This window comes from Pannonibacter phragmitetus DSM 14782 (assembly GCF_000382365.1).
Lineage (GTDB): Bacteria > Pseudomonadota > Alphaproteobacteria > Rhizobiales > Stappiaceae > Pannonibacter > Pannonibacter phragmitetus.
This window is the reverse complement of record NZ_KB908215.1, coordinates 396529-454199: the sequence shown is the minus strand read 5'-3', so window position 1 is coordinate 454199 and position 57671 is coordinate 396529. Positions and strand designations below refer to the sequence as shown.

The 57671-nt window shown below is 62.8% G+C and carries 46 protein-coding genes and 1 riboswitch (2 of these 47 only partly in view); of the genes, 20 read left to right on the top strand and 26 right to left on the bottom strand.

Annotation, left to right across the window (positions count from 1 at the left end; all coding sequences use genetic code 11):
- The 4 genes from H163_RS0102090 to H163_RS0102075 all read right to left on the bottom strand — a co-directional run.
- On the bottom strand, positions 1–116 hold the 5' portion of the coding sequence (locus tag H163_RS0102090) for an acyl-CoA thioesterase (protein WP_019962886.1). 718 nt of this gene lie to the left of the window's left edge; 116 of the gene's 834 nt are visible here — the first part of the coding sequence; the start codon lies at positions 114–116; the stop codon falls past the left edge of the window.
- Positions 113–2488: a 5-methyltetrahydropteroyltriglutamate--homocysteine S-methyltransferase gene (gene metE, locus H163_RS0102085; RefSeq protein WP_019962885.1), complete on the bottom strand. Its 2376-nt coding sequence runs from the start codon at positions 2486–2488 to the stop codon at positions 113–115. The genes H163_RS0102090 and metE overlap by 4 nt, the downstream gene beginning before the upstream one ends.
- Before the next feature lie 108 nt (positions 2489–2596).
- A riboswitch (cobalamin riboswitch) is annotated at positions 2597–2806 on the bottom strand.
- Between the two features lie 52 nt (positions 2807–2858).
- The gene (locus H163_RS0102080; protein WP_019962884.1) at positions 2859–4346 is read right to left on the bottom strand and encodes an ATP-binding protein; all 1488 of its coding nucleotides are present in this window, start codon (positions 4344–4346) and stop codon (positions 2859–2861) included.
- Positions 4343–5071 carry a response regulator gene (locus tag H163_RS0102075; RefSeq protein ID WP_026355352.1) on the bottom strand — a complete coding sequence of 243 codons (729 nt, stop codon included), beginning with the start codon at positions 5069–5071 and terminating at the stop codon, positions 4343–4345. Before H163_RS0102075 ends, H163_RS0102080 begins: the two co-directional genes overlap by 4 nt.
- Before the next feature lie 301 nt (positions 5072–5372).
- Here H163_RS0102075 and H163_RS0102070 point away from each other — a divergent pair, with 301 nt between their 5' ends.
- The 3 genes from H163_RS0102070 (at position 5373) to H163_RS0102060 (ending at position 8791) form a co-directional block, all read left to right on the top strand.
- Positions 5373–6389 (top strand): EF-hand domain-containing protein, encoded by a 1017-nt coding sequence (locus H163_RS0102070; protein WP_019962882.1) that lies wholly within the window; start codon positions 5373–5375, stop codon positions 6387–6389.
- A gap of 700 nt (positions 6390–7089) precedes the next feature.
- A complete protein-coding gene (locus H163_RS0102065) occupies positions 7090–8220 on the top strand; it encodes a type III PLP-dependent enzyme (RefSeq protein ID WP_019962881.1) in 1131 nt (376 codons plus the stop codon).
- A 13-nt stretch (positions 8221–8233) separates the two neighbouring features.
- A complete protein-coding gene (locus H163_RS0102060) occupies positions 8234–8791 on the top strand; it encodes a GNAT family N-acetyltransferase (RefSeq protein WP_019962880.1) in 558 nt (185 codons plus the stop codon).
- A 39-nt stretch (positions 8792–8830) separates the two neighbouring features.
- On the opposite strand, the gene H163_RS0102055 is transcribed toward H163_RS0102060, so the two are convergent.
- From H163_RS0102055 to H163_RS0102040, 4 genes are all read right to left on the bottom strand, one after another.
- Positions 8831–9847 carry an Ldh family oxidoreductase gene (locus tag H163_RS0102055; RefSeq protein WP_019962879.1) on the bottom strand — a complete coding sequence of 339 codons (1017 nt, stop codon included), beginning with the start codon at positions 9845–9847 and terminating at the stop codon, positions 8831–8833.
- Between the two features lie 69 nt (positions 9848–9916).
- Positions 9917–11749 carry an adenylate/guanylate cyclase domain-containing protein gene (locus H163_RS0102050; RefSeq protein WP_019962878.1) on the bottom strand — a complete coding sequence of 611 codons (1833 nt, stop codon included), beginning with the start codon at positions 11747–11749 and terminating at the stop codon, positions 9917–9919.
- Between the two features lie 187 nt (positions 11750–11936).
- Complete coding sequence (locus H163_RS22005; RefSeq protein ID WP_208975327.1) at positions 11937–12338, bottom strand: hypothetical protein; 402 nt, start codon at positions 12336–12338, stop codon at positions 11937–11939.
- Positions 12339–12485: 147 nt separating this feature from the next.
- Positions 12486–15881: a class I SAM-dependent DNA methyltransferase gene (locus H163_RS0102040; protein ID WP_019962876.1), complete on the bottom strand. Its 3396-nt coding sequence runs from the start codon at positions 15879–15881 to the stop codon at positions 12486–12488.
- A 219-nt stretch (positions 15882–16100) separates the two neighbouring features.
- Between H163_RS0102040 and H163_RS0102035 the strand changes: the two genes are divergently transcribed.
- The 6 genes from H163_RS0102035 (at position 16101) to H163_RS0102010 (ending at position 22277) form a co-directional block, all read left to right on the top strand.
- Complete coding sequence (locus H163_RS0102035; RefSeq protein WP_019962875.1) at positions 16101–17282, top strand: aminotransferase; 1182 nt, start codon at positions 16101–16103, stop codon at positions 17280–17282.
- A 38-nt stretch (positions 17283–17320) separates the two neighbouring features.
- The gene (locus tag H163_RS0102030) at positions 17321–18358 is read left to right on the top strand and encodes an asparaginase (RefSeq protein ID WP_019962874.1); all 1038 of its coding nucleotides are present in this window, start codon (positions 17321–17323) and stop codon (positions 18356–18358) included.
- A 14-nt stretch (positions 18359–18372) separates the two neighbouring features.
- On the top strand, positions 18373–18954 hold the full coding sequence (locus tag H163_RS0102025; RefSeq protein ID WP_019962873.1) for an LOG family protein: 582 nt from the start codon (positions 18373–18375) through the stop codon (positions 18952–18954).
- Between the two features lie 166 nt (positions 18955–19120).
- Positions 19121–19744 carry a DUF1131 family protein gene (locus H163_RS0102020; RefSeq protein ID WP_019962872.1) on the top strand — a complete coding sequence of 208 codons (624 nt, stop codon included), beginning with the start codon at positions 19121–19123 and terminating at the stop codon, positions 19742–19744.
- Positions 19745–19800: 56 nt separating this feature from the next.
- Entirely contained in the window at positions 19801–20799 is a 999-nt protein-coding gene (gene meaB / locus H163_RS0102015; RefSeq protein ID WP_019962871.1) for a methylmalonyl Co-A mutase-associated GTPase MeaB, read from the top strand.
- A 92-nt stretch (positions 20800–20891) separates the two neighbouring features.
- A complete protein-coding gene (locus tag H163_RS0102010; protein WP_026355350.1) occupies positions 20892–22277 on the top strand; it encodes a TIGR03808 family TAT-translocated repetitive protein in 1386 nt (461 codons plus the stop codon).
- 17 nt (positions 22278–22294) lie between these two features.
- On the opposite strand, the gene H163_RS22000 is transcribed toward H163_RS0102010, so the two are convergent.
- Complete coding sequence (locus H163_RS22000; protein ID WP_160118251.1) at positions 22295–22993, bottom strand: GntR family transcriptional regulator; 699 nt, start codon at positions 22991–22993, stop codon at positions 22295–22297.
- Between the two features lie 350 nt (positions 22994–23343).
- The gene (locus H163_RS0102000) at positions 23344–24414 is read right to left on the bottom strand and encodes a dipeptidase (protein ID WP_026355349.1); all 1071 of its coding nucleotides are present in this window, start codon (positions 24412–24414) and stop codon (positions 23344–23346) included.
- 237 nt (positions 24415–24651) lie between these two features.
- On the opposite strand from H163_RS0102000, the gene H163_RS0101995 reads away from it, so the two are divergent.
- Positions 24652–25422: a L,D-transpeptidase gene (locus H163_RS0101995; protein ID WP_019962867.1), complete on the top strand. Its 771-nt coding sequence runs from the start codon at positions 24652–24654 to the stop codon at positions 25420–25422.
- A 71-nt stretch (positions 25423–25493) separates the two neighbouring features.
- Here the strand turns inward: H163_RS0101995 and trhA are convergent, their stop codons facing one another.
- Entirely contained in the window at positions 25494–26141 is a 648-nt protein-coding gene (gene trhA / locus H163_RS0101990; protein ID WP_019962866.1) for a PAQR family membrane homeostasis protein TrhA, read from the bottom strand.
- Between the two features lie 331 nt (positions 26142–26472).
- Between trhA and H163_RS0101985 the strand changes: the two genes are divergently transcribed.
- Positions 26473–27960 carry a helicase HerA domain-containing protein gene (locus tag H163_RS0101985; RefSeq protein WP_019962865.1) on the top strand — a complete coding sequence of 496 codons (1488 nt, stop codon included), beginning with the start codon at positions 26473–26475 and terminating at the stop codon, positions 27958–27960.
- A gap of 40 nt (positions 27961–28000) precedes the next feature.
- Here H163_RS0101985 and H163_RS0101980 read toward each other — a convergent pair whose 3' ends face one another.
- Positions 28001–28264, bottom strand: coding sequence for a hypothetical protein (locus H163_RS0101980; RefSeq protein ID WP_019962864.1), 264 nt, complete (start codon positions 28262–28264; stop codon positions 28001–28003).
- Positions 28265–28528: 264 nt separating this feature from the next.
- Between H163_RS0101980 and H163_RS0101975 the strand changes: the two genes are divergently transcribed.
- A complete protein-coding gene (locus H163_RS0101975) occupies positions 28529–29044 on the top strand; it encodes a hypothetical protein (RefSeq protein ID WP_019962863.1) in 516 nt (171 codons plus the stop codon).
- Positions 29045–29318: 274 nt separating this feature from the next.
- A complete protein-coding gene (locus H163_RS24660; protein ID WP_019962862.1) occupies positions 29319–31751 on the top strand; it encodes a methyl-accepting chemotaxis protein in 2433 nt (810 codons plus the stop codon).
- A gap of 197 nt (positions 31752–31948) precedes the next feature.
- On the opposite strand, the gene H163_RS21990 is transcribed toward H163_RS24660, so the two are convergent.
- The 5 genes from H163_RS21990 to H163_RS0101945 form a co-directional block, all read right to left on the bottom strand.
- A complete protein-coding gene (locus H163_RS21990; protein ID WP_019962861.1) occupies positions 31949–32854 on the bottom strand; it encodes a sugar transferase in 906 nt (301 codons plus the stop codon).
- A gap of 396 nt (positions 32855–33250) precedes the next feature.
- Positions 33251–35389 carry a GumC family protein gene (locus H163_RS23540; protein WP_019962860.1) on the bottom strand — a complete coding sequence of 713 codons (2139 nt, stop codon included), beginning with the start codon at positions 35387–35389 and terminating at the stop codon, positions 33251–33253.
- An 82-nt stretch (positions 35390–35471) separates the two neighbouring features.
- Complete coding sequence (locus H163_RS21980; protein WP_147290397.1) at positions 35472–36245, bottom strand: metallophosphoesterase; 774 nt, start codon at positions 36243–36245, stop codon at positions 35472–35474.
- 47 nt (positions 36246–36292) lie between these two features.
- Positions 36293–37678, bottom strand: coding sequence for an O-antigen ligase family protein (locus H163_RS0101950; RefSeq protein ID WP_019962858.1), 1386 nt, complete (start codon positions 37676–37678; stop codon positions 36293–36295).
- A gap of 103 nt (positions 37679–37781) precedes the next feature.
- Positions 37782–38507, bottom strand: coding sequence for a hypothetical protein (locus tag H163_RS0101945; RefSeq protein ID WP_147290398.1), 726 nt, complete (start codon positions 38505–38507; stop codon positions 37782–37784).
- Positions 38508–38824: 317 nt separating this feature from the next.
- Here H163_RS0101945 and H163_RS0101935 point away from each other — a divergent pair, with 317 nt between their 5' ends.
- The gene (locus tag H163_RS0101935) at positions 38825–39211 is read left to right on the top strand and encodes a hypothetical protein (RefSeq protein WP_019962855.1); all 387 of its coding nucleotides are present in this window, start codon (positions 38825–38827) and stop codon (positions 39209–39211) included.
- 369 nt (positions 39212–39580) lie between these two features.
- On the opposite strand, the gene H163_RS0101930 is transcribed toward H163_RS0101935, so the two are convergent.
- On the bottom strand, positions 39581–40162 hold the full coding sequence (locus H163_RS0101930) for a transglutaminase-like cysteine peptidase (protein ID WP_019962854.1): 582 nt from the start codon (positions 40160–40162) through the stop codon (positions 39581–39583).
- Between the two features lie 322 nt (positions 40163–40484).
- Here H163_RS0101930 and H163_RS0101925 point away from each other — a divergent pair, with 322 nt between their 5' ends.
- The 3 genes from H163_RS0101925 (at position 40485) to H163_RS0101915 (ending at position 43074) form a co-directional block, all read left to right on the top strand.
- Positions 40485–40760, top strand: coding sequence for a hypothetical protein (locus H163_RS0101925; protein ID WP_019962853.1), 276 nt, complete (start codon positions 40485–40487; stop codon positions 40758–40760).
- A 130-nt stretch (positions 40761–40890) separates the two neighbouring features.
- Positions 40891–41748 carry a 3'(2'),5'-bisphosphate nucleotidase CysQ gene (gene cysQ / locus H163_RS0101920; protein ID WP_051105297.1) on the top strand — a complete coding sequence of 286 codons (858 nt, stop codon included), beginning with the start codon at positions 40891–40893 and terminating at the stop codon, positions 41746–41748.
- A gap of 18 nt (positions 41749–41766) precedes the next feature.
- Positions 41767–43074 carry a UDP-glucose dehydrogenase family protein gene (locus H163_RS0101915; protein ID WP_019962851.1) on the top strand — a complete coding sequence of 436 codons (1308 nt, stop codon included), beginning with the start codon at positions 41767–41769 and terminating at the stop codon, positions 43072–43074.
- A 152-nt stretch (positions 43075–43226) separates the two neighbouring features.
- Here the strand turns inward: H163_RS0101915 and H163_RS23535 are convergent, their stop codons facing one another.
- The 3 genes from H163_RS23535 to H163_RS0101900 form a co-directional block, all read right to left on the bottom strand.
- Positions 43227–44363, bottom strand: a complete 1137-nt coding sequence (locus tag H163_RS23535; RefSeq protein WP_019962850.1) for an OmpA family protein — start codon at positions 44361–44363, stop codon at positions 43227–43229.
- 80 nt (positions 44364–44443) lie between these two features.
- Positions 44444–44929: a YbaK/EbsC family protein gene (locus tag H163_RS0101905; RefSeq protein ID WP_019962849.1), complete on the bottom strand. Its 486-nt coding sequence runs from the start codon at positions 44927–44929 to the stop codon at positions 44444–44446.
- A 232-nt stretch (positions 44930–45161) separates the two neighbouring features.
- Positions 45162–46310 carry an NAD(P)/FAD-dependent oxidoreductase gene (locus tag H163_RS0101900; protein ID WP_019962848.1) on the bottom strand — a complete coding sequence of 383 codons (1149 nt, stop codon included), beginning with the start codon at positions 46308–46310 and terminating at the stop codon, positions 45162–45164.
- Positions 46311–46423: 113 nt separating this feature from the next.
- Here H163_RS0101900 and mnmC2 point away from each other — a divergent pair, with 113 nt between their 5' ends.
- Entirely contained in the window at positions 46424–47206 is a 783-nt protein-coding gene (gene mnmC2, locus H163_RS0101895; RefSeq protein WP_051105296.1) for a tRNA (5-methylaminomethyl-2-thiouridine)(34)-methyltransferase MnmC2, read from the top strand.
- Between the two features lie 74 nt (positions 47207–47280).
- Here mnmC2 and H163_RS0101890 read toward each other — a convergent pair whose 3' ends face one another.
- From H163_RS0101890 to H163_RS21965, 4 genes are all read right to left on the bottom strand, one after another.
- Positions 47281–48717, bottom strand: a complete 1437-nt coding sequence (locus H163_RS0101890; RefSeq protein ID WP_019962846.1) for an autotransporter outer membrane beta-barrel domain-containing protein — start codon at positions 48715–48717, stop codon at positions 47281–47283.
- Between the two features lie 315 nt (positions 48718–49032).
- Positions 49033–49791, bottom strand: coding sequence for an SDR family oxidoreductase (locus tag H163_RS0101885; RefSeq protein WP_019962845.1), 759 nt, complete (start codon positions 49789–49791; stop codon positions 49033–49035).
- A gap of 129 nt (positions 49792–49920) precedes the next feature.
- Complete coding sequence (locus H163_RS21970) at positions 49921–52431, bottom strand: cation:proton antiporter (protein ID WP_019962844.1); 2511 nt, start codon at positions 52429–52431, stop codon at positions 49921–49923.
- Positions 52432–52512: 81 nt separating this feature from the next.
- The gene (locus H163_RS21965; RefSeq protein WP_019962843.1) at positions 52513–53454 is read right to left on the bottom strand and encodes a DMT family transporter; all 942 of its coding nucleotides are present in this window, start codon (positions 53452–53454) and stop codon (positions 52513–52515) included.
- Between the two features lie 339 nt (positions 53455–53793).
- Between H163_RS21965 and H163_RS0101870 the strand changes: the two genes are divergently transcribed.
- Both H163_RS0101870 and H163_RS0101865 read left to right on the top strand, forming a co-directional pair.
- Entirely contained in the window at positions 53794–55956 is a 2163-nt protein-coding gene (locus H163_RS0101870; protein WP_026355345.1) for a malate synthase G, read from the top strand.
- A 628-nt stretch (positions 55957–56584) separates the two neighbouring features.
- The gene (locus tag H163_RS0101865; protein WP_019962841.1) at positions 56585–57331 is read left to right on the top strand and encodes a YoaK family protein; all 747 of its coding nucleotides are present in this window, start codon (positions 56585–56587) and stop codon (positions 57329–57331) included.
- A 45-nt stretch (positions 57332–57376) separates the two neighbouring features.
- Here the strand turns inward: H163_RS0101865 and H163_RS0101860 are convergent, their stop codons facing one another.
- A protein-coding gene (locus H163_RS0101860) for a dipeptidase (RefSeq protein WP_019962840.1) crosses the window boundary here: on the bottom strand, positions 57377–57671 show its final stretch. Its footprint extends 1094 nt past the window's final position; 295 of the gene's 1389 nt are visible here — the last part of the coding sequence; its start codon lies off the right edge, out of view; the stop codon is at positions 57377–57379.

Below are 57671 nucleotides of genomic sequence, written 5' to 3'. Positions count from 1 at the left end.
GTGCCATGGTGGTTGGTGTCGCCCGGAAAGACGATCTCCAGCAGAGTGGCGATCGGGGCTGGCGCGTGCGCCAGCCCTTCCTGTGGGGTTGAAGTTGAAACAGCGGTGGCCGTCATGCTGCGTCTCCGCCTTGCGTCCGGACACCTGCCGCACGGCGCAGGGCGCGGGCTGCCTCAACCATGTTGATCAGGGCCGGGCGGACTTCATCCCACTTGCGTGTCTTCAACCCGCAATCCGGATTGACCCACATCTGACCGTCGCGCAACCGCTGGCGCGCGAGGCCCAGCAGGGTTTCGATCTCGCCGATGCCCGGAATGCGGGGCGAGTGAATGTCATAGATGCCGGGGCCGATCTCGTTCGGGTAACCCTGTGATGTCAGGGCATCCAGCAGTTCCATCCGCGAGCGGGAGGCCTCGATGGAGATGACATCCGCATCCATGGCGATGATGGCGGGAAGGATGCCATTGAACTCCGAGTAGCACATATGGGTATGGATCTGGGTCGAGTCTCCCGCCTCGCTGCAGCAGATGCGGAAGCAGCGGATGGCCCAGTCGAGATAGTGATCCCAATCCCTGCGGCGCAGCGGCAGTCCTTCCCGCAGGGCTGCTTCATCGATCTGTATCATCGAGGCCCCGGCGGCCTCCAGGTCCGACACTTCATCCCGGATGGCCAGGGCGATCTGCCGGCATACCGTCTCGCGTGGCAGGTCGTCGCGCACGAAGGACCAGTTCAGGATGGTCACCGGACCGGTCAGCATGCCTTTGACCGGCTTGCCTGTCTGGGACTGGGCGAAGCGCCACCAGTCCACAGTCATGGGAGCGGGCCGGGAGACATCGCCATAGATGATGGGCGGGCGCACGCAGCGGGAGCCATAGCTCTGCACCCAGGCATTGCGGGTGAAGGCAAAGCCTTTCAGCTGCTCGCCGAAATACTGCACCATATCGTTGCGCTCGAACTCGCCATGAACCAGCACATCAAGGCCGATTTCCTCCTGCCAGCGGATGGCTGCGGCGGTCTCGCGCTTGAGGAAGGCTGTGTAATCCTCACCCGTCAGCTTGCCGCGCCCATGCAAGGCACGGGCCTTTCGTACATCTGCCGTCTGCGGGAACGAGCCGATCGTGGTGGTTGGAAAGAGCGGCAGCGGATTGCGGGTGCGCTGCAGCACCTGCCGCAAGGCAAAAGGCGCGCCGCGCAGATGCTGACCCGTGCCGAGGGACTGCACTCTTGCCTGCACGGTGGGGTCGCTGACCCTGTGGGACCTGCTGCGCGTTGCAAGGGCTGCCGCCGCCGTGTCAAAGGCCACCGGCGTGCCGCCGTCAAGCTGGCTGCCGCCGCTGGCCCGGGCAGCGAGAGCGTTCCGCAAGGCTGCAAGCTCGCCCAGCTTCTGCGTGGCAAAGGCGAGCCAGGAGGCAAGCTCCTGATCGAGGTCCGTTTCAAGCGCGAGATCTACCGGCACATGCAGCAGGGAGCAGGACGGTGCGATTTCGATGCCGCCGGGCCAGGTGGCTGCCGCGCTGATGCGGTCGAGGCATCGGGCGAGATCCGCACGCCATACATTGCGCCCGTCGATGATCCCCAGTGACAGGCGCAAATGCTCCGGCGCACTGGCCAGCAAGGGGGCAAGGGTCTGTGGTGCGCGGACAAGATCCACATGCAGTCCGGCAACGGGCAGGGAAAGGGCCGTTTCGAGGTTGTCCTCAAGCCCGCCGAAATAGGTGGCCAGCATCAGGGAGAGGCCGGGAACCTCTGCGGCGAAGTACCGGTATGCCTGCATCAGCGCTTCTTTCTCGATGCTGGAGAGGCTGTTCACAAGGCAGGGCTCATCCATCTGCACCCAGTCTGCGCCTGCCGCCTTCAGCTCCTTGAGGATCTGGCCATAGACCGGCAGCAGCTTATCCAGCAGCGCGAGAGAGGCTGATCCGTCACGCGTCTTGGCAAGCGTCAAGAAGGTCACTGGCCCCAGAATGACGGGCCGCGTATGAATTCCCAGTGCGGCGGCTTCCCGGAAGTGCTCCAGCGGCTTGTTGCCGGTCAGGCTGAATGTTTGTCCTGCGTGCAGTTCCGGCACCAGATAATGGTAATTGGTGTCGAACCATTTGGTCATTTCCAGCGCAGGCTTTGCCTCTGAGCCATCAGAAGACTGGCCGTTGCAGCCGCAGAGGTGGCTGCCAATGCCGGCAGAGCCTCTGGCAAGGGCGAAGAGTGTGGTAAGGGAGGCCGGCCCTCCGGTCCAGCCATAGCCATCCGGGATTGCCCCGGTCATCACTGCCAGATCAAGTACATGGTCGTAGAGCGAGAAATCGTTGGACGGGATGATGCTTATTCCCGCCTCCCGCTGATGCTGCCAGTGGGCGGCGCGCAAGGCGCGGGCCTTGGCCTGCAGGGCGGTTTCATCAGATTTGCCTGACCAGAAGTCTTCCAGAGCAAATTTGAGTTCGCGCTGTCTGCCAATTCTCGGAAAACCGAGGTTTGCGGTCTGTATGCTCATTTCCTTACCCCGAAGGTTGCGGGCAAGGTATGGGCATGACGCAAGACAGCCTGAGCACGCGCATGTGTGTGCCGGGCGGAACAGGCGCACGCCGGGACACCCCGCCCGAGAACGTTATCTACCGTGGCAGGTCTCCTGGCTTGCAGGTCATCACGGCCATTCGTCTTCCCGGGGCGTCTTCCCCAGTGACATGGTGAACGGCAGCTCGCTGCTTACAGTTGCGGGGGCAGCTCCGGCATGGGTACATCACTGCACCGCACCGGATTCCCTCTTAGCTCCGGATCATTGATCCGCAGAACCACGATGAAGGCAGTGTTGCTGCAATATGTGCGCGTGTCAATGATATAAAGATATCTTTATATCGAGCGCATCAAAGCGGCAGCGTCACCGTGGCGGTGAGGCCGCCTTCGGGGCGGTTGGTGAGGGTGATGGTGCCGCCGTGGGCGTGGATTAGGGAGCGGGCGATGGCAAGGCCGAGGCCGATGCCGCCCGTTTCGCCGCTGCGGGATGTCTCCAGCCGGACGAAGGGCTCGAACACGTCGCCCATCCGGTCTTCCGGAATGCCGGGGCCGTCATCCTCCACGCGGATGATGACTTCACGCTGGCCCCCTTCCACGAAGATGCGGGCCGAGCCACCGTAGCGGATGGCGTTTTCAATAAGGTTGCGCAGCGCACGCTTGAAGGCAAGCGGACGGCAGGGCAGGGCAATGGCTGGCGCCATCGGGTCCCTGTCTGCCGCCATCAGGCGCACATCATGGCCCATGTCGGTCTGGTCGCCCGCAAGGCTTTCCAGCACGGCCATGAGGTCCACCGCTTCACGCTGTTCGCTGACGGCTTCGTCCCGGGCGAAGGCGAGGGTGGCTTCCGTCATTGCTGCCATCTCGTCCAGCGTGGCGATGATCTTCTCCCGGTTCTCGTCATCGTCGATGAACTCGGCCCTAAGGCGCAGGGAGGTGATGGGGGTGCGCAGGTCGTGGCTGATGGCGGCCAGCATGCGCGTGCGGTCTGCCACGAAACGGCTCAGCCGGTCCTGCATGGCGTTGAAGGCGGAGATGGTGCTGCGCAGCTCGCGCGGGCCAGCCTCGGGCACCGGCGGCACGTCTTCGCCCCGGCCCAGCCGGTCGGCTGCATCGGCCAGCTGGCGCAGAGGGCGGGACACTTGCCGGATGGTGAAGGCAACGATGGCGATGATGGCCAGCGCCATCAGGCCCATCTGCAGGACCAGCGTGTAGAAGGCGCCGGGCGGGGGCGGCCGGTGGCTGGTGAGCACATTCAGCCACTGGCCATCTGCCAGAGGCACGGAAAATTCGATGGCGATCAGCCGGTGGCGCAGCCGCTCCTCGCGCCTGCGCTCGCGTTCCTCAAGCTTTTGGAGGCTTGTCTCCCTGGTCTCTTCGCGCTTCTTCCACTCCTCGCGCGCCGGCTTTTCGTTTCTTCTGTCAGGCCCTGTGCCCGCTGCGCTGAGTGAAGCCCGGATGCCGGGGTCCTGACCCAGTTCCTCGGCAAGGGCACCTGCCAGGCGCCGCTCGGCGCCAGACTGGGGCGTGCTGGCGACAAGCGGTTCGCTGTCTACCCAGAACCGGGTCATCGCAGAGCTGGTCGCCTGCAGCAGCTGGCTGCGGGTCGTCCCGCCCGCAGTATCCAGCAGGGGCACGAGTGAAGCCGTGCGGACAATCACCCCGTCGCCGATGGCCTCATAGACCGCCAGCCGGCGCTCCCCGGCAAAGAGCCAGATGGAAACCGCCTGGCTGCCGATGAGGGCAATCAGAAGCAGCGCGATGAGCTGGCCGCCAAGGCTGCGCGGCCAAAGGCGCCGGAGAAAGGTGGCAGACTTGCGGAAGAAGGCGGGCGCGGTCATGCCTCAAGCTCCTCCACGGCGGCTGTGAACATGTAGCCGCCGCCCCAGACCGTCTTGATGATGCGCGGCTCCTTCGGATCTTCCTCGATCTTGCGGCGCAGGCGGCTGACCTGGTTGTCGATCGACCGGTCGAAGACGCCAGGCGTGCGCCCGGTGGTCAGGTCCATCAGCTGGTCACGGGTCAGCACCATGCGCGGCCGCTTGAGGAAAGCAAGCAGCAGCTGGAATTCGCCGCTGGACAGCGCGACGGGCGCACCCTGCGGGTCAAAGAGTTCACGCCGCGCCGTATCCACGGTGAAGCCTTCAAAGACGAGGCGCTCCTGCGTAACCGGATCGCGCGGCTTGGGCACGCTCGCGGTACGGCGCAGGACAGCCTTGATGCGGGCCAGCAGCTCGCGCGGGTTGAAAGGCTTGGTGACATAATCATCCGCACCGATCTCCAGGCCGATGATCCGGTCGGTGTCCTCCGCCATGGCGGTGAGCAGGATGATGGGCGGGCCATCTGAATCAACCAGACTGCGGCAGAGGCTGAGGCCATCTTCGCCGGGCATCATGACATCCAGCACGACCAGATCGATGACGGCGGCCTTCAGCGCCTTGCGGGCAGAAGCTGCACTTTCCGCGGCCGTCGCCCGGTAGCCGTTCTTCACCAGATAGCGGGCCAGCGTTTCCCGGATATCGCGGTGGTCGTCGACCACAAGAATATGGGGGCTTGGCTCACTCATCACGCTGATTCCGGTTCACTGTTCTCTGCCGGCGGGCTGATGCCGCCGTTCTTCATCCTCTAGGTAGCGCCATTTTCCGCGCCGGGGCAGGGGAAAGTGTAACAGTCTGTCGCAGGAGGCCAGACCTGTCACAGGTCACGACACTTGGGCCTCCTGCCCGCCCTAATCCGGCGCGGATCCTTCGCCTATGTTCAGGTCATCGCAGGACGGCACGGCGTTCCGCCAAAGTCCGCCGGGCGCAGACCGCAAGGTCTGCCTTGCCGCTGCAGACATCCGGATAGGCCGGAAAAGGAGAAGTTTGATGACCGCACTCAAGACCATCGCAATTGGCACGATCGCTGCCGCGCTTGCCACCTCCGTGGCCGGGATCGCACTGGCCGACAGTTTCGGCCCCAAGGGCTGGGGCGGCAAGGGGCACCATGGGGGGCGCGATGGCGGCCGCATGATCGAGATGTTCGATCAGAACAAGGACGGTTCCGTCACCCAGGATGAAGTGAATGCTTCGGTCGCGGAACGTTTCGCAGCTGCGGACGCAGACAAGGGCGGCCGCGTCACTCTGGAAGAATTCAAGGCCTACCGCCTCACCGAAATGCAGCCGATGAAGGTGCGTGCCTTCCAGCGGCTGGACCGGGATGGCGACGGCAAGGTCACCCGTGCCGAATTCGACCGCATCTCTGACCGCATGTTCGCCCGGCTTGACCGGGATGGCGACGGGGAGCTGAAGGCGATGCCGGTGCCGCCGCGCGGCCCTGAGGGCCGTGGTGCCGAGGCCCGTGGCCCCGAAGGCCGAGGGGCTGAAGGCAGGGGTCCCGAAGGCAGGGGTCCCGAAGGCAAGGGCCCTGAAGGGAAAGGCCGCGAGGGCTGGAAGATGGGCGATGGCCCCAAGGGTCCGCATGGCCGTCACGGCATGATGATGATGGAGATGTTCGAGCGCTTCGATGTGAACGGCGATGGCACGGTCACACGCGCCGAGTTCGATGAGGTGCGCGGCCAGCTCTTTGCCCTTGCCGACACGGGCAATGCCGGCAGCTTCGACCTGCAGGGCTTTGATGCGCTGTTCGCCAGCATGGCCGAGCCTCGCCTGGTGCGCATGTTCCAGCGGCTCGACACGGATGGTGACCTTGCCATCACCGCCGAAGAGAACGCGGCACGAACCTCTGATCTCGTGGCCCGCATGGACCGTAACGGAGATGGCGTGCTGACCAAGGCCGACTTCCGCAAGGACGGCAAGGAAGGCCGCAAGGGCCCGCATGGCGAGCACCACGGTGACCGTCATGGCGGCGGCAAAGACAAGGGCCCGCAGGGCCGCCAGGGCTGATCTGCAGGCTCAAACCTGAACAGAATCAGATCTGTCCGTCAAAAGCCGCCAAGCTTCTCCCCCGAACGGCGGGCAGATCTCAGCCGAAGGGCCGCCTCACTGCGGCCCTTCGTGCTTTTGAAGAAAAGCCTCTGACGGCCGCTGCAGCAGCATGCTCCTGCCGCACTCTGCGGCCGCTGTGCGGCAGGCTTCTGCGCGTGATGTTTGCACGTCTAAAAAAGTGGCGAAAACCCGGCGGTTACCCTGACTTTTTCAGGTGTCCGGCTTCACGAAAAAAATCTGCGCCTCATTCAAAAAATCCCTTGAACATGACAGCGAATGAGCGCAAATAACCCTTGCCCAAATTCGCACGTGCCCGTGGTCGTCCATGAATTCCAGTGGCAGTCAGACAAGCCCCACTACGACTCTTGGGGTCTGACAAAACCGGACGGCTTAAAGCAACGACGTAAGAGGGCTTTTTTGGTCTCTGCCGGGTTTCCACATCCCGGGGTTACTGAAGAGGCACTTGTTACTTCATTGCCGGCCGTGCGGAGCGATCCCCGTTCCAAGCCAAGGCATCCCATAAAGGGACAGTGTGCAGCCACCGCTGTGCGCTCGACCGATCGTCACCTCTTGCCGAGCCTCCCTGTCCATACCGGAGGGCTTCGCGGCGAGCGGAAGGACGACCTCGCGCCAAGACTTGATGAACGGGAGAACCCCGATGACCGATCGCATCCGTGAATTCCTCCGCCAGCGCACCGAAGATGGTCCTTGCGTTGTTGTCGACCTTGACGTTGTGCGGTCGAACTACGAGGCTTTTGCCCGTTCGCTGCCCGACACCTCCGTCTTCTATGCGGTGAAGGCAAACCCGGCCCCCGAGATCCTCAGCCTGCTGGCTGAACTCGGCTCTTCCTTCGATTGCGCCTCCGTCGGCGAAATCGAGATGGCTCTGGCTGCCGGTGCCAGCGCAGACCGCATCTCCTATGGCAACACCATCAAGAAGGAGCGCGACATCGCCCGCGCCTTCGAGCTGGGCGTGCGCCTCTATGCCGTCGACTGCGAAGCCGAAGTCGAGAAGATCGTCCGTGCTGCTCCGGGCGTGCGCGTGTTCTGCCGCATCCTGTGCGACGGCGCAGGCGCCGAATGGCCGCTGTCGCGCAAGTTCGGCTGCGCTCCGGAAATGGCTCCGGACGTGCTGGAAGCTGCGCACCGTGCCGGCCTCGAGGCCTATGGCGTGTCCTTCCACGTCGGTTCCCAGCAGGCGAACCTCGGCGCCTGGGACGGCGCGCTGGCAACGGCTGCCGGTGTTTTCCGTGAATGCGCCACCCGTGGCATCTCGCTGAAGATGGTCAACATGGGCGGCGGCTTCCCGGCCCGTTACCTGAAGGATGTCCCGGGCGTTCCGGCCTATGGCAATGCCATCTTCCAGGCTCTGACCGATCACTTCGGCAACAACCTGCCGCAGACGATCATCGAGCCGGGCCGTGGCATGGTGGGCGATGCCGGCCTGATCGAAGCGGAAGTCGTGCTGATTTCCCGCAAGTCGGCTGACGACGCCGTGCGCTGGGTCTATCTGGACATCGGCAAGTTCCATGGCCTCGCCGAGACCATGGACGAGGCGATCCGCTACCCGATCCGCACGCCGCGTGATGGCGATGCCACCGCACCCTGCGTGCTGGCAGGCCCGACCTGCGACAGCGTGGACGTTCTTTACGAAAAGACGCCCTACGAGCTGCCGGTCTCCCTGTCGATCGGCGACAAGGTGCTGATCGAGTCCTGCGGTGCCTATACGACCACCTATTCCACGGTCGGCTTCAACGGCTTCGCCGCTCTCGCATCCTACGTGATCTGAAGGATCAGGTGAGATGATCGAAATCCTGGACGAGGCGCCGGAGCACACCGGCGCCCGTGAGCTGCTGCTCGACCGGGCGTTTGGTCCGGACCGGCATCAGAAAACCTCCGAACGCCTGCGCGAAGGCCGTGTGCCGGCCATCGCCCTGACCGCGCTGGATGAAACCGGTGCGCTCGTGGGCACCCTGCGCCTGTGGCATGTCACGGCCGAAGGCGGCCAGGGCTTGCTGCTGCTCGGACCGCTTGCGGTGGAAGCCACCTGCCGCAGCGAAGGGCTTGGCGCGCGTCTGATGCGTGCCGCCCTCAATCAGGCGTCCATTGCCGGCTTTGGCGGTGTCATGCTGGTGGGCGATCATGCCTACTATGCTAGGTTCGGGTTCTCGCCGGACCTGACCCTTGGCCTTGATCTGCCGGGACCGGTGGAGCGTCACCGCTTCCTCGGCCTCGAGCTGAAGGAAAGCGCACTCGCCGGAGCTTATGGCCTCGTCGAGGCTAGCGGTGCGGAAGATCCGGTCTATGCGCAGATGATGCCTTTCACCGGACTGCGCAGCATCACCTCCCGCGCGGCCTGAATCAAATGCGTGAGCCCTGTGCCTGTGATGGTGCAGGGTTCATGCAACTGCGATGATCTGCCGGATTTCCTCCAGGATCGGAACCGGGATTGCCAGACCTTCGGCGGTGGCTTTCTGCCTTGCCGCGAGGCGGCGGGAGCCGGGCAGGCGCGCGCCGTCTTCAGACTCCACCGTATCCAGCAGGGTATCCATTCTTTCGCCAAACAGGCCGCCGGACACCAGTTCCGGGTCAATGGCAATGATCGTCTGGCCGAGATTGAGCACCGGCCCCTCGGACGCGAAGAGGCTGGGTGCCTCGAAGGCCAGGCTGGCGCCCACCATGGCGGCAGACATCACTTCCACCATCATCGCCAATGCCGCGCCCTTGGCCTCGCCGATCGGGATCATGGTGCCTGCCATGGCTGCGCTGGCATCGGTCGTCGGATTGCCGTCGGGATCAAGCGCCCAGCCTTCGGGAATGGATTTGCCCGCCTTTTCGGCTGCCATGATCTTGCCCTTGGCGACGCGCGAGACAGCCAGATCGATGATGAGCGGCGGGCGGCCCTTGCCGGCGGGGGCGGCGAAGGCGATCGGATTGGTGCCGAACAGCGGCGTCCGCCCGCCCCAGGGCGCGATGGATTTCGGCGCGTTGCCATAGACGAAGGCTGCCAGCCCATGCTCGGCGAGCTTTTCGCAATGCACTCCGGCCTGGCCGAAGTGATGCGAGCGGCGCACGGCTGCCATGGCAATGCCCAGCTTGTGCGCCCGCCCGGGCAGATGCTCGATGACCATGTCAAAGGCGGGATAGGCAAAGCCGTCGCAGGCATCCACCCTGAAGAGGGCTGGGGTTACATCCTTGAGCTTCGGCACCGCATGCCCATCCACCTTGCCGCTGCGCGCTTGCCCTGCATAGGAGGGAACCCGCGACAGGCCGTGCCCGCTCTGGCCATCTGCCTCTGCGGCCACCAGCGCCTGTGCAACGCTTTCGGCCACATCCGGTGCGGTATTGCTGGCTACAAGGGCTGCAACGGCCAGTTCGTGGGCTTCGGCAAGGGTGAGTGTCTCGGTGGCGGACATGGCGGGCTCGCGGCAGGGTGTCTGATATGTCTGCCTAGCATGCGGGAGCTCATCCGGACAAACGTGGTGTCAGGTTTCCTCTCCCGGCAGCGACAGCCTCACCACTGTGACCGGCTGGCTCTTGCCCTTGACCGTCTGCTCGCCGAGCGGTGTTACGACGGGGCGTGATGCGCCCTGCTGCGCTGCAAGGGCACTTGCCACATCGGCCGAGGCAAGGATCACCGCTTCGGCGCCGGGTTCTGCCGTGTGGCCGAGGCTTTCCAGTCTTGCAGCAATGTTCACCGTGTCGCCGATCACCGTGTAGTTCACGCGGCCCGGTGCGCCGATATCCCCGACGATGAGCGGCCCCACATGAAGGCCTGCCCGGATGCGCACGGGTTCAAGGCCCTTTTGCCGCCTCAGGGCATTGTCGGCCTTGAGCGCCCGTTCGATATCGAGTGCTGCAGCGGCTGCGGCTGCGGCGGGATTGTCCATATGATCGGGCGCGCCCCAGAAGGCCATGACGCTGTCGCCGATATATTTGTCGATGGTGCCGCCGTGGCGCTCGACGACACTGCCGATCAGCGTGAGGTGGTGATTGACGAAATCCGCTGTCGCCCTTGCATCCATGCCTTCGCAGATGCTGGTGAAGCCCACTACATCGGTGAAGAGCACGGCAACCTGCCGCTCCTGCGGGGCGGCGCTGCCGCTGCCTTCACGCAGCAGCTTCAGAACGAGGCTGCGGGGCACGTAGCGCGCGAAGGCTGTCAGCGCCGTTGTCATGGCGTTGAAGCCGCTGGCCAGATCCTTCAGCTCCTCGATGCGGCTGGAGGGCAGGGGCTTCAGCCCGGCAATATCAAGCCGCGCGACGGCCCTTGCGCCTGCCGCTGCCCGGCGGATGGGCTGGGCGATGCGGTAGGCCATCACGGCGCTGCCTGCGAGGGCCGCCGCCAGAATGGACAGGGCAATGAGAATGGAGAGGTAAAGCTCTTCCAGCGGCTGCTCCAGAATCGATGCGGGCATGATCGCCCCGGTGATGACCGGCAGCTCGCCGAACTTCGCCGCCGTGCGCTCCAGCACCACGTAGTAGCGGCCATGCTCCTCCGTTTCGCCCTCAAACATGGCGTGAGCTTCGCCCAGGTCAAAGCGCCTCGGATCAACCGGCGTCAGGCTGGCAAGGCGGGCGAGCAGCGGGTCGGGCGCGTCCTCTATGTCCACGAGGTCATTTTCTTCGGACAGGGTGGCGTCCAGCGGGTCAAGATCCGGGTGGGCAAGCAGTTCCTGCTCGCCATGCAGCAGAAACACCTTGAGCTGATCGTCCGACAGGCTGCGTGCAATCCGGGACAGGCCCGAGGAGGGGATGGACACGGCGGTGTAGCCTAGAAAAGCGCCGTCCCGCCTGACGGGAACCACGTAGGACAGCAGCGTTTCCCGGCGCAAGGGATCATACTCCGGCGCAAGCCAGAAGGGCGCGGCCGCCGCTTCGGCCTGCGTCAGGCGGGTCTCCAATTCCGTTGCTGAGGTTTGCGGAATGCGGTGCAGCATCATGCCGCCACCGGCCATCTGGCCGATTTCCAGCGCATCGCCCTGGGCGGCACGGGCTACTGTGATGCGGGTGCCGTCGGGTGCTGCCGCCAGCCCGCCAAAGGCAAGGCGCGCCACATCCTCATCCAGTGCAATGGGGGAGGTGCCCCGCGCAAAGGCGGCGGCTATGAAACCGGCCTGATTGCGCAGAACGTTGATCTTGCTTTCGAATTTCTGCTCGTAGGCATCCATGCCGAGATCGACGAGCCGGCTGCCGAGCCCGGCCACGATCCGCCGGGAGGCCGTGCTTTCCACATAGAGGACGGAAGCTGTGGTGAGAAAGACGAAGGTGCCGATCACGGTGGCGAGCGTGGGCGTGAGGCGCAGGGTAAAGGGCATGGGCTGTCGCTGGCCTTGTCGTTTCATCCGGCGGCAGGGCTGATCCGCACAGATTCGCTGAAGGCTCATCCTAACCCGCATTGGCGGCCTCTGTCCGTTTGCCCCGGAAAGTGGCAAGACGGCACAAAGAAAAACCCCGCCGGGCGAACCGGCGGGGGCAAAACCATCGCTTCAGGGCAGCAACAGATCAGTTGCAGACTTCCTGATGGCCGACCACCACATACTGGCCGATATAGGTGTCCCAGCGCTGCACCGGGCTCAGGTAGCAGCGGACCGGCGGGGGAGGCGGCGGCGCGTAATAGACCGGACCGCCATAGACCACCGGCGGCGGCGGAGGCGGCGGGGCGTAATAGGCCGGAGGAGCGTCGATATAGTCCGGGCCGCTGTTGGCCATGGCCGTGCCCAAAAGCGCGCCGGCGGCAAGGCCGACGACAGCACCGGCAGCCAGAGCACCGTTGCGCCCGTCCCGAGCCTCGGCAGAGCCCGTGGCGGCGCCCAGCGTCAGCGCACCGGCCATCACCAGCGCCAGCGCGGTGGCCCCGGCTTTGCGGGAGAGAGCCGAGAAATTCATGTTCGATACAGTCATCATGACTTCGTCTCCGAAGGAACCGGCCCCACCGCCTCATGCCCATCCTCAAGAGGGCGAAACAGGGGCACCGGACCAAGCTCAAATTATCTGAACCCGGATCGCGGCGAAGTGATGGCAATCACAGGGGGATGTGGTTTTGCCCCGGGCTTATGCCACCCTGCGGAAGGAGAAGGTGCGGCCATCGGCGGAGGACACCAGCCCCATGCGCAGAAGCGAGGCCAGAACGGCCTGCACGGCGGGCAGGCACTTGCGGCCTTGCCTGAATGCGGTTGCAATGGCCTCCGCATCCAGCGCGGTTTCGGCGGCCATCAGCTGATGCAATACGGCAGGGGTCTGGTCGCGCTCGTCTGTGGGGAAGGCGGGCTTCGGGCCGGATGCAGGCTTCACCGTTGCCTCGCCAAGATCAGCCTCCAGCTGCTCTGCCTTTTCCTTCTCGGAGCCGAAGCGCGGGATCTGGTAATCAGGCCGCAGCCAGCGCACCTTGCCGCGCTTCTCCTCCTTCGCCCGCTCCTTGTTGAGCGCGGCAAGACGGGCAAGAACCTCTTCCTCGGGCAGATCGACCGGCCAGCCATAGGCCTCCGCCACCGCGGCATCGAGCTTCTCGTGCAACTCTTTCAGGATCAGCACCAGACCATCATCGAAGATGCGGCGTTCCTTTTCGTTCAGCTCATCCGGCTTCGCGCCCGCCTTCAGCCGTTCCAGCACGTTGTAAAGGCCGGTCAGCGTGAGATGCGGATGATCCTCCAGCACCCGCTTGCGATGGGCATCCAGCTCTTCGGCGATGGCGCCGATGGTTTGCTTTTGGGTGTCGGTTGCTTCGGGGAATGGGAAGGGGTCGAAGGTTCGCGTCTTGGTGTAGACGGAGTCGTTGCCGACACCCAGCCAGCCGCCGGTTCTGAGTGACCAGAGCACATGAATACGTGAACTGAGGATGCCGAGAATTGACGTGTCTTCCGAGGCGATGATTACCGCCTTGTCCACACAGACAATGCTGGACTCTAGGAGCTGGAATACCCTGTGTCGAGCAGTGTCTACTGTGGCGATGTAGGACTTGAGCCCAGCAATTGCTGGGCGGAGTTCGCGCCGTGGTTCTCCGAAAAGCCACCAGTTATCCCGATACGAAGCACGGTTATTTGTGTCTCTGACGGGCTTCACGAAAGTGAGGAGGTGCTGATAAACTGCAGGAAAGCGAGATCTAACCTCATCTTTCGTCAGGCCGAACAAATCTATCACGAGTTCCCCACGCGCCCGATATGCAATGTCACGGCCATTTCTATACGGCCTAATGTAATTTTCCATCTCAGGAATGACACCAAGGCCAAGATGCCCGGCAATAGCAGGCGAGACAATAAATCCGTCTCCGTGGAGCTTAACACCATCGTGGCCAAGCCCTAAGTTCGCCTTTAATTCCACAGCCGTCGTCACATCTACGCCAACCGTCAGATCCGCATTGATCTTGCCTTGCTTCTCCTCGAACAAAATCACCGGGCTATCGGTCTCCACCGCCTCTTCCGCCGTCACTTCCAGCAGGCGGCCATCCTGCTTTCCGGCCTCTGCCACCGTCATGGCAATGCGCACGGCAGCACTATCGCGCGTCACCTTGGTCCACGGGTGGTCAGGAATGGCCATGACCAGGGACAGCGGCTTCTTGGCGCTGAGATAGGGCTCCATGACCCGGCGCTGAAACACCTGGCTGATGGAATTGGTGGTGACGAAACCGAAGCGCTTCAGGGCACTTTTCGGTTTGAGCAGAATTTCTGCGGACCGGTCCCACCAGTACATGACGAAATCGGCGCTTTCGTTCATGTGTTTGTGCGCCTTCCACAGCGCCTCGGCATAGCCGCTGCCCATGCGGGCGCGGATATCCTTGCCGCCGACAAAGGGCGGGTTGCCGACGATGTAATCGGCCTTTGGCCACTCGGGGCGGCGCGGGTTGGGATAGGTCTCCTTGCCCTCCACCACCTTCGGCAGGGGATAGCCATCCCACACCAGCACGGCATCCATATTCTGGATGTTCCTGAACGCCTTCAGGATAGGTTCGGACGGGGCAATTCCGCGATTGCGGAAGTGCCATTGCAGATGGCCGATCCACAGCACCAGCTCGGCAATGGCCGCCGCACGCGGGTTGACTTCCAGCCCCAGGAACTGGTGCGGGTCCACCGTGTGGCTTTCCAGCGCCAGCCCTTCCTGTCCGCCAAGGTTGGCGAGTGCTTCCAGCACCTCGCCTTCCAGACGCTTCATCAGCTCCAGCGAGACATAAAGAAAGTTGCCGGTGCCGCAGGCCGGATCAAGAACGCGGGTTTCGCAGAGCTTGTCGTGGAAGGCCTGCACGGTCTTGATGGCTGCATCCGCCTTGCCTTCCGCCTTTTGCCGGTCCGCCGTCGAGCGGGCGTTGTCCCATTCGGCCCGCAGCGGGTCGATTACCGTGGCAATGACGAGGCGTTCCACATAGGCGCGAGGCGTGTAATGTGCGCCCAGCTTGCGCCGCTCGTCCGGGTTGAGCGCCTGTTCCAGGAACGTGCCGAAAATGGCCGGTTCCACGTCCTTCCAGTCATGGCTGGCTGCGGCAGCAAGCTCTCCGATCTCTTCCCGTGCCAGATTGAAGGCGCGGCGGTTCTTGAAGAACTGGCCGTTGAACTGCTTCACCTTCTCGCGGATCGTCGCCGTGAAGCCGCCTGTGTCCATGGCGGTCCACAAATCCTGCATCATGCCGGGGAAGATCTCCGGTTTCTGGGCGCAGTCCTTCAGCAGCTCCCTGAAACTGTCTTTCGGCAGCAGTTCCACATCCTCAGCGAACATGGTGAACAGCACGCGCATGAGGAACATGGCCACTTCTTCGGGCGGATAGTCCGCCTTTTCGAGGGCCTGGCTGACCTTGGCAATGCGTACCGCGATTTCCCGTGTCACCTTCGCGGCGTGGCGCGATGGATCGAGCGACATGGGATCGGTCCAGATTGCCTGCAGCTGCTGGCGCACCTTCTCCTGCCGCAGGTCTTCCAGATAGATGCGGAAGCTGCGCCGGTCCGGGAACTGGTCGTAGGCTTTGCCATCGCGGCGGAAGTTGGCGTAGATCTCGATGCAGTGGCCCACATCACAGACCAGCACAAATGGGGGCGGCTCGTGAGAGGCAGGCAGCAGGCGGACATAGTTTTCCGCCTGAGAGCGGGCGTTCATCATCAGAACGTCCCAGCTGCGGTTGGCGCTGGCCCGGCGGCCTCGGGGCGCAGATTCGATGCCGGGAAGCTGCGGAGCATCGGGCAGTTTCTTGTCGCCCGAGAGACGGCTCTGCTTTGCCTCCAGAACAAAGCAGTCGCGCTTGTAAAGGTCGATGCGCTTCTGTGACGAGGAGCCATCCCGTGCCGTTTCCCTGACGGCGCGCTCGAACACGTAGTCATTCTGCTCGTGTGCGGCAGACGCCGGATCAGGATGCGGCAAGCCCAGCAGATCGCAAAGTTCGGTCAGAAACAGTGCATAGTTCGCCCGTTCCTGTCCGCCTTCCTGCCCCTGCCAGCGGCTGATGAAGCTTTCGACTTTTGATTGCACGCTGAATCAACTCCCGTTTGCCTCAAAGTTCTAGCGGCCCAAGTGCGCCGCGCCAAGAGCTCTGCCCCTCTTTCATGCTTGGCGGGGGGCGGGGTGGGGGGGTAAAGGTTGGGGTGCGGGCGGGGGTGAGTCTTCTGCCGCTGATTTTTTTCGTGCCGGGCCGGGCGGATGCATGTCCGCCAGGCCTGATGCTTTGGACGGGGCAGGAGGTGCTTTTCGATGAAGCCGACAAACCTGGTGTTCACCGGGCTTGAGACCACGATTTTCGAGACCATGTCCCGCCTTGCCAACGAGCATGGGGCGGTCAATCTCGGGCAGGGTTTTCCGGATGTGGACGGTCCGGAGGATGTGCGGCGCGTGGCCGCCGAGGCTTTCATTTCCGGCCCCAACCAGTATCCGCCCATGCTGGGCCTGCCGGAACTGCGGCAGGCGGTGGCGGACACTGCCAGCCGCTTCTACGGTCTCGACGTGGACTGGAAGAGCGAGGTCATGGTCACCTCCGGCGCGACTGAGGCGCTGGCGGACTGCCTGCTGGCGCTGATGGAGCCGGGCGACGAGGTGATCCTGATCGAGCCGCTTTATGATTGCTATCTGCCGATGGTGCGGCGCACGGGCGGCATTCCGGTGCGCGTGCGGGTGACACCGCCGACCTGGAGCCTCGACCTTGAAGCGCTGGAAAAGGCCTTCACCGAAAACACCAAGGCCATCCTCATCAACAATCCGATGAACCCGGCCGGCAAGGTATTTACCGAGGCGGAGCTGGCCCGCATCGCCGAGCTTTGCGTGGAGCATGACGTCTTCGCCATCTGCGACGAGGTCTATGAGCACCTGCTGTTCGACGGGGTGAAGCACCGCCCGCTGATGAGCTTTCCGGGCATGCGCGAGCGCACGGTGCGGATCGGCTCTGCCGGCAAGACCTTCTCCTTCACCGGCTGGAAGGTGGGCTATGTCACGGGCGCGGCCAAGCTGCTCGATCCCATCGCCAAGGCGCATCAATATGTCACCTTCACCACGCCGCCGGGGCTGCAGAAGGCCGTGGCCTATGGGCTGCAGAAGGATGACAGCTATTTCACCGGTCTTGCCGCCGAACTGCAGGCCAAGCGCGACTTCTTTGCCGCTGGTCTGTCCGAACTCGGTTTTGGCGTGCTGCCGTGTGAGGGAACGTATTTCCTCACCTGCGATGTGGCGCCGCTGGGTCTCAAGGGCACGGATGTGGACATCTGCCGCCGTATGGTGACGGAAGCGGGCGTTGCGGCAGTGCCGGTGTCTGCCTTCTACATCACCGATGCGCCGCCCAATTACGTGCGCTTCTGCTTCTGCAAGCGTGATGAGGTGCTGAGCGAGGCGCTGGACAGGCTGCGGGCCTGGCTGCTGCCGATGAAGGCTGCGAGCAACGGCTGACAGGCCGCAAACGGAAATCCTTGAGGAGACTGGAAAACATGAGCAATCCCGTCCTTGTGGAAGTGACACGCGGGCAGATGACCGAGAGCCGCCACCGGGGCGCGATTGCCATCTTCGATGCCAATGGCGATCCGGTGCTGCGGATCGGCGATACGGGCGCCCGCGTCTTTCCGCGCTCGGCCATCAAGGCGCTGCAGGCGCTGCCGCTGATTGAATCGGGTGCCGCCGATGCGCTGGGCTATGAGGCGCCGGAACTGGCGCTGGCCTGCTCCTCTCACAACGGCGAGGAGCGGCATGTGAATGCCGCCCGCGTCATGCTGATCAAGGCGGGGCTGGATGAGGATGCCCTTGAATGCGGCGTTCAGTGGCCTTCCCGGCTGGAGGATATTGCCAGCCTCGCGCGCGCTGATGAAACCCCTTGCGCCCTGCACAACAACTGCTCGGGCAAGCATGCCGGTTTCCTCGGTCTTGCCAAGGCGATGGGTCTGAAGACCAAGGGCTATGTGGAAGCGGACCACCCGGTGCAGCAGGAAATCCGCCTCGTGCTGGAATCCATGACCGGGGACAGTTTGACGGCGGATATCTGCGGCACGGATGGCTGCTCCATCCCCACCTATGCCAGCCCGCTGGACGGCTTTGCCCGCGCCTTTGCGGCCTTCGGCACCGGTGAGGGGCTGGAGCCGAAACGGGCGGAGGCGGCGCAGCGGCTGCTGAAGGCCTGTGTTGAAAACCCCTTCATGGTGGCTGGCACCGGCCGCTTCTGCACCCGTGCCATGGAAGGCCTGCGCCAGCGCGTCTTCGTCAAGACCGGCGCGGAGGGCGTGTTCTGTGCCGCGATCCCCGAACTGGGGCTCGGCATCGCGCTGAAATGCGATGACGGCGCGTCGCGGGCCTCGGAAGTGATGATGGCTGCCGTGCTGGAAGCCTTCCTTGATCTCAATGACGACGAAGCCCGCCTGCTGGCGGATCTGCGTCAGCCGGTGCTGAAAAGCCGCCGCGAGGCAGAGGTGGGGCTGATCCGCCCCTCGCAGGACTTCCTGACGGACCTGCGCCGCGCCGCCAGCGTCAGTGCATAAGGAGCTGTTTCCTGATGAAGTCCATTTGCGTTTTCTGCGGGTCGAATTTCGGCACGGACCCGGCATTTGAACAGGCTGCCCGCGAGACGGGGCGGGTGATTGCCGAGGCGGGCAAGACCCTTGTTTATGGCGGGGCTGCTGTGGGCCTGATGGGCGCGGTCGCTGATGGCGCGCTGGCGGCTGGCGGCAAGGTGATCGGCATCCTTCCCGAGGCGCTGAAGGCCAAGGAACTGGAGCACAAGGGCCTCAGTGAAATCCACATTGTCCGCTCCATGCATGAGCGCAAGGCGATGTTTGCCGAACTGTCCGATGGCTTCATCACCCTGCCGGGCGGCACCGGCACCATGGAAGAGATCTTCGAGGTCTGGACCTGGGGGCAGCTTGGATATCACTCCAAGCCCTTCGGCCTGCTCAACACGGCGCGTTTCTACGATGCGCTGCTGACGTTCCTCGACGAGCAGGTTTCCAAGGGGTTTGTGCGGGCGGAAATGCGCAGTATGCTGCTGGTATCGGAAGATCCGGCGCATTTGATCGCAGGCTTTGAAGCCTATGTGCCGCCGGTGATTTCCAAGTGGATCAAGAAACAGGATACCTGACAGTCGGCTGATCGAAATGGCTGGTTAACCCGGATCAACCATTGTGCCGCGCAACAGGGGCAGGCCTGCCGCAGGGCTGCCCCAATTGGCTGGCAAAGGAATGCCGTCTGGCCCGGCTGCCTGCCGATTTGCCGAAGCATCATTCAGTGTCCGGAGTAATTCTCACATGCGTCTTCCGCTTGCCGCTGCACTTGGTCTTGCCCTGCTTCTGCCCGCATGTTCGCGAACGTCGGACTATGCGGAGACCACGTCTTCGGTCAGCACCATGTCCTATGCAGCGGTGCCTGCCGCGCGGACGTCGAATGTGACTCTGGTGCAGATCACCGGTGCCGGTGTTGGCGGCATCCGTGCCGGAACGGCCTATTCCTCCAAGGCCATTCAGGCCGCCCTTCCGGGCTTTACCACCGACACCATCCAGACAGCGGAAGAAACCACCACCGAAAACGCGCTGGGTGCGTTCAACTCGGACGGGTTTCAGGTGCTGCAGATCTTCCGTGGACGGGATGGCAATGTCCGCGCCGTGCACGGCGTGACCCATCATCTGGCCGGCCCCAACGGCGAGCGCATCGGCATGACCTTCGCCGAGGCCGGCATGCGCCGGTCCGATTGCCGCGTCGGCCAGAACCTGTGGCGCGGCATGGCCATCTGCCGGTCCAAGGGCGCGCCGAATGTGGAGCTTGTCTTCGCCATTCCGCAATATCAGGGCCCCTGGGATGCCCTGCCGGATGAAGGCCAGCTGCGGGGCGCCGCCCTGCAGCGCATCGTCTGGACGCCCACCGCTCAGGGCTGACACCCAGACATTCGGCGATGGTGACGGGGCGGGCCTGATCGGCTAAGGCTGAAAGCATGAGCGCCGAATCCGTTGTCCGCACACCGTCCGTTGACGATCTCGCCCGGCAGATCCTTGCAGGGAACCGGGCGATGCTGGCCCGTGCGATCACGCTGGTGGAATCGCGCAAGGCCGAGCACCGCCAGTCCGCACGGGAGCTTCTTACCCTGTTGATGCCCCACACGGGCAAGGCACAGCGCGTCGGCATCACCGGCGTGCCGGGCGTCGGCAAATCCACCACCATCGACACGCTGGGCAGCAACCTGACCGCAGATGGCCATAAGGTCGCGGTGCTGGCGGTTGATCCATCCTCCACCCGCACCGGCGGGTCCATTCTGGGCGACAAGACCCGCATGGCGCGGCTGGCTGTCGATCCGAAAGCCTTCATTCGTCCATCCCCTTCTGCTGGAACGCTGGGCGGCGTGACGGCGCGCACGCGCGAGACGATGCTGCTGTGCGAGGCGGCCGGTTTCGACGTGATCCTTGTGGAGACGGTCGGCATCGGCCAGTCGGAAACGGCCGTCGCGGAGATGGTCGATTTCTTCCTCGTGCTCATGCTGCCGGGTGCCGGCGATGAGTTGCAGGGCATCAAGAAAGGCGTCCTGGAAATCGCCGACCTCATCGCCGTCAACAAGGCAGACGGCGAGGGGGCCATGCGGGCGCGGGCGGCGGCGGCCGATTACCGCAGTGCGCTGCATATCATGGCACCGCGCTCGCCCACATGGTCGCCGCCGGTAGTGACGGTTTCCGGCCTTGCCAACGAAGGCCTGCGCGAGATGTGGGCGCAGGTGGAACTGCACCGCGACAAGATGCAGGCGACCGGCGAATGGCAGGAGCGGCGCGCCCGCCAGCAGGTGTCCTGGATGTGGGACATGCTGCAACAGCGGCTGATGGAGGCCCTGACCCGGGACCCTGGACGGGCCGCCCATATTCGCGCGCTTGAGGACAAGGTGCGCTCCGGCGAGGTTCCCGCTTCCGCCGCCGTGGAGGACATCGCCAGGCTTACCGGCATCTGACCCTTGCTCGCCCCTGTCTGCGGGCATGGTTCTTGCTCCCTGCTGCACAATGGCTGCGTCTGCTGCGCCAGATTGAAACGAGCGGTGAGGCGATGAGCGGGATTTGCAGGTCAGACAGGCTGAAGATGGGCCGCAGGGGCTTTCTGGCCGGGCTGGGTCTGTGCCTTTCCGGTACACCCGTTCTGGCGCTGACGCAGGTGGCGGATCTGCGCGGCAGCATTGACGGGCAGGACCTGGGCCTTGTGCCGGACCGGCCAGAAGACCAGAGCGCCGCCATGCAAAAGGCCATCGACCGGGCCGTGGCCCGTGGCAAGGCGCTGTTTCTGCCCGCCGGCAGCTATCCCGTTTCCAACCTCGATCTTCCCTCCGGCGCCATGATTGTCGGCGTTCCGGGGCGTACGCAACTGGTGCATCTGGGCGGCGGCGGTGTGCTGATGGGGGCCAATGGCGCCAGCCGCATCCGTCTGGAGGGCCTCTCCTTCGACGGCGGCAACAAGATGCTGGGGGAGGGCAGCTTCGGCCTGCTGCATTTTACCGGGGTCACCAATCTCGGCATGACGGACTGCGAGATCACCGGTTCCAGCCGCTCGGGACTGGCGCTGGACCGCTGCAGCGGCCATGTGGAGCGCTGCGTGATTTCCGGTGCGGCGGAAGCCGGCATCCGCTCCGTCGAGGGTGCGGGGCTGACCTTCTCCGGCAACACCATTACAGGATGCGCCAACGGCGGGCTGCTGGTGCTGCGCTGGACCCAGGGCGAGGACGGCACGCTGATCACGGGCAACCGGATCAGCGCGATAGCAGCCAAGGCGGGCGGCACCGGCCAGCACGGCAATGGCATCAATGTCTTCCGCGCGGGCGGCGTCATCATCGCCAATAACCACGTGTCGGACTGCGCCTTCTCGGCGATCCGTGCCAACTCGGCTTCCAATGTGCAGATCAGCGGCAACACCTGCCTGCGTTCGGGCGAGACGGCGGTCTACAGCGAGTTCAGCTTCGAAGGGGCCGTCATCTCCGGCAATCTGGTGGATGGGGGCACGATGGGTATTTCCGTGGCCAACTTCCAGCAGGGCGGGCGGCTGGCGTCCGTGACAGGGAACATCGTGCGCAACATCCGCCTGGATGGCCCTTATCCGGAAGAAGTGGCGGGCTTCGGCATCGGCGTCGCGGTGGAAGCCGATACGGTGGTCAGCGGCAATGTTGTCGAGGGTGCGCCGAAGTACGGCATCCTTGCGGGCTGGGGCCCCTACATGCGCGACCTGCTGATTGCCCAGAACATTCTGAGAGACTGCCCGCTCGGCATTGCCGTGACCGTGGTGGAAGGCGCAGGAGCGGCCGTCATTCAGGGCAACATCATTTCCGGGGCGCGCCGCGGGGCCATTGTCGGCCACCGCTGGCGGGAGGCGGTGACCGGCGATTTGGCTGGCGCCAGTACCGTCCCGCGGCACCTGGCAATTGCGGGGAATACGGTGAGCGGCTGACGGCTGCTCGCAGCCCCTCAGGCGGCGGGCTGCTCCATGCTGCCAAACAGGCGCTTGAACATGATCGGATGGAAAGCCTCGACATTTGAGGCCACATGCCGCGCCATCAGCTGCCGGCACACTTCAGGATCCTTCTGATCCAGTGCTTCGATGATGGACAGGTGCTGCTCCGGGAACAGGTCCAGCCAGAAGGTCTCACCTGCGCGCTGAGCGATCATGAAACGGTGAACCAGCTGCAGAGTGCGCGCCAGGACCGGCATAAGGTTGGGCAGGTTTGCACGCTCGAACAGCTTCAGATGAAAAGCGAGATCGATGCGGCTGAGGAGATAGCCATCGCCCAGATCGCGGACCTTGCGGTAGTCCTCGACCGACTGGAGCAGAAACTCACGGGTGGCGGTATCAATGTTCAGGCAGGCCCGGGCGATGCCGGCGCTTTCGAGGGCGATACGCTGGTGAATGAGGATCTCCGCCTCTGCGTCACTTATGCTTGTGACGAAGGTTCCCTGATAGCCTCTGCGTTCGACAAACCCATCCTGTTCCAGCCGCAGCAGTGCCTCGCGGATGGTGCCTTGCGAGCAGGCAAACTCGTGAGCGAGGGACTGTTCGGTCAGAATGCTGCCGCCATTCAGTTCAGACAGCATGATAAGGCGCCTCAAGCTGCCATAAACTGCGTTGGACTTGCGCCCGCTTTCCTTCGGAAGCGTCGGAAATTTCATTTGCATCGCCACTGACATGCGGCTGTGCCCCCACCTTCTGACATGCAAGCTCCGGGCAGCGGATCAAAAGAAAACAGCACAACGGATACAAGTGGCATCGCAGGCTGATGCATGCCGCTGACAGCAGAATGCTTGCGGAGCCGCTCTTTTGAAAGAACCTTCCCGCGCGAACAAGCCTGCCAAGCCACTTCGGCGGCCGGAGTTGTCTCATTCTGAAGCAAACAGCCTGCAATACATGTAGAACAGTCTGCAGCCGCATTTTTCCGGGCAGCTGCCGCAAACTATCATGAAATTTGTATAGTATTTTAAACAAGTTCACGCCGGGTTGGATTTGTCTATATGCGCCAGTTTCAAATTTCACTGCGCGCAATGACGGCGACCCAGTTTCTCCAGGCCAGCTTTTCGATCAGATTTTCACCGAACCCGTGTTCCCGGAACGCCGCGATCAGGCGCGGCAGGCCCGAAACATCACCGATATCGCGGGGAACAAGGCATCCGTCGAAGTCGGAACCAAGACCGACGTGATCCTCGCCAAGTTTGTCTATGAGATAGGCTGCATGGCGGACGGCCGTTTCGAGCGGCGTATTGCTGTCGGGGCGCCCGTCCTCGCGCAGGAACGCGCAATGGAAATTGACGCCCACAAGCCCCTTGCTCTCTGCAATGGCTGCCAGCTGGCGGTCCGTCAGATTGCGGGCGCTGGGACACAGGGTGTGAGCGTTGGAGTGGGAAGCGATGAGCGGCCTGTCCGAGATGCCCGCTACATCCCAGAAGCCTTTCTCGGTGATATGCGACAGATCCACCATGATGCCGAGCGCGTTGCAGCGGCGGACAAGCTGGTGCCCAAGATCTGTCAGCCCTTCGCCGGTATCGGGAGAGGACGGAAAGGCCATGGGCACGCCGTCGCCAAAGATGTTGCGGCGGCTCCAGACCGGGCCAAGGGAACGAAGGCCTGCGGCATGGAGAACATCCAGCGTGGCAAGATCCGGGCCGATGCACTCTGCCCCTTCGATATGCAGCACCATCGCCATCTGTCCGGCTGCCATTGCCGCCTCGATTTCGGATGCACTGCGGGCAATGCGGCAAGCGCCTTGCGAAGTGGTTTCCAGCTTCAGGGCGCGGGAGGTCATCGCCAGGGTCCAGCTCAGGGCTTCTTCCTGACCCAGCCGCTGGTAGTGGCGCGGATCGGCGGAGCCAAGCGAGCGCATCAGCTGCATGTCCTGTACGCTGGGTACGAACATGGCGAAGAGACCGCCGGCAAAGCCGCCGTCCCGGGCGCGGGGCAGGTCTATGTGGTCCTCCGGGGAGCGTTCGAAGAAGGACTTGCCGCGCCCTGCACGCTCACGCATCTCCAGCTTCAGAAGGGTGTCATTGTGGCCATCGAAGACAGGCACGGGCGGATGGCCAGGATGTGATTCGCTCAATGGGACCTCGTCAGGGGGCAGGGCTCGGGCGGGTTGCAGGCGTTTCTGCAGGCTGGATTGCTTTTCATTTAGGCATTGCAGTGGCGGTCATGGCAAGCGGCAGCATGCATCTGTGGCGGAATTGCCGCGCTCGCGGGGATTTCATTTGTTCATTCCGGGCGAATATTGCCTTCTCCCGGTGAACCGGCGCAAAAGGTGGCGTTTATGACGGTTCGTCAGGTCAAGGGTGAGCCCAAAATGGCAGCTGATGTTGCTTCGGAATTTGAAACTGGATCGCGCGGACTGAGCCGCCGCGGTTTTCTCTTCACAGGTGCGGCGCTCATGGCGTTGTCGGCCGCAGGGTGCCAGACGCTTGAGCAGCCGGTCGGGCTGCCGAATCAGCCGCCGTTGCCGGACGAGAAGTTCGACTATGATCTGGCCTATGCCGCCCGCAAGGATGGCGACTGGGACATTCCGGCGATCAAGTACAAGAACTTTGACCGGCAGTTCTGGCGTCAGGTCGTTGACTACGAGAGCAAGGAAGCGCCTGGGACGATCATCGTCGATCCCTACAATCACTTCCTGTACTGGACCATTTCCCGCAAGAAGGCCCTGCGTTACGGCATCGGCGTTGGCAAGGCAGGCTTCGGCTGGTCCGGCGATGCGACGATCCGCATGAAGCAGGAATGGCCTGCATGGTTCCCGCCGAAGGAAATGATCGAGCGCCGTCCTGAACTGAAGAAGTACAAGGACGGCAAGATGGATGGTGGCATCGAGAACCCGCTGGGTGCCCGTGCCCTCTATCTGTGGCAGGGCAATGTGGACACGCTCTACCGCATCCATGGCACCACCGAGCCGCAGAGCATCGGCCGCAGCGTTTCGAGCGGCTGCATCCGCATGTGGCATCAGGACGTGATGGATCTTTACGCCCGCGTGCCGATGAACACCAAGGTCGTCGTTCTGGGCGATGCGGTGCCCGATAACGTCAAGAAGCAGATGGCCGAAGCCGGGAAGAAGAAGGCCGGCTGAGCCGCCTTCGCCTTTGTGCTTCACAATTGATCATGAGGCCCCGCCCTGCGCGGGGCCTTTTGCATTGCGGATCAGGTGAGGACGGGCGTCAGGGCGACGTCCGAGAGAATGGCGCCGAAGTGGCAGATGGCAGCTGCCAGCACGAAGCCATGCCAGATGGCATTCTGGAAGGGGAGGGACTTCCAGGCATAAAAGGCCGTTCCTGCCGAATAGAGCGCACCGCCTGCCACCAGCAGCCAGAAACCCAGCGGCGACGCATTTTCCAGCAACGGCTGATAGGCGAAGACGATGACCCAGCCGAGCGCCAGGCAGATCGGCACTGTGTATTTGTCAAAGCGCTGAAGCCGCACCAGCTTGATCGCAGCGCAGGTGATTGCCCCTGTCCACACGACAGCAAGCACCAGCATGCCGGCCCAGCCGCCGATGACCATGGCCGCAAAGGGCGTGTAGGTGCCTGCAATCATCAGGAAAATGGCCGCATGGTCGAACCGGCGGAACCAGCTGGTATGGTCGTTCTTTGCAAATATGTTGTAGAGCGCCGAGCATATCAGCATGGCCATCAGGCATGCGGTGTAGATGGAAATGCTGGCAATGCGCCCCGGATCCGGCTGCGGAATGACCAGTGCCAGAAGAATGATGGTGGCCGCCACCCCCAGTGCTATGCCGATGACATGCACCGTTCCATCTGCAATCCGCTCTGCTCTTGTTTGTTCGCGCATGTGTCCCTCTTCCGTGGCGCCTTCCGATGACGTCAACGTAACGTCAGCTTGGCCGGAAGGCCAGCGCCTTCTGCAGGGCTCTGCCTTAGCCGGTGCGCGGACAGAAAAGGCGGCAAGCGGCGGAATCCTTCCACAAGGGGAAGGTTGAAGAACGGGGGAATCGGCTTCACCCGCCGCTGAAAATCGCTATGTTTGCGCGCAGAGCATTGACCTTGCCCACCTTGAGGGAGTACCGCCGGACGGCCGGGTTCAACCGGCAGGACTCAAGGGGCGGCAATGCCATGCCTGAGGTCTGTGGACCTAACCGGATTTCAGCGGCACGGGACGGGGAATGACGGTCAGCATCGATATCGGCGAAATGTCAGGCGGCGCAAAGGCGCTGATGGATCTGGAAGAACTGCTCGCAACGCGCCTGCTGGTGCAGGGCAACTCCGGCTCTGGCAAATCGCATCTTCTGCGCCGTCTTCTCGAACAGTCCGCCAGCTGGGTGCAGCAGGCGATCATCGATCCGGAGGGTGACTTCGTCAGCCTTGCCGACAAATTCGGCCATGTTGTCGTGGATGCGGCCGGAACCGAGCGTGACCTGCAGATGATCGCTGCCCGCGTGCGGGCGCACCGGGTTTCCGTCGTGCTCAATCTGGAAGGTCTGGATGCGGACCGGCAGATGAAGGCGGCAGCGACGTTCCTTGATGGCCTGTTCGATGCGGACCGCGACCAGTGGTATCCGATGCTGGTGGTGGTGGACGAGGCGCAGCTTTTTGCCCCTGCGGCAGCCGGTGAAGTGAGCGAAGAGGCGCGCCGCCGTTCGCTGACTGCGATGACCAACCTCATGTGCCGTGGCCGCAAGCGCGGGCTGGCCGGCATCATCGCCACGCAGCGCCTTGCCAAGCTTGCCAAGAACGTGGCGGCAGAGGCTTCCAACTTCCTGATGGGCCGCACCTTCCTGGACATCGACATGGCCCGCGCGGCCGATCTCCTCGGCATGGAACGGCGGCAGGCAGAAGCCTTCCGCAATCTCGACCGGGGGCATTTCATTGCCCTGGGGCCTGCCATGTCGCGCCGTCCGGTGCCGGTGCGCATCGGGCCGGTGGAAACCTCCGGCCGCGGCGGCGGGCCGAAGCTGACGCCGCTGCCTGACAAGCCGGCGGAAGATGCCAAGGATCTGATCTTCACGCCCATGCCGGATGAGGCCTTGCGCATCCGCCCGCGTGCGCCGGAGCCGGTTTCGACGGCGGAGATCCTGACGCAGCTGTCGGCTGCGGGCCGCATGGAAAGCGCCCGCAATCAGCCGGTGCCGCAGCCGGACGAACCGCCGGTGGATACGGCGGAGCGGGATGCGGCAATCGACGAGATCATGACGGCAATTCTGGCGGAGCCCGAGGCGGCCTTTCAGCCGGTGGCAGCGCTCTATCAGGACTTCCAGGTCCGCTGCCGCATTGCCAAGGTGCCAGGCGGCGTGCCGGATCTGTCGGTCTTCCGCGAGAAGCTGTCGGTTGCCCGTGCCGGGGTCGACAGCGGCGAAGTTGACACCGGCGACTGGGAACGTGCGGCGCTGATTGCTGCCGAGCTGCCGGAGGACATGCGCGGGGTGTACCTGTTGCTGGCCAAGGCGGCGCTCGCCAAGGCGCCATGCCCGCCGAATGCGGAAATCGCCAAGGCCTATGGCACCCGCTCACCCGGCCGTGCGCGCTGGCTGCTGGCCCACATGGAAGAACGCGGCTTCCTGCTTTGCGCCACCGACATGCGCGGCAACCGCATTGTCACGCTGACGGATCTTGGCTGGCAGACAGCCCCGGGCGATGCGGAAGCGGCAGCCTGAACAGACGTGCCGCCATGCGCTCTCTACCCGTGGGCGAAGATTACATGGCGCGGCGCATGCGTGTCATGGGGGGCGGGGAAGGCTGTGCTGATGGAACCGGAAACTCCGGGTCCGCCAGTAAAAACTTGAGTTGCGCCAGTTCCAGTTCGAGACCCTCGATCGTGCGCGCAAGCACCGTGTCGAGATAGCTTCCGGCGGGCGCATTGCTGCGGATGCGGCTGGCCTGATTGAGCGTTGCCCGCAGATAGCGCGCAACGTCTTCCACTTCGAAGCGGGTGATGCTGATATCCATCTGTCCGTCCATGGCCGTAACTCTGTTTAGTTCCCTTTTTGTTCTCATACTCCTTTCCGGTGGGGCGGGCAAGAGGAGTCTCTGGTGCCACTGTTGCGTCATGCAATTGGCGTAGTCCGGAGCAGGATCAATGCCTGTCCATTCGCGGCTTGCGCTTTGCCGCAAGGCTGACATGATCGGCTGAGAGAGAAAGCGGCAGGGCAGGGATTCTGCTGCTTTGAGACGTGCTGCAGTCCCGGAACAAGCCGGGTGCGCCAGATGGGGTGAGTGCCGGAAATGCTGAAGACAGCCGTGTTCGCGATTGGGCTTGTCCTGCCGGGGGCCGTTCTTGCCGCCGATGCCACCGCGCCCGTGCGCGAGATCATGAAGATGACGGAAGCGAACTGGTCCGAGAGCGGGACCGAGTATCAGGACATCTTTGACGCGAGCCGGCTGAAGGTGCTGTTCAGCTCCGATTTCGCTGCCCGCTACGAGAAGGCGATGCAGGGCGAATATGCCCGCGAGAGCGGCTCTCCCTTTGACTATGACGTGATCGTCAACGGTCAGGATGGTTGTCCGCTGAAGAATGTCACCATCACGGCCGCTCCGCCGCAGGGCGCCGTGACAGATGTGAAGGCCCGTTTTCAGGCCGTCACCTGTTTTGGGCAGGAAGCCGAGTATCAGGCTTACAGCGAGACTTTGTTCAAGGTCGTCGTCGAAAACGGCAAGCCGGTGGTTGACGATATCGTGCTGTCGATGGATGGGGCGCCGTTCTCGATCAAGTCGGAATTGGGGGCCGCAGCCGGCCAGTAACCTTACGGCAAGGCGTCTCATGAAACGGCTGAGGGCAGGACTGCCTAACCTTCAGTCCGATGAATCCTGCTGCCTTATTTATTTTGGGCAAGTGCCTGCGCCGGAGTCGTGGCAGAGTCTCCCGGTTTCCGGTGCAGAGTCATTCCGCCGGAGTGTGCGGTTTTTTAGCTTGCCGTTCTCCCGCCGGGGCGTGGTGATTTATTTAACCTGGACGAATTTACTGAATTTTTATTCCGGTACCCCGTAATTCCTCCAAGGGTAACGGGAGTTGAGTATGCCGGGGCTGCGCGGGGGTTTTTCCCATCTGAAAGTTTCCACCAAGCTGGCGGGCGGTTTTGCCGCCATGATCGTCCTGACGGGTCTTGCTGGAGGCGCGGGCACGCTGGCCGTGCTGGACCTCAAGGACAAGCAGGCGGTCAGCGGTCTGGCCACGGAATCGATTGCCGCGCTTCAGGAGGCTTCGGCCGCAAGTCAGGCCTATCTGGCAGCGCCTGCCGCGGAAGCCGCAAAAACGGCAGAAGACAGCCTTTCGGCCCTGGCGGGCCAGCTGACCCAGCTCCAGTCCCGTCTCGTTGACGGCCAGGCCCGCGCCGCGACGCAGGCGGCATCGGGCGCCGTCGCGGAGCTGCAGGCGAATTTCACCGAAGTGGTCGGCACCATCGCAGCCCGTCAGGCTCAGCTCGAGCGGCTGACGGCTTCTGCAGGCAAGCTCGACACGCTGGCGACTTCAATCAGTGACCAGATGCAGCAGGCGCAGCGCGCCGCCATTGACGAAAGCAAGAAGGCTGGCGGCACGCGTGACCGGGCCGACCGTGTTGTGCGGCCGCTCTCCGCCATTGTCGAAAATCTGCTTCTGGCCGAAATCACGCTGCTGCGTGCCGGCCGCGATGGCAATCTGGCTCTGATCGGGGATGCCGTTTCACTCGGCGGTGACCTGACGGATAGTGCCGGGGTGATTGCAAAGGTGAAGAACAGCGGCATTGAGCCGGCGGATCTGGCGGCTCTGACCGAGGGGCTGACAGCCTTTGCATCCCGCCTGCAGCCGCTTGGCGCGATGGACAACCCGTGGGGCCGCCGTGCTGCGGTGGCTGTTGTGGCCGGAGAACTGGAAGGCGTGCGCAAGCAGGCCGCCAGCCTGCAGCAGAGCCTTTATGCGGTGCAGGACGATGCCCGCAAGTCTGCAGCCTCCGCCCAGAGCCGGGCTGGCATTGTCGATATGGTGAAGGGCAACGTGGACAAGCTGACCCGCGCGGTGCTGGAGTTGCGCTCTGCCACGATGGAAACGCTGGCCGCCGACGGACCGTTCAAGCCCGATCCGGTGCTGAACCGGATGGAATCCCTGCGGAATCTGGCCAACACGCTGGCCGCCGACGCCGGGGCCTTTCCCGAGATCAAGCCTGCCGTGGAGGCCATTACGGCCGAGGTGGATGTCTATGCGGCCGAATTTGCCAGTCTGACCAGTGCGCTTCAGCAACTGGCCGAAACGGCCACTGCGCTGGATGCCTTGTCGGCAGATGTGCGCCAGCAGATCAGCCAGTTCGCCAGCGCACAGTCTCAGGCTGCCTTTTCCGCCGCCAACAGCGCTCTGGGCACGATTGGCGGGGCGGTGGCGCTCGCCATTGCAGCAGGCATCGGCCTTGCGGTTCTGCTGGCGATGCTCATCACCCGGCCGCTGCGCGCCATTGGCGGGCAGATGGAACGGCTGGCGGAAGGGCGTACGGATATTGATTTGTCGCAGGAAACGCGCCGGGATGAATTTGGCGGCATGATGCGCACCATCCGCGTCTTCCGTGACAACATTCTCGAGCGTCAGCGGCTTGAAGCGGCCAATGAAAAGGAAGCCCGCGCCCAGGTGGAGCGGCAGGAACGGATGAGGGCCCTGATCGCCAGCTTCCGGGACCGGGTGCAGCAAACGCTGGCGGATGTGGGCGAAACCGCATCCGGCATGGAGGACACGGCGCAGGCTTTGGCCGGAATTGCAGGCGAAAGCGCACGCCAGGCTGGTGACACGCTGGATGTCAGCGGTGTTGCAGCTCACAGTGTCGAGAGCGTTGCAGGAGCCGCCGAGGAACTGGCTGCCTCCATCGGGGAAATCGGATCTCAGGTGCAGAGGACCAGCCAGGTCGTGGAAACGGCAGCTGCCTCCGTTGACGACACCAACCGCAAGGTCGAAAGCCTGTCGGAAGCTGCCGACCGTATCGGTGAGGTCGTGACCCTGATCCGCGCCATCGCCGAGCAGACCAACCTCTTGGCGCTGAATGCCACCATCGAAGCAGCCCGTGCCGGTGAAGCCGGCCGCGGCTTTGCAGTGGTTGCCTCCGAGGTGAAGGAACTGGCGACGCAGACATCCAAGGCAACCGAGGAAATTTCCGGGCAGATTACCGCCATTCAGGATTCCACCCGGGCTGCCGTCGATGCCATCGCGGGAATTGCCCGCACCATGTCGGACGTCAACAGCTACACCACCGCCATCGCAGGGGCCGTCACGCAGCAGGGGGCCGCTACGGGCGAAATCTCCGGCAACGTCCAGAAGGCCGCCGAGAGTACGCAGGCCGTGCGCGGCAACATGAACGCCCTTTCCGCCACGGTGGAACAGGCCAGCGAAGTGTCCGGGAAGGTGCTGGAAGCCAGCGAAAAGCTCGCCGCCCGCACCTCGGACCTGCGCGGCGAAGTGGAACGCTTCCTCGACGGGATTGCGGCGGCGTAATCTCAACGCTCGATGAGTACGGCTCATCGAGAGTTGGTCAAGCCCTTGCGGTGCTTGACCATTTTGAAGGCGTGATGTGTCAGCATGGAAAGCCTTGGTACAACGGCCAGGCAGACAGATTGCTATCCGTCCAGGGAATGAAAAAGGGCGCAGCCGAGGCTGTGCCCTTTTTGATGGAGCGGCGCAAAAACCCGGGTTCAGTAGCCCGAGCCGCGCGTGAATTCGTTGACCACTGTCATGACGATGATCTTCAGGTCGCCGCGCGTGGTCTGGGACTTCAGATATTCGAGATCATACTCGAGACGCATGGACGCATGGTAGGGGTCGGTTGTCTCGCCGCGGAAGCCGTTGACCTGCGCAAGGCCGGTGATGCCGGGGCGCACCTGGTGGCGGGTCAGATAGCGGGTGTCGAACTCTTCATAAAGCTTTCCGGCGGCGAGCATTCCCGGCACATGGGGGCGCGGGCCGACGAGAGACATCTCGCCCTTCAGCACATTCCAGAGCTGCGGCAGCTCGTCGAAGTTCGACTTGCGCAGGAAACGCCCGATCGGCGTGATCCGCGGATCGTTCTTCCGGGTCTGGGCGACGCCGGTCGCATCCTGCTTGGCGACATACATGGAGCGGAACTTCAGGGCCATGAAAAGCTCGTTGTTCCGGCCATAGCGCGCCTGACGGAAGATCACCGGGCCGGGGCTCGACAGCTTGACGCCAATGGCAAGGCCGGCGAGCAGGGGGCTCAGCAGGATCAGGCCGGCAGCGCTGCCGGCGATGTCGATGCTGCGCTTCAGGAAGGGGCGGATGCCCGCCCGAATGCCGCTTTGCAGGCCGCTGGCGGCAGCCAGTGCATCCTGCAAGGCCTCTTCCGGGGCCGGAATGGCGGGCTGATGACGGATCGGGCTTGCGCCGGTTTGAGCGGCCACCGGTGTCCCAAGGTCTGCGGGCAGTGCAACGCCATGCTGCCTGCCTGCCGCCATGGGCCCGACGTGGCGTCCGGGAGCCAGATTGCGTTCGGAAAGGGCTCTGGAGAAGAAAGGAAGGCGCCTTGCGGCCTTCACCGGAGTTGAACGCTTACGTGCTTCACCGTCCGTAAACTCGTGCACCATCGCAATCTCCAAACGCGTTAGAAATCAATATGTCCCGTCCATCACGGGCAGCTTTAATCAGGGTCCGCTTCAAAAACGTCGCGGTGTCTATCAATGTGAATAATTCTCAGTTTTCGTTTAACTTTTACGTAACACATCCCGCACTGCAGCGCAATTGGCAGGCTGCGGCACTTTTAGGCATGTTTCCGTTGCAACAGCCCAGATTTCAGCCGCTCGCAGGCGCGAACCTTACGTCAGTGTGTCGTAGAGCCAAAGAAAACCCATGGAAAGGTTGCCGGACAAGGAATTGTGCCCGGCAACGAAGCTTAAGACACCAGGCATGGGGCTGATTTCTCAATCCCCATTGATGCATGCCCTGAGTGTCTGAGGCCATGTGTGGTCATGGCAGCCTTTTCGTCATTCGCTGTAATAGTCAGAGTAGGTGTTATAAAATGAACGCTTACCTTCTTGCTGGTTCAGTACGGTCAAAATGCGGCAGCGGTCGCTCTTCGTCTGGTTGAGGCGCTGGATGGCGTTGACGCACATGCGCTGCGGTGTCCTGGCCCAGCGGATTACGAATGTAATGACATCGGCATATTTCGCGAGATAAAGCCCATCAACCACAGGCTCGATCGGCGGGGAGTCCAGCACGATATAGTCGAAGCGGGGGCGGGCAGTCTGAATGAGACGCGAGAATTTCTCACGGGTAAGCAGCTGGTCGGTCGGAACGTCTGCCCGGCGGGCGCCAACGACAGCAGTGAGAGAGGTTTTCGGGTCGGACCTCACGATATTCTGCAGCAGTTCATCCGAACCGATGTCGCCAATCAGGAAGTCTACCAGCCCATTGGAAGGCTCAATGTTCAGATGGCGCTGGATGCTCGGCTTGCGGAAGTCGCAGTCGATGATCAGCGTGCTGGCGCCTGAAAGAGCGAGCGTCCGGGCCAGCGAGAGAGCGAGCGTCGACTTTCCTTCGCCCGGCATGGCCGAAGACAGCATGATGACGCGTCCAGTTTTTTTGGCATCCTCAGGCTGCTGGGCCATGGAATTTTGAAGCGCATTATCAAGCGTGGCCCGGAGTCTGCGGATGGATTCCGCATACATTGACAATGGACTGTCGACCAGCGCATCGGAAATCGAATGGGCCACCCCTACGTTGGACGCATGCCGTGGGACAGACGTTGCGAGCGGAAGACGGGTCACCGCCTGAACCTGCTCCTCGTCGGTAAAGCCGCCGACAAAATTCTCGAAAATGAAGGCCAGTGCAAAGCCGGTTCCGATGGCGAAAAGGGCTGCGACGCCAAGGATCAATGACACCTTGGGCGAGCTGGGCTTGTTGGGCGGAAAAGCAGGGGAAACGACACGGCTGTCGGCAATCTGCAGGGCAGACTCTGTCTCCAGAGCCTGAGATCTTGCCAGGAGTGTCTGGTACTGGGTCGTGGCATTGCGGGAGATCTGCTGCAGGCGGTAGATCTGCGCCAGCATGTCGGCCGGCAGATTGCTGTTGAGGATCGCTGTGCTCAGCTCCCGCCGCAGCGTGGCCGCTTCCTGCTCATATGTTGCGGCCGAATTCTGCAGCTGCTGCAGAGCTGACGTGCTCTGCTCCCGCAGGCCGGTGTTGATCTTGTCCAGCTCCTCGCGCAGGTTGATTGCACGCGCCGATCCGCTTTCCGCCTGGGTGAGGCTGCGCTCCAGTTCCATGCGCTGGCGGTTCAGCTCCGCAACGGCTGCGTTCTGGAGATTGTCGGCAACGCTCTGCCAATCGCTTTGCGACACGCTCTGCCGCAGGGCCTGGGCGCGGCTTTCGGCTGTGGACCTTTCTGCAATGAGCAGATCGATCCGCCCGCGCATGGTGGTGAGATCCGTGCGGCCCGTTTGTTCCGCGATGGCATTGACGTTTGCGAGGATGAAGTCGTCATAGGCCTTCTCGGCAGCAATGACGGCGCTTTCTGCATCCGTCACCTGGCGCTGCACGATATCGCGCGACTCCCTCGTGTTCGAGGTCTTGGATTCGATCTGCAGCCTGATGTAGGTGGCGGTGATCGCATTGGCCAGTTCCGCCGCCCGGGCAGGGTTTTCGGAACGCACGCTGACCGCAATCAGGTAGGTCAGGCCGCGGCGCGACACCGAGACATGGCTCTTGAATTTGGCCAGAACGTTGCCGAGCGCTTCCTCTCCGGCAGGCAGCTTCAGGTCCCTGACGCGCAGGAAAGCGAGCACCTTGTCCCGCAGGCCGATCTTGACCCCGAACTCGGGATCGGTCACCAGCCCCTTTTCGGCAATGACGGACAGCAGAACGGCATCAGAATCAACGATCTCGACCTCGCTCTCGACGCGGGCGCTGTCAGCGGACGTGGAGCCGAGGGCACTGCTGGGATCAAGAAGGTTCTTCCGGCTCGGATCCACGAGCACGAGGGCGGTACCCGTGTAGAGCGGCGTAATCGAAAAAAGAGCTATCCCGGCGACAGCCAGAACGATGGCGATGGTCGCGAGGATCAAGCGGATCTGGCGGCGGACAATGCCGAAAACATGGCGGAAATCAATCTCTGCGTCATCCATGAAAAGAAATCTTTCCTGTCAGACTGAGGGGAAGGCTCAGGTCTTGGGTCAATGATTGAAGACAAAGCATTATCGCGGAAAGTCATACTTGAGCCGTGCTCATACGTCCAGCGCCGGTCTGCAGAAAGGAAATGCCCCCGTCATAGGTCACGCGCAATGCCGTTAGTATTCCGGTTGCATAAGCGCCAGTATCGATGGCTATCCGGTTCGGGTGCACCTCGGGCGCCTCAACGACGGTGTGTCCATGCACGACGATGGCGCCATAATCGTCGGTGCTGCCCAGAAACTCGCCACGGATGCGGGTCAGGTCGATATCATTCTGAAGGGAAACCGGCACGCCAGGGCGGATTCCGGCGTGGGCAAAGATGACGCCTGGCATGGAACAGGCTGTCGGCAGGCTCTCAAGCAGCTGGAAGTGCTCCTCCGGCACATAGCTCCGCAGCAGGGCAGACGCTGTTTTCGGGCTGCGCCTCATGTTGTCGATTTCCTGCGCGCTCAGGCCATAGGAGAAGAGAGCTTCCTGACCGCCATGGGCAAGCCATGCCATATTCGCTTTCGGATCTTCGAGAAAACCGAGCATCATCAACTCATGGTTTCCGGCCAATATGATGCGTTCCATGCCGCCGCGGGGCGGGGCCAGCATGCGGTCTAGGATCTGCGACGAGGCGGGGCCGCGGTCCACCAGATCGCCAAGCAGGATCATTTGCGCGGGGCCGGGAAAGAGGGCGGCGTCGGCCAGGATCATGGCCTCAAGCTCTTCAAAAAGATCAAGGCGGCCGTGAATGTCGCCGATGGCATAGAGCACCTGAGGCCGGTCGTCGTGAATGATGACGCGCGGATTGCCTGATTCTTTCATGCTGTTGCGACCGGAAAGCAGGCTGTTAAAGGCTGCCAGCAAGCGTTTCAAGACGGCCCCCCGTTCTCTGCGCTCTGGCGCCCGGCACGCTCGCTGGCACCGGCATACCCGAGACCTAGCAGAATGACGAACAGGAAGGTGACCGCCTCGATCTCCAGACTGAAATCGACAAACGAATGGACGGCCCCGAGAACAATGGCTCCCGCTGCGGCGCAGATTTCGATCTGCCTTTTGCCGCGGCGCAAGATCGCGCCCAGCAATGAAATCATGATGACGGCTATGATGACCATCGGAAGAGAGCCGAAAACGATACCCATTTCGCTCCAGTGGGCGAGATAGGTGGAATGCGCCCTGTCATAAACAACGGCAGTGGACTGGGGCATGACGTTGTAAAGTGGATAGGCGGCTTCAAAGCTGCTGGCGCCGAAGCCGAGCAGAGGCCTGTCCTGGATCATCTTCAAGGTGTTCTCATAGACGGCAAGGCGGACATCAGCATCTCGCTCTACGGTCAGGCTGCGTTCCAGCGTGCCCTGTCCATAGACGGCGATGATGGCAATGGCACCCGCCACCAGAAGGGCAAGTCCGGTCAGTCGTCCGCGCAGGGTGGACAGGCGCAGCAGAATGGCCGTCACAAGGCCGCATCCTGTTGCAAAGAGCCCCATGCGCGAGTTTGAGGCGGCAAGAGCTGCCGTCATGATGAGGAGGGCGGTCGCCGCCAGCACCTGTGACGAGGAAATTCTGAAACCACGCTTCGGCAGGCCGCTGCGCTGGCCCACGCCCCGCAATTGCGGCGGTGGAACGCCAGGTTCATCTGCCGCCGGGGGCAGGGCAAGCAAGGCAGCCAGAATGGCCCCGAAACCGATGAACGTTGCAAACGAGTTGCGGTTCACGAAGGTGCCGGTCGCATCGCCCATATACTGGCTTTTTTCGATGAAGAGCACCCCGTCACCAAGATAGAGCAGAGCAACGATGGCGTAGAGCGCCTGCAGCGTCACGATGCCTGTCAGAAACAGGGTGATCCGCCGCGCCCTGTTCTTGCGCACACCGGCCTGGGCGGCAAGGAAGAAGAGGACACCGTAAGACAGCCAGCGCAGGAGTGCCAGAAACGTGTCGCCGGGAACCAGACTGGCGGTACCGATTTCAAACGTTGCGCCTGTCTGCCCCTTGAAGGTGAAGCTGCCAATGGGCAGAATCTGGAACAGCATGAATGCGGCGACGCCGAGGAACGGGATTGTCAAAGGCCATGCCGATGACAAGGGCAGCCGCAGGGTGCCACCGCCGGAGCGGCCAAGCTGGAAGCAATACCAGGAGAACACGAGCCCCAGAACCAGCGCCCAGAGCGCCCAGAAAACGGGCCTGTTGCTGCCGAGCGGCACCGGCGCGGCGAACATGACAACAATGAGAATGCGGCCTGCCATGTCATTGAGGCGCATTGTGCTGCTGCCACCTGCCGACAGGCTGTTTCGGGAAGTTCTGGTCCTGCTGGTCAACATCTGATGATCTCTGAAAACACTGTTCTTGTCTCGTTGAGGCTTGTCAGGAATCCTGACGGGACAGTGCACGCAACTGCTTTAGAAACTGAGCCTTCGCCGTATCTGGCAACTTGTCTATAATGCCAATCAATGCCTGTCCGTTTTCTCCGTGCTGCTTGTAGATCTCAGCCAGCCGGGCAGGTCCATTCCTGGACATTGCCAGCAACGTCACATCCGGCACAAAGACAGCCTGAGCTGCCTCGCCCATCCCGGAAAGCCTTGGCAGCAGAAAACGGATACGCGAGACCGCCAGCCAGCCTTCGCCGGCAGAGGCCTCCTGAGAGCGCCTGAGGGCCGCTGCGGCGGCAGGCATATCCCCAAGGGCGTCCTGTGCCTTTGCCTGAATGAGCCAGGCAAGCCCATCTGCCGGGGAGGACGCGTTCACGTCCTCTGACAGGGCGAGGCAGCTGCGCGCGCCGGCCAGCCGTTGTTCCTGAGGCAGCAGCCGTGCATAGACAGAGGAAAGTGCCTCGTCACAATCGCGCATCAGAAGTTTGTTTGCGTAGGTTGAGTGGCTGACATGGGCGGTGCCGTTGTAAAGCGGTTCCAGCCGTTCTGCCATGTTGCCGGAGCGGGTGAAGAAGGCACTGCTTTCGCCAAGCACGGCATCGAGGCCTGCTGCGGCCATGCATAAACCGGCGAGAGCGCCGGCAAATGCGCGGCCGGCGGGGAAGTTAACTCTACGGGAGGTCAAGGCTAAAATCACTCTGCATTTTCGCCTGCGATGCAAGCTTAACGTGAACCTGAAACCATGGTGATGCGTCTAGCATGACCGTGTCTGTCATCCACATCACGATATCGCGTATTACACTGAAAAACTGAATAGAAGCGGAAGGCGGCGGTGCCCAGATCCACCCCGAGAATGCCGGAACGCCGGGCTTGCGCTGCGCATGAATGGCGGTAACCATGAAGGCAAGGTGGGTTAACGAGATCTTTAAAAACTGATGACAAGTGTTAGAGGGTATGGCATACAGGAAATTGAGAGATGCCCGACGTTACGGCATGCGCGTTTTTGCGTGATTAAATTTATAGTTTAGGAGACACGATATGGCTCTTTTCAAGCTGATCAGTATGGGCGTAGCTGCCGCGATGATCGCAGGCGTTTCTGCACCCGCATTTTCTCAGGCGCAGACTGTCGAAACCGCCGTTGCCGGTTGCGCTTCCGGTGGTGATTGTGCAGCTCTGGTGCGCGCTGTTCTCGCTAACGTTCCTGCTGCCCGGCGTGCCGCAGTGATTGCGGATCTGGCTGCCCAGCTTGCCGAAATTCCGGGTGCCGGTGCCAATGTGGCTGCCGGGATCGAAGCTGCAGCCGAATTCAGCGCTGATCCCGGCCAGCGCGAACAGCTTGCAAACCTCGCTGATACCGTTTCCAGCAACACGGGTGGCGGCAATCAGAACAACATCGACACCGAGACGGCTGCCAGCGGCGGCTAATACCGGCGTCTTCTTGCTGTTGCAGTGCCAAGAGGCGTTGTAACTGGTAAAAAGATCCATTTTTTGCAAGGCGCGCCAGCAAGGGCGCGCCTTGTTTTATATGGCTTATCTGCTTTACGCCCAGCCCCTGCTTTTTGAGAGGCTGAGCATAGGCCAGATGTGCCTCTGATGATTAGGCAGACCAGTCCAAAGAGACCTGCCAGAGGCGGGGGCGTTGAAGTTGACGGCCACAAAAGGCGCCCCTGATATTGATCAGGGGCGACGTCATGTCAGAGCGTCTTGGGCTGCAGACTTACGCGGTCTAAAAGTCTTGAGATACGGTGTGGTACGAATGCCGCAGAGGCACTCATGTTGTGTTCCTGGCCGGGCTCAGAGCCGTTCCCAAGTGCTGGGGTCTGACGAGGCAATGGCAAGCCAGCGGTAGTTGGTCTGCTCGCGGGTGACAACTTCGTCCTTCGTATTGTCCAGGACGAGGTCCCCCTTGCTGGTGCGAACCACAAGAACCGCGTGACCTTCCCCCTTGCGGGTCTTGACAACGGCCATGCGCAGGGCGCCTGCCGGAATGCCCATGCGGATCAGGCGGCTGCGCTTGGTCAGGGCAAAGTCTTCACAGTCGCCGGCTGCGCCGCCAACCTTCCAGATATCGCGCTCGTCCTGCTTCCACTTCATTGAGCGGTTCACGGACAGGTTCACCCGTTCGATCTTGGCGGCAAGGGCGGCCGAGTAGGGAACCGACGTTGCGCCCTTGGACTTTCGGCACTCGGCACTGTTACGCAGGCAGAAGATCTGATAGGCCAGCGGCGCGCGAACAGTGTTCTTCGGCTCGGTGCGCGAGATTTCGGGGTCTCCAAGTGTACGGGCGCCGCCAAACCAACTGGCCTGTGCAGGTTGATATGCGATTGCACTGAGCAAAAGCGCCGAGGCCGCCGCTGCGAGTACTTTCTTGAACATGACCGCTTTCCCATCTTCTAATGGTGGAAGCTGCAGCCGCCGGTGAGACACCTTTCAGCGCATGCCTTTCCCTTGATCCTGTATCCGTTGATACAGCGTCTCCTCCTGAAGCCATTTTAAATGGATAGGGACAATTTTACCGAACTGCGCTTTTTCTGGCACCTGAAGAGAAATGGGGCAGGGCAAGGGAGCTGCTGCGGAAGTTCAAGCCTTGTTAATGATTTCCAGTCTATGAATCGAATTGCTCAAATGCCGTGGATCTCCACCGGGCAGCAGTGCCTCCGGAGACGGGCATCGGCAGTCGACCGGTGTGGAGTATGTGATGACTGGAACCCTTGTTCTGAGCCTTCTCGGTGGCGGGATCTATTGTGTCATCGCCGGTTTCTTTCTGACCTTCTCCTTCGCCGAGCTTGTTGAAACCCGCAATTCTTCGCGCCTTTCCGCCGCACTTTGCGTGGTTTCCGCGCTGTTCTGGCCCGTTGCGCTTGCCATTGCGACACTGGCCGCGCTGACGATGCGGCCCAAGGCTGGTGCGGTCCTCCGTCAGCAGGTGCGCACAAGCGCCGCAAACCAGTCTGCAGAGCGTCTCGCAGCCTGAGGTCTGTCCGGGAAGTTGCTGATTTCACTCGCAACTTCTGCCACCAATTTCTGCTCGCACTTCGTTGTTTTCCTCTGTATGAGAAGAGCAGTGTAAAGCGTGGGGATCTGGGGTGACGGAGCTTGGCCAAATGGCTGCGGCGGATGAAGCTGCCATCGATTGCAAGCCTCTGATCAGCCTCGCGCTGGAGGCTGGCCGGGCTGTTCTTGCCATTTATGCAGGAGCGCACGAAACGGCTGAAAAGAAAGACGGATCACCCGTTACGCTGGCTGATCAGGCCGCTGAGGCCCTTATTCTCAAGGGCCTTGCGCAGGCTTATCCGGATATTCCCGTGATTGCCGAAGAGGCTGTTTCGGCAGGGCATGTTCCGGCCGCTGCAAGCCGTTACTTTCTTGTAGATCCGCTGGATGGAACCCGCGAGTTCATCAGCCGCAACGGCGAATTCACCGTCAACATTGCACTGGTCAGCGGGGGCAAGCCTGTCGCGGGTGTCGTCTATGCACCCGTCCCAGGTGAGATCTACTGGACCGGCGGTGGTGAAGCACGCATGGCGAAGGTCAGCGCGGAAGCTCTGGATGCGGGGGAGGGCGTGCCGATGCACGTCCGCGCTGCACCTCAGACCGGCCTGACGGTGCTGGCCAGCCGTTCCCATGCCTGCGCGCGCACCAAGCAGTTGATTGAGCAATTGCCCGTCTCGGATGTCACGTCCGCGGGATCTTCATTGAAATTGTGCCTGGTGGCGGCAGGACGCGCGGATGTCTATCCGCGCCTGTCGCCGACCATGCAATGGGATATTGCTGCCGGTCACGCGGTTCTGCGCGCAGCCGGCGGAAGGGTTTTGTCTCTGACCCCGGGCGGGGCAGAGGCCACGGAACTCGCGTACCACGCTCCCGCCTCCCGGGATGGCAGCGGGCTCGAGAATTCCGCTTTCATCGCAATCGGCGATCCGGAGCTTGCTCCGTTGGTTCTGAAAGCAAGTCATATTTGATTAAATGAGGTTACCGCCATGCGCGTGACAATGATTGGGACTGGGTATGTCGGGCTTGTTTCCGGCACCTGCTTTGCGGATTTCGGTCATACGGTCATCTGCGTCGACAAGGACGCCAGCAAGATTGACGCCCTGAACAAGGGACAGATCCCGATCTATGAGCCGGGCCTGGCTGAACTTGTTGCCAAGAACGTGCGCGAAGAGCGCCTGTCCTTCACCACCGACGCGGCAGACGCCATTGCCGGTGCCGATGCGGTGTTCATCGCCGTGGGCACGCCGTCGCGCCGTGGCGATGGCCATGCGGACCTGAGCTATGTCTATGGCGCGGCAGAAGAGATCGCCGCCGCCATCAAGGATTTCACGGTGGTGGTCACCAAGTCCACCGTTCCGGTGGGCACCGGTGACGAGGTGGAAGACATCATCCGCCGCGTCAACCCGGCAGCTGATTTTGCCGTTGTGTCCAACCCGGAGTTCCTGCGCGAAGGCGCGGCCATCGAGGACTTCAAGCGTCCGGACCGTATCGTCGTCGGCACGGATGATCCGCGTGCCGTCGAGGTGATGCGCGAACTGTACCGCCCGCTTTATCTCAACGAGACCCCCATCCTGGTGACACGCCGCCGCACGTCCGAACTGATCAAGTATGCCGCAAACGCCTTCCTCGCCGTGAAGATCACCTTCATCAACGAGATGGCCGACCTTTGCGAGAAGGTGGGGGCCAACGTTCAGGAAGTGTCGCGCGGCATCGGCCTCGACAACCGCATCGGCTCCAAGTTCCTGCATGCAGGTCCCGGCTATGGCGGCTCCTGCTTCCCGAAGGACACGCTGGCCCTGTCCAAGATCGGCCATGAGGCCGGGTCTCCGGTGCAGATTGTCGATACGGTGATCAAGGTCAATGATGACCGCAAGCTGGCCATGGCCGACAAGGTGATCCGTCATCTGGGCGGTGACATCGCCGGCAAGACGGTGGCCGTGCTTGGCCTTGCCTTCAAGCCGAACACCGACGACATGCGCGAGGCGCCGTCCATTCCGATCATCAAGCGCTTGCAGGAAGCCGGCGCCACGATCCGCGCCTTCGATCCGGTGAGCATGCACGAGGCGTCCAAGTCCATGACGGACGTGATGTTCTGTGACGGTCCATATCATGCGGTCGAGAATGCCGATGCGGTGGTGATCATCACGGAATGGGACCAGTTCCGTGCGCTGGATCTCAACCGGCTGAAGTCGATCATGCGCACGCCGAATGTCATCGACCTGCGCAACATCTACCGTATGGAAGACATGACCCAGCGCGGCTTCAACTACGTCAGCGTGGGCCGCAGCTACTGATATCTGTCAGGTCTCATGAAACAGCAATGCCCCGGCGATAAGCCGGGGCATTTTCCGTTTCGCGGGGGATTTGACTCATCGAGCATTGGCTAAGCCCGTGCGGCGCTTCAGCCTTTTCAAGGCGTGATGCGTCAGCATCGAAAGCCTTGGTATCAGTTTCCGTCCATGACCTCGACGGTGACGCGGCGGTTGAGCGCGCCGGTGCGGCCGAAGCGGCGGGTTTCGCCGCCGGTGACAATGGTGATGCTGTCGGCGCTGGCGCCCTGTTCCTTCAGGAAGTCTGCCACAGCCCGCGCGCGCGCATCGGCCAGGGCCTCGTTCATCTTGCGCGGGCCGGCCATGCTGCTGAAGCCGGTCACCTCGAGCTTGCTGCCCTCCTTTGCACTCAGCTCCGCCAGCGTCTTCAGCGGCAGGCGTGCTTCTGCGGGCAGGTCCGAGCGGTTCAGCGGAAAGCCGGTCACATTGAGGCGCTTGGGCGCGCATTTGGCTTTCGGGCTCGGCGTTGCCGTGTTGGTGGACGCCTTGGACTTCGGCGCATTCGGCACCTTCTCACCAGCGGCAGGCACCGTTGCCTCCGGTCCGGGGGCCTGAGGAGCGGCCGGGGAGGCTGACGGTGCGGGCGTGGCTTCAGCCTGTGCTTCCGGAACCTTATCCGCAGGGTCGGGTCCGGCCTGAGTCTGTGCCTCCTGTGCTGGCGCTTCCGAAACCGGGGGCGTTTCCCCTTCGGTGGACGTGTTGTCCGCGGTCTTGGCAGAAGCTGACAGCCAGCCGCTGGACGGCGGTTCAATCACGGCAAAGCTGGAATTGTTGCTCAGTTTCGGGCGGGTCGGGCCTGTCGTGTCTTCCTGTGGCAGGGCCTTGTCCGTGACCTTGATGTCCTGAGGCGGAACCTTGACGCAGCCGACCTCCGCCGACAGCACGTAGAGGTTCCGGTCCATGGCCGTGCCTGCGCCGCCCCATTTGTCATTGGTGAAATGGACGGAAAAGGGCAGGTTCTTTTCAAGATCTGCAGAATCGACGGTGACCGTGACTTCCTTCTGATGATCCTGCCAGTTCTTGAGCTTTGAGAGCTGCCCGTCTGTCGATGTATCGATTGCATTTTCAACAGTGCCCTTGGCTATTTCCTGATCGCCATATCTGATTTCGTAGGCGGGCGGGCCGTCAAATGCCTCGCCGGCTAGAGTGAATGTAACGTTTATGCTCCCGGCATTTGCCGGGAAAACGATCAGGGAAACGCCGGCAATTGAGATGGCGGCGAGCCGGGCGAGAGAATAACGGGTTGAAATCATCTGGTCCGCTCCGCGAATAAAAACTGGAGCTTCATTAAGACCTGAGAATACGGCGGCAAGATGAAGCCGCAGGATGGTGTTCAGGCCTCCTGCGCGGCCACCTCCGGCTCGCGGCACACATCCACCCAGATGGCATCCGTCAGTTCGGCCATGCGCTCCGGCGTGATGCAGACAGCGGCATTGACGGCACCGGCAGCCGGATAGACCACATCAAAGGCCTTCAGCGACACATCGCAGTGGACCTTCAGAGGGCGGGCAAGGCCGAAGGGGCAGACACCGCCAACCGGGTGGCCGGTGATCTCTTCCACCACATCCAGACCCAGCATCTTCACCTTGCTGCCAAAGGCGGCCTTCGCCTTCTTGTTGTCGAGACGGGCATCGCCGCGTGTGACCAGAAGGATCGTCTCGTCACCGGCGGCGATGGAAAGAGTCTTGGCGATCTGGGCGGGTTCGACGCCAAGGGCAGCGGCAGCTTCCAGCACGGTGGCGGTGCTGGCATCCTTCACCATCACCTCGATGTCCGGTGCCTTGCTGGCAAAGAAGGCGCGTACGCTTTCAAGGCTCATAGTCTTCCCCTACAACTCTGGTGATGATCTGCGTACCGAACCGTTCGGTTCGTTTCCGGGAGAGTAATAAGCCGCCGCCGGGCTGTCCAGCCCTTCGCCTCACATGTGCTGCGTCCCTGCGTCCCTAGGAATGGAAGCCTTTCCTGAGCGGGCGGCGGCGGGCAGCGCCGTCCCGGAGGCTTGGCTCCTGAGGCAGATGGAGGCCGGAATGTCAGCATCAACAACCATGCGGTCAGGCAAAGTGGGCGCTGGCGCGGAAGGTCGGGGGCAGGGGGTGCTCAGGCTCCTTGCAGCAAAGCTCGGCGGCAAGGGCCGCACCAACAAGATGGGCGATGCCAAAGCTGATCTTGAAGCCACCGGTGGCGGCAAAGATGCTGTCGAGGCCGGGAATGCGGCCAACAAGGGGATCGCGGCCAAACGGCTTTGGCCGCACCCCGGCCCAGGTCTCCACAAGCGCGCGGCCCGCAAGGGCGGGGCAGAAGCGTATGGCACGGGCGAGCAGGGCCGCGGCGGGCCCCGCCTCCGCTTCGGTGTCCGTGCGTCCGGCAATCGCGGTGCTGCCGATAGCGACGGTGCCGTCCCCGTGGGGCACAACGTAGAGGCCGTCGCAGTAGACGGCGGGCATGCCGGAAAGATCGGGGGCGGCAACGCGCAGGGCCTGTCCCTTCTCGCCCTCGCCAAGCGGCTTGCCGGTCATCGCCTCCAGCATGGCAAAGCTGGAAAAGCCCTGCGCCAGAACGATGGCACCGGCGCTCAGCACCTGGCCATCCGCGAGGGTGACGGAAGGGGCGCTGCCGCTGACACTGGCAACGGGCGCGCCGGTGATGAGGCGCCCGCGCGCGGAAAAGGCCTGCGCCAGCGCCTGAAGATAGCGGCGCGGGCTGATGCGCGCGGCCAGCGTCTCACGCACAACGCCAAAGGGGGCGGCCTCGGGGGCAAGCCAGGCAGCGTGGTCCCCCGCCTCCTCGATCTCGTAGGCAAAGCCGGTCGCAGAGGTGTTCCAGTGCGTCCGCGCCTCAGCCGCCCGGGCGTTGTGGTGCGCGAGAAGATCCGCCGTGGTGATGGGAAGAACCCGGCCGCAGCGGCGGTAGCCGGTCTCAAGGCCCGTCTCGGCCTCAAGCCGGGCAATGTGCCCCTCAAGACCGGCAAGGGCATGAAACTGAAAGGCCTTCTTGGCATTCCAGCGGGCGGGCATATGCGGCATCAGCGCGCCAAGAACGCCCCCACTGGCGCCTGACCCCACCTGAGCTGCTTCCACCAGTGTGACCGACAGACCGGCCTCTGCCGCAGCCCGTGCGGTGGAGAGGCCGAAGACGCCAGCACCGATGACCAGAACATCCGGTGCCCCCTGAAGGATGGCGGGGCTGGGCTGCTGGGTCATGCGGGGCGTCCTTGGCTTGGGCTGATGGCGCGGGCTGAGGGATGGATTGGCTTTGACATATCGTCCGGAAGTGATGCAATCCAAGGCAACTGTCACGAACCGATCAGTAGCGCATGACACAGGCAGGGCAAGAGGATTTGAGTGCGGTATTGCCGCAGGCAGGCACAGCGCCGGAGCTGGAATGGCTGGAAGACGGAGTGCCCCGCGCCGGGCGCTTCGGCGACACCTATTTCTCCCGCGCGGGCGGTCTGGCCGAGACGGGCCATGTGTTCCACGCAGGCAATGGCCTGCCGCAGCGCATGGCGGGGCGTCAAGGCTTCACCATCGGCGAGCTTGGCTTCGGCACCGGGCTGAACCTTCTGGCGACGCTGAAGCTGATCCGGACGCTGGAGGCGCCGCCGCAGCTGACCTTTCTGTCCTTCGAGGCTTATCCCCTGACGCTGGCGCAGCTGGAACGGGCGCATGCGGCCTTTCCCGATGTGGCCGGGGAAGCAGCTGAACTGCGGCCGGCACTTGCCGGCATGGCTTCAGATGACGGCGCCCTGACGCCGGGCTGGCATCTGGCGGCGATGGACGGGGCGCGCCTGTGGCTTGGCATTGGTGACGCGCGCAGCTTGCTGCCCGAGCTGACATCGGGACGGGGGCCTGAGGGGCTTTTGTCCGTGCTGCCGGTCGAGGCGTGGTTCCTCGATGGCTTCTCCCCGGCGAAGAACCCGGAGCTTTGGAGCCCGGAGCTGATGGCGTCTGTGCATGGCCTGACGGCAGCGGGCGGCACCTTTGCCACCTATAGCGCCGCCGGATGGGTGCGGCGAAACCTTGAGGCGGCGGGCTTCGAGGTGGAGCGCATCAAGGGCTTTGCGGGCAAGCGGCAGATGATGCGCGGCGCCCGGCGCTGAGCGCTTCCTGCCAAGGCTTTCGATGCTGATGCATTGCGCCTTGAAATGGCTCAAGCGCCGCGGGGGAGTTGGTATCAGAAGCCGATGGAGAGACGCCCCGTGGCGCTCCAGCTCTGGCTGCTGGCGCCAATGCCGGACACCTGGCCGCCCAGATTGAGGCTGGCCCCCCGGCGGCCCGTGAAGTTGACGCCGAGGCTGGCGCTGGTGAGGGCAGACCAGGCTCCGGCCACCATTGGCTCGGTGTTCGGCTGGCTCAGGTCGAGGGCCTGCGAGTAACGCAGGTTGGCATAGACGCCCGCATAGGGAGAGGCCTTGATATAGGGGGTGAGTGTCTGGGTGATGCTGGCCCGCGCGCCGAGGGTCGTGCGCCCCAGAAATACATCCATCGCCTCCATTGAGGTACCGTTGCTGGCTGTGAAGCTGCCGTGCCGCTCATAGGCGCCGTAGAAGCGCGCTTCCGGAGAAAGGGTAACGGGACCAAATGTCTGACGGCCTGTCAGGCCGGCGCCCACGAGATAGCGTGAGCCGGAGAAATTGCCGCCAATGCCATCGGAACGGCCCTTGTAGGTGAGGCCCGACCATGCGGCCATGGTGGTGAGCGTCAGCGCCGGGGTCAGGCGCCAGCCGGAATAGCTGCCAAGGGTGGTGCCTTCGCCGATGAGGCCGGATTTTGCGGAGCTGTAACCGTAATCGAAGCGCTCCGAACCGGCCATTACCCCGAGGATTGTATCCGGAGCCACCCGGTATCCGACGCCTGACAGTGCATTGATCTGACTGCCGGTACTGTCCGGGCCACCGCTCAGCCAGCTGCCACGGACGGTGGCCCAGGCGGTCCACGGGCGCTGCACCGGTAGGGGCTGGCGGGTGGCGGCAAGGGCCAGCTTTTCATCCATCCGCAGCTTGCGGAAGAGCTCCCGGTTGCGCGCCGCGTTCTCCTTGGCGGCGATGCCTTCGCCAAGGTTGAGGGTGATATAGCCGGGGGCTGCCGCGAAGAACTTTCCCCTGCCGAAGCCGGCGCCGATGCTTCCGCTCACCACATCGCTCATGGTGCTGGCCGAGGCAGCGAGAGCGGAGAGAGAGGCACGGCCCTGTGCCTCCCGGAAACTCCGGATGCTGGCAGCTTCCGGGCTCAAGGGGGCGGTCTCGGGCGACGGAACACAGGCGGCGGTAACCGTGACGGTGTCGAAATAGAGCCCCTCAGTCCGGAACTGCAGCGTCAAGGCACTGTTTTCCCGCTCAATGCTGCGGGTGATCGTCATCGCACCGGAGGGAGCGGCGGATCTGGGCGCTTCGCCGGTTTCGGACAGGGTGTAGCGATAGGGCGTGCCGCTGTTCGGGGTGAAGGTGATGGTCACCGTATCCCCACTGCCGAACCCGGCTGCCGTCCGCTCAATCTGATTGAGATTGCCGGACATGGCGTTGAAATGCCCGGCGTTGATCTCAAGGCACCCTTGCGACACGGCCTGTGCATTGGCCGGTAGCTCTCCTGCCAGCAGCAGCACGGCAGTCATAAAAAGACTGCACCGCATGCGCCGGTAACTGTAGAGCGGGTGAGGCACGGGGAAGACTCCGTGAATTCCTAAATCAACAACAAGATCTTCTCTTTGCCGAAAACTGGCAAAGCGGCGCTTGGCGGAAAGATGGACTGTCTGTTTGGTGTTTGTATGGCGATCTTGCAGAAAAAATGTTGCAAGTAATTCTGAAATAGACGGATATCTATTGATGCGGAATTTTTTGCGTGCAGCGAGAAACGGCTTTGTGACGACTGCAAAATAAAAATGCCGCCGGAAGGTCCGGCGGCATCTGCGTCAGATGTTGGAAGAAAATCAGCCGCGGCCGATGAAGGGCATATTTGTGGCCATCACGGTCATGAACTGGACATTGGCCTCCAGCGGCAGGCTGGCCATATGCAGCACCGAGCTGGCGACATGGGCGACATCCATCACCGGTTCCGGGGCGATGGTGCCATTGGCCTGCGGCACGCCTTTCTGCATCACTTCGGTCATGTCCGAGGCGGCGTTGCCGATGTCGATCTGACCGCAGGCGATGGAGAAGGGCCGCCCGTCGAGCGAAAGGGTGCGGGTGAGGCCGGTGATGGCATGCTTGGACGCGGTGTAGGCAACAGAACCCGGACGCGGCACGGCGGCGGAGATGGAGCCGTTGTTGATGATGCGCCCGCCCTGCGGCGACTGGCGGCGCATCATGCCGAAGGCGCCACGGGCGATGAGGAAAGCGCCGTAGACGTTCACGTCCAGCACCTTGCGGAAGTCCTCCGGCTTCATGTCGTCGATCAGCGTCGAGGGCAGGCTGATGCCGGCGTTGTTGAACACCACGTCCAGACGGCCGAACCGCTCGCCCAGACGGGCAAAGAGACCATCGGTGAAGCTTTCGGTGCTCACATCTCCGGCCAGGATCAGCGCCTTGTCAGCGGCAGTACCCGAGCGGGCGAGTGTGTCCGCCAGCGCATCCTCCCGGCGGCCGGTGAGAACCACATTCGCGCCAGCCTTCAGGAAGGCAATGGCGGTGGCACGGCCAATGCCGGAGCTTGCGCCGGTGACGAGAACGGTCTTGCCGGTGAAATCCATGAAACATCTCCCATACGGCCACAAGCCTGTGCGGCCATGTTGTCTGACAACTCCGGCTGCAAGCTAGCCCGCAGGCCCGCCCTCCGGCAAGACCGGAAGGCGGCAAAAGTGTTCTGCAACAAGGGAAAGCTATTCCGGCGTGGCAAGCGCCGCCGCATCTGCCTGGTTCATGCCGAGGCGGACCTGGGCCAGATGCTCCACGTGGGCGCGCAGATCCGCCGAACGCTTCATCAACGCGCGGAAATCGGTGGCCGAGAGCACCAGCAGATTGCAATAGCCAAGGGCAACCACATCGGCACTGCGCGGCTGGCCGGTCAGAAGGGCGATTTCGCCCACCACGTCACCACGTCCGACAGCATGAGTGCCGAAGGCTGTGCGCACCTCTGCCGCTCCTGATGAGATGAAATAGGCTGCGTCGCCTTTCTCGCCCTTGCGGATGATGTACTCGCCGGGCGTTGCAAAGCGCGGGCGCATCAGCCGGACGATTTCCTCACGCTCGGCATCCTTCAGCCCTGAGAAGAACGGGTTCTGGGCAACGAGATCACGGGTCTTCAGGCCAAGGTCCAGACGCGGGCGGCTGCCGCCGGTGGTGCGGCGCTGGGCCAACTCGTGCTTGAGGTCGTTGTACAGCTCGGTGCCGATCAGCGTCTGGGTATAGGCGTCGGAATAGGCCGCCTCCTCGAAGCGCTGGCCGGTGCGGCGCAGGAAGTCCAGCTCCAGCGCATCGGCATAATCGGGATATTGCAGGCGCATGGCATCCAGCCCCTGGACGATGTCCTCGCGGCGGATGTCGAGGGTTTCGTGCAGGATCGAAGCCACGCGGTCGCCCAGCAGCGGCTTGATGCGGTTGCTGTTGAACTCGATCAGCTCATTCAGGACGATGCGGGTCAGCAGCAGCCGTTCGAAACGGTCGGCCACAAGGATGCGCAGCGGCAGGTCGATTTTCAGCCAGCGCTGGGTCCACTGGGCGAGGCGGAACAGCTTGCCGAAGGAGACGATCCGCCGGGCCGAGCGGTTGTAGCCGGTCCGGCCCTTGGTGCGCGCCTGATCGGCGATCCGGCCGACAATGGCCAGGTGGCTGGTGATGGTGCGGTTGGAAACCGTGCCTTCGCGGAAATGCTTGAGAACGAACACCCTTTCCCGGTCGGCAAGGGCGATGAGGCCCAGCAGCACGCGCTCGCGGTCCATGATGTCTTCGGCAAAGGCATTGATTTCTGCCGCTTCGGCCGAGCGCGCCGCATAGTCATCGCTGACCTTGCGGGCGATGGCATCCGAAATGGAATAGGCGTGCGCGGCCTCGTCCACCTCGTCGCGCACGTCCGAAAGGGAAAGAGCCTGGAACTGGTGCCGCAAAGCCTGATCCAGCGGCGACAGGGTGTTGAGCTTCAGGATCTTGATCAGGGGCTTCAGCGTGGTGCCGTAGATCAGCAGAGTGAAGAGCACGAAGCTGGTCGCCAGAACGGCCACGAAACGCTGCACATCATCCGGCAGGGTCCGGTGCTCGGTGATGGACAGGGCAAGGATCAGCGTCACCGCGCCGCGCATGCCGCCCCAGAGAATGACGGTCTTGTAGCGTGTATTGACCGGTTCGCTGAGTTTCATCACCTCAAGCAGAGGCATGATCCCGAATATGACCACCGCGCGTGCGGCAAGGGCGGCAACGATGAGGACGACCAGCAGCAGGGCGTCCAGCATGCGGAAGCCTGTCAGCAGCTCTGGGATCAGGATCGAGGCAAGCACGAAGATGAGGGAACTGGCCCAGAAGGCGATCTGCTCCCACACATCATGCAGATAGGACCAGGCATCCGGGGTGATGCGAGCCGGGCCGTAGAGATTGAAGACGATGCCGCTGGCGACCACGGCGACCACGGCCGAAACATCCGCCAGCTGCTCGCTGACCACGTAGACGAGATAGGGCAGGGCGACGGAGAAGGTGACCTGCGCCAGCTTGTTCTCCTGCATCATCGGCAGGAAGGCGACCGCCCCGCGCCCCGCAATGAGGCCCAGAAGGATGCCGCCGATGAAGGAGCGGAAGAAGGTGGCGACGGCTGCCATCGGCTCGGGGGTCTGCGCCCCGGTCAGCATGCCCAGCAGGATGACGAAGAGCACGATGGCGGCGGCGTCATTCAGCAGACTTTCCCCCTCAACGAGGCGTCCGAGGCGCCCCGGTGCACCGATGTCGCGGAAGATGGAGACAACGGCCACGGGGTCCGTGGTGGCGACGATGGCACCCAGCAGCAGGCAGGCCACCAGGGAAACGCCCGCCAACGGGAACAATGCAAAGCCGATGATCGCGGTCGCCACCAGCACGGCGATGACTGCCAGCAGCAGGATCGGAACCCAGTCTTCCAGAATACGCCGCACGTCCAGCGTCAGTGTCGTCTGGAAGAGCAGCAGCGGCAGGAAAACGTAGAGCACCGTCTCGGAATCGATCGGCGGATCGACAAAGACATAGGCCAGCGCGTTGAATGTGTCGGTGCGCGGCGTATAGAGCAGATAGGCCGCGAGCACGCCGATCATGGCCCCCACAGCTGCAATGAGGACGCTGGGCGCAAGGTCAAGCCGCCGCGCCAAAGGCTGCAGCAGGGCGATGACAACAAGGAGGCTGGCGAAGGCCGCGATGACGACAGGAGTGTGCATGTGCCTATCTTGGCGGGCGATGTGGCAAAATGTGGTTAAAATTCTCTGCCTGGCAGCTTTGAAGGCAGTTTTTTTATGTGCTTAGCCTTCACCTGACGCAGAGGCGGCCTCCGGTGGTTTCCGCCGCTCGGACAGCCAGATGCCGGTGAACACCAGCCCCAGCGCAAGGGCGTGGTAGAGGTGGAAGGGTTCGCTCAGGATCAGCACGGCCAGAATCGCGCCGAAGATGGGCACCAGATTGATGAAGATACCTGCCCGCGCCGGGCCGATCAGTTCCACGCCGCGCATGAAGAAGATCTGCGACAGGAAGGACGGAAAGATGGCGATGAACAGCACGATCAGCCAGCCCTTGGGTGTCGGCCACAGGGCATTTCCGGCCATCACCTCATAGATTACCGGCGGAACGGAGGCGGCGGCGGAAATGAGCGCCATGACGCCGAAGAAGATGGCGCCGGGCACCAGCGGCCGGTTGCGCAGGGCCAGCGTATAGCCCGCATAGAAGACGCAGGCGATCAGCATGATGCCGTCGCCCATGTTGATCTCCAGCGCCGCCAGATTGCTCAGATCCCCCTTGGCCGCCACCAGAGCGACGCCCGTCATGGTGACAAAGATGCCGGCAACCTGCAGCGCCACCACCCGTGTGCCGAAGGCAATCATCGCCCCGATGAGCACAAGGGCAGGCATGGCGCCCTGGATGATGCCAAGATTGACCGCAGAGGTTGAATGGGCGGCAATGTAGAACAGCATGTTGAAGCCCACGAAGCCGAAGAGGGCCATCAGCGTCAGATGCAGGAAATAGGGGCGCATCTGGGGCCAGTGGGTGGTGATGCCCTTGCGCATGGTCACAAGCACGATGCTGCCGACGATGGCCCAACGCAGGAACACGATGACCATGGGCGACACTTCGCCAATCGCCATCTTGCCTGCCACCGAATTGCCGCCCCAGGCGAGTGTCGCCAGCATCAGCATGAGAACGGGACGGTCATAGGCGCTCCGCAGGAGGCGTGAAAGCGGCTGGATCATGATGGCTCCATGACGGACGCCCCCGAAAGGAGGTTCCGGCGCCTGCTGGCGCTTCTGGCTGGAAGGTCGGACGTTGCGCGGTGTGCTTAAAGACGTTGCACGGCTGATCCGGTGCTGGCAAGCGGCTCGTGCCTGAAAATTCCTCTCTGCCTTGCGTCTGCATCAGGTCCGGCCAGTTCACCAAAGGAAGCCCGGCGATGTGATTTGTTCCCTCAGGGAAAAGGTCATGTGGGATTTCGTTGGATTGACGCAAAGCCTGCTCGCGGAGAGAGTGCGGGCATGATGCGGCGGGATGTGCCGCAAGAGGTGTTTGCACAGGGCGGTTGCCGGGAGCTGGACATGACGGAACGGATTGAAATCGATGGCCTGAAGATTGCGCGCGCGCTTCATGACTTCGTAAATGATCAGGCTCTGCCGGGCACTGGCGTCAGTCCGCAGGTGTTCTGGAGCGGCTTTGCGAGCATCGTGGCGGATCTGGCGCCGGTGAACCGGCAGCTGCTGGAAAAGCGTGACAGGCTGCAGGCCGCCATTGATGCCTGGCACCGGGCCAATCCGGGCGTGCCGGACATGGAAACCTACAAGGCCTTTCTGACGGAGCTGGGCTATCTGGTGCCGGAAGGCGCAGATTTTGCGGTTGGCACGCAGAATGTTGACCCGGAAATCGGCGAAGTCGCCGGGCCGCAGCTGGTGGTGCCGGTGATGAATGCGCGCTATGCGCTGAACGCGGCCAATGCCCGCTGGGGCTCGCTCTATGATGCGCTGTATGGCACCGATGCCATGGGCACGCCGCCCGCCGGCGGTGGCTATGACGAAGCACGCGGGGCGCAGGTGATTGCCTATGCCCGCAAGGTGCTGGATGAGGCGGCGCCTCTGGCGGAAGGCTCCTGGTCGCAGGTGACCGGGCTTGCCGTTGAAGGCGGGGCGCTGGTCTGTTCGCTCATGTCCGGCAAGACCGGGCTTGCCGCGCCGGAGCAGTTCGCCGGTTACGCAGGTGAGGCTCAGAACCCGGAGAAGATCCTGCTGCGCCGCAACGGCCTGCATCTGGAAATCCTGCGGGACCGCACCCACCGGATCGGCGCCACCGACAAGGCAGGCATTGCCGATGTGGTGGTGGAGGCGGCGCTGTCCACCATCATGGACTGCGAGGATTCCGTTGCCGCCGTGGATGCGGAAGACAAGGTGACGGTCTATGCCAACTGGCTGGGCCTGATGAAGGGCGATCTGGAAGACACGTTCGAGAAGGGCGGGCGCCAGATGACCCGCCGCCTCAACGGCGACCGGACCTATCTGTCGCCGCGAGGAGACACCTTCACGCTGCATGGCCGCTCGCTGATGCTGGTGCGCAATGTCGGGCATCTGATGACCAACGATGCGGTGCTGGATGCGGATGGCAACGAGGTGCCGGAAGGCATTCTCGACGGCATGGTGACGGCGGCCATCGCTCTGCATGACATCGGGCCGAAGGGGCGCCGCGCCAACAGCCGGGCGGGCTCGGTCTATATCGTCAAGCCGAAGATGCACGGGCCGGAAGAGGTGGCCTTTGCCGATACGCTGTTTGCGCGCATCGAGGACGTGCTGGGCATGGCCCGCAACACGCTGAAGATGGGCATCATGGACGAGGAGCGCCGCACCACGGTGAACCTGAAGGAGTGCATCCGCGCCGCGAAGGACCGGGTGTTCTTCATCAACACCGGCTTCCTCGACCGTACGGGCGACGAGATGCACACCTCGATGGAAGCCGGACCGATGATCCGCAAGGGCGACATGAAGGCCGCTGCGTGGATCTCGGCCTATGAAGCCAACAACGTGGATGTGGGCCTGGCCTGCGGGCTGCCGGGCCATGCGCAGATCGGCAAGGGCATGTGGGCCATGCCGGACCTGATGAAGGCGATGATCGAACAGAAGATCGGCCACCCGATGGCTGGCGCCAACACCGCCTGGGTGCCGTCGCCCACGGCAGCGGCGCTGCATGCGCTGCATTACCACAAGGTCAGCGTCGCCGCCCGCCAGCAGGAGCTGAAGAGCCGCCCGAAGGCGAAGCTGGAGGACATTCTCTCCATTCCGGTGGCCACACGGCCGAACTGGAGCGCGGAAGACATCCAGGCCGAACTCGACAACAATGCCCAGGGCATCCTCGGCTATGTGGTGCGCTGGGTGGATCAGGGCATCGGCTGCTCCAAGGTGCCGGATATTCATAACGTCGGGCTGATGGAGGACCGGGCGACGCTGCGTATCTCCTCGCAGCACATCGCCAATTGGCTGCGCCATGGTGTCTGCTCACGCGAACAGGTGATGGAGACCATGAAGCGCATGGCAGCCGTGGTGGACCGGCAGAATGCCGGTGATCCGGCCTATCAGCCGATGGCCGCAGATTTCGACGGCTCCATCGCGTTCCAGGCAGCCTGCGATCTGGTGTTCAAGGGCGTTGAGCAGCCCAATGGCTATACCGAGCCGGTGCTGCATGCCCGCCGCCGCGAAGCAAAGGCCCGCCAGCGCGTCTGAACCTGCTGCAAGAGGAAAGCAAGAGGCACAGGCACGCGATGCCTGTGCCTTTTTCATGAGGCAGACATGGCGGAAATACGCTGTGATTCTCGATATTTTGCCGTTCTTTCCGCAGGGGTGTGGAGCGGTTGTGCCGTTTTGGGGCGTCTCTGCGTAGTTTCGATGAACATTGTAAGAGTTTGGTGGTGCTCATCTAGACAAGTTCCCTGCCGCCCTCTCATTCGGCTTGAAAGCGCAATGGGACAAGCATACCTTGGCGTTAGTACAGAACGCATAACGCGCCCCATCGACACTGTGCCACCGGTACGAGAAGAGCCAGAAGGCTCCCGGTGCCGGGCCCCGGTTGCAAGGCCTGCAGCCGGGGAGACAGAACGGAACGTGTTTGTTTCCAGTCCCATGCAGGCTTTCGCCTGTTCTGGAGACTGAGGAGACTGCGCTGACTGTCCGTCTTGGGCTGGTCACCTGTTTGAAGAAGGCAACCTTGCAGCTGAGGCAGCGGGGTTGCCGTTTTCTTTTGCGGCCGCGCCCGGTGTTTTGTCATCTGACGGGCATAGTGCCTTGCGTTCTGCTGTGCCCGCTGTAGCCTTGCCGCAAACGGGGTGTCGCGGATGGAAGCGGGGCTGTCACCATGCTGATTGCGGAAGGGCTTGCCCGCAACGAGCGGATCGATCTGGCGCTGGCCTGCTCGCTTGCTGCGATTTCAGGCGCGCTGAATGCGGCAGCTTTTTACGCTGTCGGCTTCTTCTCGGCCAACATGACGGGCAATGTCTCGCTGTTTTCCGACAAGGCAGCTGAGGGCAACTGGCTGCCGGCCCTGTTTTTCCTGACGATCGTCGTGGTGTTTATCGCCGGTGCTGCCGTGTCCGCCCTGATGATCAGCGCCGGGCGCCGCAGAGGCAATATCGGCATCTATGCCTACAGCATCTTCAGTGAGGCCGTTCTGCTGGCGGCGCTGGCGGCGGCGGACCTGTGGCTGCTGGCCGAGTGGCGCAGCACGGTGCTGGTGCTGGGCCTTGCCTTCCTCATGGGGTTGCAGAATGCCACGGTGACCCGCATTTCCGATGCGCGGGTGCGCACGACGCATGTGTCGGGCATGGCGACGGATATCGGCATCGAGATCGGCGTTGCCGTTGATATTGCGCGCGGGCGCGATACGCAGACGGATGCGTCCCACAACATGGCCAAGCTGCGCCTGCACGGGGCAACGATCCTGTCGTTCCTCGCTGGAGGCGTGGCGGGTGTTCTCGTCTACCGGGAGATCGGGGCGGGGCTCTTGTTCATCTGCTCCGGCGCGCTCAGCCTCATCGCCACGCGGGCCATCTTCCATGTGCGCAAGCGCAGCCGCCAGAACGGCGCCTCGGGCGCCGGCGCCTGACCGCTCAGGAAAATTGTCCGGAGCGGCCAGGTAAAACGCGTCAGATCATGCCTTGGCCAGTTCTTCCAGCACGCGGGCCCAGGAGCGGATGCCCTTGTGGAAGCTCTTCAGCTCGTATTTCTCATTCGGCGAGTGGATCTGGTCGTCATCAAGACCAAAGCCGATGAGCATGCTGTCCATGCCCAGCATCCGCTTGAAATCACCCACGATCGGAATGGAGCCGCCCATGCCGATGAGAGCCGCTTCCTTGCCCCATTCTGCCTTCAGCGCGGCCTGACCCTTGGCAATGGCCGGCATGTCCGGGTTGAGGGAAATGGCCGGGCTGCCGTCCTTGGCGATG

Coding starts and splice junctions, on each gene's coding strand:
- H163_RS0101915 (WP_019962851.1), top strand. CDS start 41,767: ATGCGCGTGACAATGATTGGGACTGGGTATGTCGGGCTTGTTTCCGGC.
- H163_RS23535 (WP_019962850.1), bottom strand. CDS start 44,363: ATGATTTCAACCCGTTATTCTCTCGCCCGGCTCGCCGCCATCTCAATT.
- H163_RS0101885 (WP_019962845.1), bottom strand. CDS start 49,791: ATGGATTTCACCGGCAAGACCGTTCTCGTCACCGGCGCAAGCTCCGGC.
- H163_RS24660 (WP_019962862.1), top strand. CDS start 29,319: ATGCCGGGGCTGCGCGGGGGTTTTTCCCATCTGAAAGTTTCCACCAAG.
- H163_RS0101980 (WP_019962864.1), bottom strand. CDS start 28,264: ATGGACGGACAGATGGATATCAGCATCACCCGCTTCGAAGTGGAAGAC.
- H163_RS23540 (WP_019962860.1), bottom strand. CDS start 35,389: ATGGATGACGCAGAGATTGATTTCCGCCATGTTTTCGGCATTGTCCGC.
- H163_RS0102075 (WP_026355352.1), bottom strand. CDS start 5,071: ATGAGTGAGCCAAGCCCCCATATTCTTGTGGTCGACGACCACCGCGAT.
- H163_RS0101870 (WP_026355345.1), top strand. CDS start 53,794: ATGACGGAACGGATTGAAATCGATGGCCTGAAGATTGCGCGCGCGCTT.
- metE (WP_019962885.1), bottom strand. CDS start 2,488: ATGAGCATACAGACCGCAAACCTCGGTTTTCCGAGAATTGGCAGACAG.
- H163_RS0102025 (WP_019962873.1), top strand. CDS start 18,373: ATGAAGTCCATTTGCGTTTTCTGCGGGTCGAATTTCGGCACGGACCCG.
- H163_RS0101975 (WP_019962863.1), top strand. CDS start 28,529: ATGCTGAAGACAGCCGTGTTCGCGATTGGGCTTGTCCTGCCGGGGGCC.
- H163_RS0102065 (WP_019962881.1), top strand. CDS start 7,090: ATGACCGATCGCATCCGTGAATTCCTCCGCCAGCGCACCGAAGATGGT.
- H163_RS0101985 (WP_019962865.1), top strand. CDS start 26,473: ATGACGGTCAGCATCGATATCGGCGAAATGTCAGGCGGCGCAAAGGCG.
- trhA (WP_019962866.1), bottom strand. CDS start 26,141: ATGCGCGAACAAACAAGAGCAGAGCGGATTGCAGATGGAACGGTGCAT.
- H163_RS0102030 (WP_019962874.1), top strand. CDS start 17,321: ATGAGCAATCCCGTCCTTGTGGAAGTGACACGCGGGCAGATGACCGAG.
- H163_RS22005 (WP_208975327.1), bottom strand. CDS start 12,338: ATGATGACTGTATCGAACATGAATTTCTCGGCTCTCTCCCGCAAAGCC.
- H163_RS0101935 (WP_019962855.1), top strand. CDS start 38,825: ATGGCTCTTTTCAAGCTGATCAGTATGGGCGTAGCTGCCGCGATGATC.
- H163_RS0102060 (WP_019962880.1), top strand. CDS start 8,234: ATGATCGAAATCCTGGACGAGGCGCCGGAGCACACCGGCGCCCGTGAG.
- H163_RS21965 (WP_019962843.1), bottom strand. CDS start 53,454: ATGATCCAGCCGCTTTCACGCCTCCTGCGGAGCGCCTATGACCGTCCC.
- H163_RS0101865 (WP_019962841.1), top strand. CDS start 56,585: ATGCTGATTGCGGAAGGGCTTGCCCGCAACGAGCGGATCGATCTGGCG.
- mnmC2 (WP_051105296.1), top strand. CDS start 46,424: ATGACACAGGCAGGGCAAGAGGATTTGAGTGCGGTATTGCCGCAGGCA.
- H163_RS21980 (WP_147290397.1), bottom strand. CDS start 36,245: ATGAAAGAATCAGGCAATCCGCGCGTCATCATTCACGACGACCGGCCT.
- H163_RS22000 (WP_160118251.1), bottom strand. CDS start 22,993: ATGAAATTTCCGACGCTTCCGAAGGAAAGCGGGCGCAAGTCCAACGCA.
- H163_RS0101930 (WP_019962854.1), bottom strand. CDS start 40,162: ATGTTCAAGAAAGTACTCGCAGCGGCGGCCTCGGCGCTTTTGCTCAGT.
- H163_RS21990 (WP_019962861.1), bottom strand. CDS start 32,854: ATGGTGCACGAGTTTACGGACGGTGAAGCACGTAAGCGTTCAACTCCG.
- H163_RS0102080 (WP_019962884.1), bottom strand. CDS start 4,346: ATGACCGCGCCCGCCTTCTTCCGCAAGTCTGCCACCTTTCTCCGGCGC.
- cysQ (WP_051105297.1), top strand. CDS start 40,891: ATGGCTGCGGCGGATGAAGCTGCCATCGATTGCAAGCCTCTGATCAGC.
- H163_RS0101925 (WP_019962853.1), top strand. CDS start 40,485: ATGACTGGAACCCTTGTTCTGAGCCTTCTCGGTGGCGGGATCTATTGT.
- H163_RS0102050 (WP_019962878.1), bottom strand. CDS start 11,749: ATGCCCTTTACCCTGCGCCTCACGCCCACGCTCGCCACCGTGATCGGC.
- H163_RS21970 (WP_019962844.1), bottom strand. CDS start 52,431: ATGCACACTCCTGTCGTCATCGCGGCCTTCGCCAGCCTCCTTGTTGTC.
- H163_RS0102020 (WP_019962872.1), top strand. CDS start 19,121: ATGCGTCTTCCGCTTGCCGCTGCACTTGGTCTTGCCCTGCTTCTGCCC.
- H163_RS0102055 (WP_019962879.1), bottom strand. CDS start 9,847: ATGTCCGCCACCGAGACACTCACCCTTGCCGAAGCCCACGAACTGGCC.
- meaB (WP_019962871.1), top strand. CDS start 19,801: ATGAGCGCCGAATCCGTTGTCCGCACACCGTCCGTTGACGATCTCGCC.
- H163_RS0102010 (WP_026355350.1), top strand. CDS start 20,892: ATGAGCGGGATTTGCAGGTCAGACAGGCTGAAGATGGGCCGCAGGGGC.
- H163_RS0102070 (WP_019962882.1), top strand. CDS start 5,373: ATGACCGCACTCAAGACCATCGCAATTGGCACGATCGCTGCCGCGCTT.
- H163_RS0101890 (WP_019962846.1), bottom strand. CDS start 48,717: ATGACTGCCGTGCTGCTGCTGGCAGGAGAGCTACCGGCCAATGCACAG.
- H163_RS0101950 (WP_019962858.1), bottom strand. CDS start 37,678: ATGCGCCTCAATGACATGGCAGGCCGCATTCTCATTGTTGTCATGTTC.
- H163_RS0102035 (WP_019962875.1), top strand. CDS start 16,101: ATGAAGCCGACAAACCTGGTGTTCACCGGGCTTGAGACCACGATTTTC.
- H163_RS0101995 (WP_019962867.1), top strand. CDS start 24,652: ATGGCAGCTGATGTTGCTTCGGAATTTGAAACTGGATCGCGCGGACTG.
- H163_RS0101905 (WP_019962849.1), bottom strand. CDS start 44,929: ATGAGCCTTGAAAGCGTACGCGCCTTCTTTGCCAGCAAGGCACCGGAC.
- H163_RS0101900 (WP_019962848.1), bottom strand. CDS start 46,310: ATGACCCAGCAGCCCAGCCCCGCCATCCTTCAGGGGGCACCGGATGTT.